This window comes from Paenirhizobium cremeum (assembly GCF_022884085.1).
In the GTDB taxonomy this organism is placed as follows: Bacteria; Pseudomonadota; Alphaproteobacteria; order Rhizobiales; family Rhizobiaceae; genus Allorhizobium; species Allorhizobium cremeum.
In genome coordinates, this window is the sequence record NZ_JAGGCS010000005.1 from 223,079 (window position 1) to 278,283 (window position 55,205).

Below are 55,205 nucleotides of genomic sequence, written 5' to 3' on the forward strand. Positions count from 1 at the left end.
ATCGATCAGAAGAGCCGTTCGCGAACGTAGATTGTGTCGCCGGCAAGAATGGGATCGGTGATCGGCACGCGTCCGGTCAGGATCTCTCCGTTGATTTTGCGGGTAACGTCGACATCGCGCTGGTTGGCCCGGGTCGAGAACCCGCCTGAAACCGCAATTGCATTGAGGACGGTCATTCCAGGGACATAGGCATACTGGCCCGGCTGACCGACTTCGCCCATGACGAAGATCGAGCGATAGCGGTCGATCTCGATCGAGACGTCGGGGTCGCGCAGGTAGCCGCCACGAAGCTTCTGCGCGATCACGCCTTCCAACTGAGGCAGGGTGGCGCCGCGGGCCGCCACCTGTCCGATGAGCGGAAAGGCGATATAGCCGGCCTGGTCGACGGTATAGGTATTTGTCAGGCTCGCCTGTTCGAAAACGGTGATCCTCAGTCGATCGCCGCTGTCGAGCCGGTAGGGCTGGATCGTGGCTTCATGGAAGACCTTGGGAGCCGGTCTATAGCTCGCGCAACCATTGAGCATGGCAAGAGCCAGCGCGGCGAGCAGCCAGACCATTCCTTTTACACCAGACGATGACATGCGCCGACGCGCCCCCGGTAGCGAATTCCGATGGTTCCGTTATCATTCCATTAGGGTTAACGCGAGGTAAAGAACGATATTGTCACGGGAGGCCGTAGGATAATTTCCACCGATCCAAGAATATTGCAGTTAACGCTTGGGTTACCATGTTCCTTTACTATCCGGCCGGATTTGTACCGGGAGTATGGCATGTCGAGCGTGGGCAACGGGCAGCAGGACGTGGATATCGATCTCGCGCAGCTCTTTCGGGCCGTGTGGCACAAGCGCCTGCGTATTCTGGCAGTCACTGCGCTGGCAGGCGGCCTGGCCTTTGCCGGAGCGAACCTCATTTCGCCGAGCTATCGCGGTGAGGCGCGCATCCTCATCGAGCCCCGCCAGCCGACCTTTTCCGCGACCGAAAGGGCGGGCACGACGACCGAGCCGGTTCTCGACGAATTGAACATCGTCAGCCAGGTGCAACTCCTGCAGTCCGTCGATCTGATCAAGCAGGTTGTGCGCGACCTGAAGCTCTACGAACTGGAGGAGTTCGATCCGGACACCAATCCGTCCGTGGTCTCCCATCTCCTGGTCCTCGTCGGACTGAAGAAAAACCCGCTGGACCTCGCGCCCGAAGAGCGGGTGCTCAAGACATTCCAGGAGAAGCTTCAGGTCTATCAGGTTGAAAAATCGCGCGTCATAGGCATCGAGTTCACCTCCGAGGACCCCAAGCTCGCCGCCGCGGTGCCGAATGAGATTGCCAAGGTCTACAGCGCCATCCAGAGCGGCGCCAAGCTGGACAGCAACTCCGAAGCCGCACGCTGGCTGGAACCGGAAATCGCCAACCTGCGCGAAAAGGTGCAGGAGGCCGAAAAGAAGGTCGCCGACTATCGTGCTTCGGCGGGCCTGCTGCCGCTTAGCGAAACGTCGACCTTTTCCGCCCAGCAACTGAGCGACATTTCTGCCGAACTGGCGCGGGTCCGCGGTGAGCGGGCCAATGCCGAGGCAAAAGCGGAAGACGTGCGCGCGGCGCTGAAGGCCGGCCGTTCGACGGAAACGCTCGAGGCCGTTGCAAGCTCGGAGGCAATCCAGAGACTGAAAGGCACGGAATCGGAAATTCGCGCACAGATTTCCGATCTTTCGACCACCCTGCTGGAAGGGCATCCCCAGATGAAGGCGCTGCGCGCCCAGCTCGCCGGCATTCGCGAACAGATTGCCGCCGAATCCGCAAAGGTGGCAGCCGGACTGGAGAACGCGGCTGCCGTTTCCCGCGCCCGGGAGACGCAGCTCATCCAGCAGCTCAACACCGTCAAAGCCGAGTCGGCACGCGCCGGCGAGGACGAGGTCGGCCTGAAGGCCCTGGAACGCGAAGCCGCCGCCCAGCGCCAGTTGCTCGAAACCTATCTTGCCCGTTATCGTGAGGCGACGACCCGCATGGCCAAGGATGCGAGCCCGGCGGATGCCCGCTTGATCTCGCAGGCGGTCGAGCCGACGGAACCGAACTTCCCGAAGGTTCTGCCGATCACCGTCGTGGCGACACTCGCCGCTTTCATCTTGAGTGCGGTCGTCGTCATGCTGTCTGAACTCTTCAGCGGCCGGGCGCTGCGGCCGGTCGAAGGCGGCCTTCCTGCAATATCGCCCCATCAGGCGGAAATGGTGGGCATGGCGGCGGTCCCCTCGACGGGTGAGCCCGTTGTCCAGCCCCGGGCGGCTGCCGTCGAACGTTTGACCGAAACGCCGGTGCCGCCGCCGTCCGCAACAGGGTTTCGCCCGGATCTGCCGGCCAGCCTGCTTCCCGTTGCTCCCGACGAGGAACTGGCCGAGGAGATGGAACAGGCGCTCGATTTCGCCGAGGAAGAACCGGCGGATGAATTCTCGATCGAAGCCGTCGCCCGCTATCTGGTCGACGAACATGTGCGGATCGCACTGGCCATCTCTCCCTCCGGTGACGAAGGCTCGACCGCGACCGTGATGCTCGCCCGCGAGGTGGCGGAACGGGGCGTGAAGGTGGTGCTGATCGATATGACTGGTTCGGCATGTCCGACCTGGCTCATGGCATCTCGCCGGGATCTGCCGGGTATTACCGATCTCCTGTGCGGCACGGCTCCCTTCTTCGAAACGATCCACCCCGACCGCCTCTCGGATGCGGACATCGTGCCCCAGGGCAATGCGGATGTGCGGCAGGCCATGCGCGGCGCCGATCGTCTGTCGATGATTACCGATGCGCTGTCGGAGGCCTACGATCTGGTGCTGGTGGAATGCGGTCCGGCCGATGTCCAGGGCATCGCCCGCCTCAGCAGGAGCGGCGAGCATGAAATCATCCTGTCGGCACCCGACCCGGACATGACGGAACTCGCCCGCATTATGGAAGCCTTCGAGAGGGTCGGTTATACCGATCTCGTGCTGATGACCGGCAAGGGGACGGCTCCGGAGGGGCAGGGCAAGCGCGACGCTGCCTGACTTGCGGACCCTAATCGTCCGTGCCGGTTGCCTGGGCCGGCACGTTGTCGGCATGGGCCCGCAGTCTCTGGATGAACGAGTAAAGCTGCGGATTGCCCTTGATGACAGCCTTGGTGCGCACCACGCCACGCTGGGCGAAGGCGGCCAGATGGCCGGCCGCGCTGATCGGCAGCAATATATCGTGTTGCACCGTTTCGACCGTGCACCAGCGGCGCTTGTAATCCTGATCTCCGAGGCCGAAGTCGAAAAGGGCGGCTCCTTCCTCGCAGCTGCGTTCGATCATCAGCCAGAACAGCAGTTCGCCGGGACTTGCCTCCGGAACGAGACTTTCATCGATCGATCCGAACTGGCAGATCACATGATCGCCCTTGCGTGAAAGCCCGGCGATGGCGGCAATCCTGCCCCGATAATCGCCCTTGAGGCGAAGCGCATGCAGTTCCAGCGGTGTGTCGAGACTGCTGCCGTCGACCTCGAGCAGCATGTGAAAGAACGCCTGTGTCTCCGGCGCCTGAAAGGCGTTAGGCAAGCCAAGCGCCTTGAAACGAATGGCCTTCTGCTCGAAGAAGAGATTGAGGAGTGCATTCTTTTCCGTCAGCGATCGGGCGACGAAATGCTCGAAACCGCCGACCGCCTCGATCTTGCGCACCTGTCCGCGGAATTTCTTTCGCCGGCGCTTGGCATTCAATTGCGCAAGCGTTTTTTGAAAATCCCCCGTCAGCGGCAGTTGGAAGGCGTGGTTCTGGTTCTCGATGGCGGGCAGGGCCGCAAACGGGCTTCTTTCGCCGCGCCATTCGAGCGGAATATTTTGCAGGTTGACGAGATCCGCCTTGCCGGCGAGCAGGGCGGTGATCGCCTCGGCCACTTGAGCGACATCGCTTGCGCCGGCTCCCGCCCGGAATTCGGCGGAGAACAGGCCGCTATTGATGTTGTTGTACCGGGCGGCGATGAACTGTGCGGTCCGCACCATGTTGGCGCGAACGATTTCGAGCGGCAGGATGAATGCTGCTTTTGCGCCGCGACGGCCCCTGATGATGGCGAGCGGATTGCGATGGGTCTTCGTCCAGGCATGGCACCAGTCATAACTCTGGTGAAGGGAGTTGAGCGGATCGACGTCGAGCGCGCGCCATTCCTTCTCCAGCGGCTCCATGCTCTCGTGCAATGTGATGTCGAGGGCGCTTGCGGCTGCCATCGTCCCGGCGTGCGAAAACTCCGCATGGTCCATGCGGCTCAGGCGGTCTATGGCCGCAAGGCTTTGAAATTCGACCGGCGATGTCTGCACAGCGCTCTCCCGTCCGACGAGACTGGGGGGAGACTAGCCGAAGCGCGCAGAAAAACGGTTAGCAAACCTGTGTCGCCGGAGCTTTTCCGCAGAGTGCGGTTATCGGTCGGTTAACCGCCGCGTTTGCCGTCATTTGCGGACGGGACCGGCCATCCATTTGATAATCAGCATGGCCGGCAGGATCCACAGGAGGCCGGACAGGAGGAAATAGAGGAGATGGACCCACCATGGCGAGGTGGCAAGCAGGCTGGAGGCTATCGTGGTGGCGACGAGCGCATAGACGACGACGAGGATGATGATGATGATCGTGCCAATGAATGAGCGCAACCGGGCCGGCATCGTCTGTCCTTTGTGTGTTCTTGCAGGTGGAGCCCTGAGGGATGTTCCCACCCATGGGTCTCAGGTCTTGTTTTGCATGGCCAAGTGATGCAAATCAACAGCATAAACGAGGATGGCGGAATGACTGACGCGACAAGCACCACTGAGATCCAGATACGTGAGGCGATGGAACGCGGCGGGCGAAACCGGCGTGCAATCCGCATATGGCTCGGAGTCGTGCTCGTCACGCTTTTTTGTCTCGTGCTGGTGGGGGGAGCCACACGGCTGACCGGTTCCGGCCTTTCCATCACCGAATGGAAACCCATTCATGGTGTCATCCCCCCGCTTTCGGCCGAGGAATGGCAGGAGGAATTCGCGCTCTACCAGCGTATTCCGCAGTACCAGCAGATCAACAAGGGCATGACGGTCGACGAGTTCAAGTCGATCTTTTGGTGGGAGTGGGCGCATCGCCTGCTGGCCCGCAGCATCGGCGTAATCTTCGCCTTACCGCTTTTTTATTTCTGGCTGACGGGCAGGATCGAGCGTCGCCTCCGCTGGCCGCTGGTCGGACTGCTCGCGCTTGGCGGCTTCCAGGGCTTCATCGGCTGGTGGATGGTGTCGTCGGGGCTGACCAAGCTGACCAGCGTTTCCCAGTATCGGCTGGCGACGCACCTCGTGATTGCCTGTCTGATCTTCTCCGCCTGCATGTGGATCATGCGTGGTCTGTCGCCGCATAGCGGGGATGCTCCGCCAACACCCACGTCCCGACGCTGGGCGGCTGGCCTTGCCTTTCTCGCGCTGTTTCAGATCTATCTCGGCGCTCTGGTGGCCGGCCTCGACGCCGGTCTTGCCTACAACACATGGCCGCTGATGGACGGAGCGGTTGTCCCGTCGGACCTCTTCATTCAGCAACCCTGGTGGATCAACCTGTTCGAGAATCCCAAGACGGTTCAGTACATCCACCGCCTCGGAGCCTATGCGTTGCTGGCCTTTGCGCTGTGGCACATGATCCGGTCGCTTCAGGCCGCACCGCAATCGACCCATGCCCGCCGCAGCGTCGTGCTCTTTGCCCTGATCGTTATCCAGGCGGCCATCGGCATAACCACGCTGCTCCTGCAGGTGCCACTCGACGCTGCCCTTGCCCACCAGGGCGGTGCCCTGATCGTCCTCGGCTTCGCCATTGCCCACTGGCGCGGGTTTTATGGCGAATACGCGCCAGAGACTGCGGTTGTCCTGCGCGACTGAGTTTTCCACCCCATTTCCAACTCCACCGGAAGGCGGGCGGATAAATTCCGTCCGCCTTTTTCGTTCGCGCGTTTTTCCTGCTTGACGCTGCCCGTAATTGATGTCACTAATAATGACATGAATACATTAAGAGTGACAAAATATGAGAGCCCGTTGCGGGCGGAGCAGGCGCACGCGACCCGCGAAAAGATCCTTGCGGGCGTGCGGACGATGCTGGAGGCCGACCCCGACAATGCCCTCGGGTTCGACGAACTGGCGGAGGTGAGCGGTGTGAACCGCCGCACCATCTTCCGGCATTTTCCGACCAAGGAGGATCTGCTGTCGGCCTTCTGGCACAGCGCCAACGCCTCGCTCGGTGTGCGCTTCTGGCCGAAAAGCGAGCGGGATCTGGTGGAGTTGCCGCCGGAACTCTTCGCTTCGCTGGACGGTATCGAGGGCATCGTGCGCGCCTCCCATGCGAGCGGCGCCGGCCGGCAGATGCGCCTGCAGGCGAATGGCGAGCGGCAAGCGGCATTCCGCAAAAGCCTCTCGGATGTGACGGACAATCTGGACCCCGAACGGGCAAGGCAGCTCGAAGCGACGGTCCAGCTTCTTTTCAGCGCCACCGCCTGGCAGACCATGAAGGATTACTGGGGTCTGTCGGGACGGGAGGCTGGAAAAGCGGCCGCATGGGCGATCGGTGCCCTGCTCGATGCGGCGAGACGGGAAGGGCGCCTGTCGAAGGACGAACGGTTGGAGGAAGACGGGAATGAATGACAATTTTTCAGCAAAAGTGCATCCGGCCGCAAGCGCCGGAAAGATGTGGGTGATGGGCGACGAGGTGATGAAGCGCGGCAGGCTGGAAGGCACCGGCTTCAATGTCATCGACGTGGCCGTGCCGCCGGGCAGCGGTACGCCGCCGCACACCCATGCCTCACCGGAGATCTTTCGCATCCTGCAGGGCACGGTGACGATCTGGGCCCTGATCGACGGCAAGCCGACCGAGACCGAGGCCGTACCCGGCGACGTGGTGACCATTCCGGCCCATGCGCCACACGCCTATCGTAACGCCTCGCAGGCGCCGGCGCTGATGATGTCGGTCGTCGACGACCGGATGATGGAATTTTTCGAGGCTGCTGCCAGCCACGAGCCGCCGGCCGGTCCGCCGACGCCCGAGGCGATCGGTCGCATCATGGCGCTCACCGAGACTTACGGCATCCATATTCTGGCAGCATGACTCCCGCACCATTTCCGGCAGAAGGGCGGCGGGCGGCCATCCTTCCGGCGGAAACCATCAGGTCCATGTTCTGGACGGCTGCGCCGGAAGCGCCTTTGCCCAGATCATCGAGAGCAGATCTTGAGAGCGCGACCTTAGCCGAATCTGTAGCCGGAATAGGGCTTGCCGCGGAATTCACCACGGAAAATGTGTTGGCCGGCGTCCTGACCGGCGGCTCCGGCTACGACAAACAGGGGCACGAGGTGGTCGTGGTCCGGAACGTGGCAGGCCTGTGCGTCCGGGTTTCGTTCCCAGGTCGCAAGTCTTGCCGCCCTCTGGTCCGGGTCCTCGATCGCGACCACATCGCTTAGCCAGTCGTCGAAGCGGATGGCCTGCTGCTTGTGCTCGGGATTGTCGTGGAAGAACATCCGCATGTTGTGGTAGCTCATGCCGGAGCCGACGATCAGAACGCCTTCATCCCGCAGCGGTTCCAGTGCCTTGCCGATCGCGACATGGCTTGGAGCGTCGAGCGTGTTCTTGAGCGACATCATCACGACAGGCACGTCGGCATCGGGATAGGCGACCATCAGCGGGATGAAGACACCGTGGTCGTAGCCGCGCCTGTCATCCTCCGCAGCCGGAATGCCCGCGGCTTCGAGAAGCTGCTTTGCCCGGTGCGCCACATCGGGAGCGCCCGGGGCGGGGTAGGTGAGCTGGTAGGTTTCCGGCGGAAAGCCGTAATAGTCATAGAGCATCCCGGGATGGGGTGCCGAACTCAGGGTTGGCACCGGTTCCCCCTCCCAATGTCCGGAAACCATTAGAATGGCCTTCGGGGTGCGGCCGACATCCTTCGGAAGCGACTTCAGGAAGTCTGCAAGATCGGCCCACGGCTTCTTGCCGTCCGGTCCTGCCGGAAACTGCATGAAGGGCCAGGGGCCTCCGCCATGGGGAATGAAATAGACTGGAAAACGGGTGTCGCTCATGTCGCGCCTCATCTTTTGATGAGCCGGAACATAGCAAGATCATCAAGTGCAAACGATCCGTCTATCAGGCGACGAATCGTTCACTTAGAGTGAACGACAAAGCTGTCGTTCGCCAATTCTTGCGAACGTTGAGCCCGTCGTTCAGGCGGAAAGCATCAGGTCCATGTTTTGGACGGCTGCGCCGGAAGCACCCTTGCCCAGATTGTCGAGGACCGCGACGAGGTTGACGTGCGGACCGCCCTGCGTGCCGAACACGAAGAGCTTCATCGTGTCCTGACCGGTCAGCTCTTCGGCATCGATGCGGGCCAGCTTTGCGCTGTCCTCGAGCGAAACCACATTGACGATGTCCTGGCCGGCATAGTGCGCGACGAGGGCGGCATGGATCGTCTCGATCGTCGTGCCGTCCTTCAGGTCGTCGAGGAAAAGCGGTACCTGCACGATCATGCCCTGCGCAAAACGCCCGACCGACGGCGAAAAAAGCGGCGCGCGATCGAGCAGGCCGTGGGTCTTCATTTCCGGCACATGCTTGTGCTTCAGCGTCAGCCCGTAAAGGAAGTTGTTGGCCGTGATGGCATCGGGCCGGCTCTGGTCTTCCATCTGGGCGATCATCTGCTTGCCGCCGCCGGTATAGCCCGAGACCGCATTGACCGTGACCGGATAGCCGTCCGGCAGGATGCCTGAGGCACGAAGCGGCCGGATAAGGCCGATCGCGCCGGTCGGATAGCAGCCGGGATTGGCGACGAAACGGGCGGAACGGATCTTTTCCCTCTGGGCCTTGTCCATTTCGGCAAAGCCGTAGGCCCAATCGGAAGCGACGCGGAAAGCCGTCGAGGTGTCGATGATCCGGACCTTATTGTTGCCGGAAACCATCTGCACCGCTTCCCGCGAGGCGTCGTCGGGCAGGCAGAGAATGGCGATGTCGGCGCTGTTCAGCAGGTCTTCGCGCATTGCCTGATTGCGCCGCTCCTCTTCCGGGATGGACAGCAGTTCAACGTCGCGGCGGCCGGCCATGCGGGTGCGGATCTGCAGTCCCGTGGTGCCGTGTTCGCCGTCGATGAAGATCTTCGCTGTCATTTTATCGTCCCCTGTCAGGAGGTTGGTGGAAATTCCGGAATCTGTTTCGTAGAATGCTGAATCAATATGTCAGGTGCGTGTCGCGAGTTTCTCGGCGCGCAGGCCGAGCATATACATCGCGACCGTCGCGCCCGCAATGGCGGTGATATCGGCGTGGTCATAGGCAGGCGCCACCTCGACGATATCGGAACCGCGAATGTCGAGCGCGCCGAGCTTGCGCAGAACCGAAAGCATCTTGGCCGAGGATGGGCCGCCGGCAACCGGCGTTCCGGTTCCCGGGGCGAATGCCGGGTCGAGGCAGTCGATATCGAAGGTGAGATAGCAGGGCTTCCTGCCGACATGGGCAAGGATGCGATCGGCGATCGTCTGTGCGCCGAGGTCCTCGACCTCGTAGCCATGCAGGATGCGGATGCCGAAATCCTCCGGCGCATGCGTCCGGATGCCGATCTGGATCGAATGGCTCGGATCGATCGCGCCTTCGCGCACGGCGCGGCAGACGAAGGAGCCGTGATCGATCCGCTTGCCATCGTCGTCCCAGGTGTCCTGATGGGCGTCGAAATGTACGAGTGCCAGCGGTCCATGCTTGGCAGCATGGGCCTTGAGAAGCGGCCAGGTAACGAAATGATCGCCGCCGAGACCGAGCAGGTAGGCGCCGGAAGCAATGATCTTCGCGGCCTCCTTCTCGATCAGGCCGGGCGTCTTCTGGTGGTTGCCGTAGTCGAGCAGCACATCGCCGTAATCGATGACGGCCATCTTCTCGAAAAGGTCGCGGGAAAACGGGTATTGCGGGTCGTTGTCGAAGATCGCGGATGCGCGCCGGATCGCCTGCGGTCCGAAGCGGGCGCCCGGCCGGTTGGAGACGGCAGCGTCGAAGGGAATGCCGAGGACTGCGGCATCGACGTTCTTCAGCGACTTCGAGAATTTGCGACGCATGAAGGAGAGCGCGCCCGCATAGGTCGGATCTGTCGCGGCGCCGCGAACGGCTTTTGCTGTAAAGGCATTGTCGATGGATTTGCTCGCCATATCTCTCGTCTTCGTCTCTTGCCTGGAATCTGCCTGAACATAGGCGACGGCCTGCAATCCGCAAAACCGAAATGCTGGCCGGATCGCCCAAAACAAAAAAGGCGGAGCCGAAGCCCCGCCTTGATTTCCGTTTCCGGATATCCAGCGATTAACGCTTGGAGAACTGGAACGAACGACGGGCCTTGGCCTTGCCGTACTTCTTGCGTTCGACCACGCGGCTGTCGCGGGTCAGGAAGCCGCCCTTCTTCAGGACCGAGCGCAGGCCCGGCTCGAAGTAGGTGAGGGCCTTGGACAGGCCGTGGCGAACGGCGCCGGCCTGGCCGGAGAGACCACCGCCGGTGACGGTCGCAACGATGTCGAACTGACCGGTGCGGGCAGCCGCGACGATCGGCTGCTGCAGGATCATCTGCAGAACCGGACGGGCGAAATAGGTCGTGAAGTCACGGCCGTTGACGACGATCTTGCCGGAGCCCGGCTTGACCCATACGCGGGCGACAGCGTTCTTGCGCTTGCCGGTGGCGTAGGAGCGGCCGAGGGAATCGACCTTGCGGACATGCGCCGGAGCGGCGGCCTGCTCGGTGGTGCCGAGGTCCTTCAGGGAAGAGAGGTCAGCCATTATCAGGCGCTCCTTACGTTCTTGCTGTTCAGCTTGGCCACGTCGAGGGCAACCGGCTGCTGGGCTTCATGGGGATGGTTGGAACCGGCGTAAACGCGCAGGTTCTTCATCTGGCGACGGCCGAGCGGGCCGCGCGGGATCATGCGCTCGACGGCCTTCTCGATGACGCGCTCCGGGAAGCGGCCTTCGATGATCTGGCGAGCCGTACGCTCCTTGATGCCGCCCGGATAACCGGTGTGCCAGTAGTACTTCTTGTCGGCATACTTCTTGCCGGTGAAGGCGACCTTCTCGGCATTGATGACGATGACGTTGTCGCCGTCGTCGACATGGGGGGTGTAGGTGGCCTTATGCTTGCCGCGCAGGCGCATGGCGATGAGGGAGGCGAGGCGACCGACAACGAGGCCTTCGGCATCGATGATGATCCACTTCTTCTCCACCTCAGCAGGCTTCTGAACGAAGGTAGACATGGTGTTATCTTTCCGTTTTGGACCCTTGCGCCGTGAGGCGGGCGGGCGTTTCTTGTTGCTTGGTTTCATGCATGTGATGCACGAAAAAAGAATGCGGTCCGAAGGGGCCGCAAACCTGGGCGCTGTATAAGCTGCGGCTGTACCATGGTCAATAGCCGCATTTTTTGGATGTTGTCGAAAAAGTTTATAAAAAACAATGAGTTGATTGTGTGGTATTATTTTACCGCATTTTTGAGCGGTCCCGACAGCTTGGAAATCGCCTGTTTGGGGCTTGCTCAGCCGCGTGGCGGGATCGAATAGGTTGCTGTCGCCTGTGCGATCGGTTCAGGGCCGCCATCCTGGCTCAGAAGCGCGTCGATGACGGCCAGCCGTTTGCCGAGTTTCAGGATGCGGCACCGGCAGACGATCGGTTGAGGCTTTGGCAGGCGCAGGAAATTGATGTTGAGGCTGGTGGTGACGGCGAGCGCCACCGGTCCGATATGGGCGAGCACCGCGGCATAGGCGCAGACATCGGCGAGCGCGAACATGGCCGGGCCGGAGACCGTGCCGCCGGGGCGCAAATGCCGTTCAGACGGGTCGAAGGTCATTGTCACCGCGCCGGGTTCCACAGCCGTTACCGTGAACACGTGTCCATCCGTGTGGATCTGCGGAAAATCCGTCTCCAGAAAACGGTTGATTTCCGCGGCGGTCATGATCGGCTGCATGTTGGATTGTTCCTCCCTTTGTCCAAAGCCTCGATTTTCGATGGCGGAGCCGGCGGCATTTATGGCAGGCTTCCACGCATATGAAAACGAGAAGCCGGGAGGTTTGTCATGGCGGAAGTGGTGTCTTTCAAGAAGGTTGGGGGTGAGGCGGGGGATGGGCCGGTGTTGTCGGCGCTGGCGAACGGTGTGCTGCGCCTGACGCTTAACAATCCGCCCGCCAATGCCCTGTCCATCGCCACGATGGAGGCCCTGATGGTTGCGCTGGAGACGGCGGGCAGCGATCCGGACGTGCGGGTCGTCGTCCTTGCCGCCTCCGGCAAGCTGTTCTCCGCCGGTCATGACCTGAAGGAAATGACGACGCACCGGGCAGACCCGGATCGCGGCCGGGCTTTCTTTGAAAAGACCATGCGGCTCTGCGCCGACCTCATGCTGAAAATCGCGCATCTGCCGAAGCCGGTGATCGCCGAGGTCGATGGACTGGCGACGGCTGCCGGCTGCCAGCTTGTGGCCTCCTGTGATCTCGCCATTTGCACCGATACTTCCACCTTCTGCACGCCGGGCGTGAACATCGGCCTTTTTTGCTCGACGCCGATGGTTGCCGTCAGTCGCGCTGCCCATCGCAAGCAGGCCATGGAGATGCTGCTGACGGGCGAAACCATCGATGCCTCCACCGCCAAGGACTTCGGCCTCGTCAACCGGATCGTCCCGAAGCAGTATCTCGCCCAGGTCGTTGACAAATATGCCTCCGTCATCGCTTCCAAGTCGCCGTTGATCCTGAAGATCGGCAAGGAGGCATTCTACCGCCAGATCGATATGCCGTTGGAAGAAGCCTACGACTATGCGGCTCGCGTAATGGTCGACAACATGCTGGCGCGCGATGCCGCCGAAGGCATCGGTGCCTTCCTCGACAAACGGCATCCGACCTGGACCGGCGAGTGACGATTTCCCGGCGAGAACGCCATTTGGTGGATGGGGCCAATTGTTGTCCCATTCATTAATTATATATCGAAAAGATCATGATGCGAACGAGTGCAACCTTAAGGTTACACTAATATTGACGCGAACAAAAAGGGTACATATATTAAACGAACAGCGTTTAATATATGAGGATTGATATCCACTCATGCAGATCGACCGCCGTGTCTCATTGATTACCTTGGGAGTTGCGGATGTTGGGCGCAGCACCGCCTTTTATGAAAGCCTCGGCTGGATACGCTCGTCAGCGTCGCAGGAGACCATCACTTTTATTAGGCTGAAGGGCGTTGCTCTTGCCCTTTTCTCCCGTGCCTCGCTCGCGGAGGATGCAGGCGTCGAAGACACTTCGCCGGGCTTTTCCGGTGTCACGCTTGCGCATAATGTCGCCAGCCCCGCAGAGGTCGACGCCGTGATGGAATTTGCAGTTTCCCGCGGCGCCAGCCTGGTGAAAAAGCCTGAAAAAGTGTTTTGGGGCGGCTATCGCGGTTACTTCGCCGACCCCGATGGGCACCTCTGGGAAGTCGCCCACAATCCGTTCGCGCCGCTTGATGAAGACGGTCACACCGTCTTGCCGGAGTGAGATCGAGGGGAACCGGCAAATCGCTCGCATTTTTCCGATCATGGAGAGCTGTCATTAAGTGAATGCAAATATATTGGGCGCGGGAGAGACAGCGGATCGTTAGAAGGCCGTTTACGGCCGGAGGAGGTTTCCATGACGCATGTTTCCTATCCTGCAGCCTATCTCGCCGATATTCTTCATTCAGCAAAGAACATAGCCATCGTCGGCGCTTCGACGAGAGATGACCGTCCGAGCCACTGGATTGCCGGCTTCCTGCTCGGCAAGGGCTATCGGGTTTTCCCCGTCAATCCGAATCACGCCGGAGAAACGATACTTGGACAGCGGATCTACGGGCGGCTTGCCGATATTCCCGTCGATATCGACATCGTCGATGTTTTCCGCCGTGCCGATCAGTTCGCAACGGTCATCGATGAAGTGTTGAGGCTTCCAAACTTGCCTCGTGCAATCTGGGGACAGCTTGGCGTTCGCGACGACGAGGCCGCCGCCAGGGCGCAAGCCGCCGGCATAAAGGTCGTGATGGATCATGCGCTGGTGACTGAATACCCGCTGGTCTACGAACTGGCGCACGCGCCGCAGTCGCGCCCGGCGGCCTGAAGCATGCCGCGCAAAATGCCGACCGGATTGCTCCAGCCGCAGCGATAAACCAGAGACTTGAGACACTGCGGGCGTATCCGGAAGATCGCGGCACCCTTGGGCGTCGAGGATCAGAAGCGGATCCAGGGGCGGCGCAGGATGAAGCCGTTGCTGTTGTCCACCGGCTTGCAGGCGAGGACCGGGCAACGGGGATTGTCGCGCGTCGGCACATAGGCGCGTGCCGCATAGTCATGCTGTTCGCACTGGTTGTTGTCGCGGACATAGCGATCGTAAAGCGTCATGCCGGCCACCCGTTTCGACGGATAGCGCAGGATCACCGCCCCCTGGCTCAATACGGCTGCGCGAGCCGCTTCGCAGCTCATGGATAGCGAGTTGTAGCGCGAGATCGCCAGCGCCGGCGATGCGATCGTCGAGGCCACCATGGCCAGTAGAACAAGCTTTTTCATCGCTCTGTCTTCCTTGCTCGGGAATGGATGGAAGGGCTTTCGTCGTTTGTGGCCATTCCGTCTTGTAGCCGGTTGCGGCCACCCCATCTATTCGTTGTTGCCGATTATAGACGACTTCGACGGACGTCGCCATGAACGAGGAAGAAATGACAATCGATCACGACCGCTATGACGATGCCTACCTTGCCGGAATCCTTAAGGACACGAAGACGATAGCCCTGGTGGGGGCTTCGCCCAAACCCGATCGGCCGAGCTACGGCGTCATGCGTTTTCTCCTTTCGCGGGGATATCGGGTGATACCGGTCAATCCGGGGCAGAAGGGCAAGGAAATTCTCGGCCAGAAGACGGTTGCGCGGCTCGCCGACATCGATGAGCCGATCGACATGGTCGATGTGTTTCGCGCGTCGGAACATCTCGGTGGAGTGATCGACGATGTGCTGGCGCTTGAAACGCGTCCGAAAGCGGTCTGGTCCCAGCTTGGCGTGAGGGATGACCGCGCGGCGGTCAAGGCAGAGGCGGAGGGGATCAAGGTCGTGATGAACCGCTGCCCGGCCATCGAAATTCCCCGCCTCAGCCTCTGAAAACCGACCGGAGCGCAATGTCGGCGGACTACGCGATCAGGAAATCCGGGTTGGCGCGAAGCGCATTGAGAGATTCGGCATTGCCGCAGTAGTGGGCGAAGGTCTCGGCTGCGGTGCCGCGTGTCAGATCCTTGCGACATTCGCTCTTGGATGCGCAGTGCGAGCAGGTGATCTGCATGTCGCGGAATTCGTTGCGCAACCGCAGTTCCACCTCGCTCGGATCGATATTCAGGGCACGCATCATTACCACCATTTCATCGGCGGCGTGCGGACCTGCCTTGGCAAGCTCGATCAATTGGTCCGGCGAGATGCCGCAGTCGTGAGCGATGCTGCGGATGGTGGAATCGTCGAGCGATGCGATCATGTCGGCTTCGGCCGCGCTTTCCCAGCTTCTGGAAAACCACTCGGTCAGCCGCGAAAAGACGGTTCTCGTTGCGTCAGTCACTGCAGTGTCCATGGGAATACCTCCATTTTGCATTAATCCTGAGCCGCCGGCCGCATGACCGCATTGACTTCGATCAATCTTGAGGGATGGCCGGTCGCGAGACGGCAAAAAACCCGGCGAAAAACCCGGCTGACAACCGGCGGCCAGACGCTATGATCCGCCCGACCAATCAAGGGAGGTTTCAACCATGACGACGAACAATCCGGGTTTTGCCACGCTGGCGGTTCATGCCGGGGCCCAGCCGGACCCGGCGACCGGGGCGCGAATCACGCCGATCTACCAGACCACTGCTTATGTCTTCAACGACGCCGACCACGCGGCGGCGCTGTTCGGACTGAAGCAGTTCGGTAACATCTATACCCGCATCATGAACCCGACCCAGGCGGTGCTGGAAGAGCGCATCGCCGCTCTGGAAGGCGGTACGGCGGCGCTCGCCGTCGCCTCGGGTCACGCGGCTCAGATGCTGATCTTCCACACGCTGATGCAGGCCGGCAATAATTTCGTGGCCGCAAGGAAGCTCTACGGCGGGTCGATCAACCAGTTCGGCCATGCCTTCCAGAATTTCGGCTGGCAGGTCCGCTGGGCCGATCCCGCCGATCCCGCGGACTTCGCCGCGCAGATCGACGAGAACACCCGTGCGATCTTCATCGAAAGCCTTGCCAATCCTGGCGGCACCTTTGTCGATATCGCCGCGATTGCCGATGTCGCCCGCCGTCATGGCCTGCCGCTGATCGTCGACAACACGATGGCGAGCCCCTATCTCGTCCGGCCGCTCGAACACGGGGCGGATATCGTCGTCCACTCGGCCACGAAGTTCCTCGGCGGGCACGGCAATTCGATGGGTGGCGTCATCGTCGATGGCGGCACCTTCGACTGGTCGCAGTCCGACAAGTTCCCGATGCTTTCAAAGCCGCGCTCGGAATATTCCGGTATCGTGCTGCATCAGGCCTTCGGCAATTTTGCCTTCGCTATCGCCTGCCGCGTGCTCGGGCTTCGCGATCTCGGGCCGGCGATTGCCCCGATGAACGCCTTCCTGATCCTGACCGGCATCGAGACGCTGCCGCTGCGCATGCAGCGTCATTGCGAAAACGCCCTGCGGGTCGCCACATGGCTGAAGCAGCATCCGAAGGTGGCCTGGGTGAATTATGCCGGCCTGCCCGATGATCCGAACCATGCCCTGCAACAGCGTTATTCGCCGAAGGGCGGCGGTGCGGTCTTCACCTTTGGTGTCAAGGGCGGCTACGCGGCCGGCAAGGCGCTTGTCGAGGGGCTGCAACTCTTCTCGCATCTGGCCAATATCGGCGATACGCGCTCGCTGGTGATCCATCCGGCTTCCACCACCCATGCCCAGCTTTCCGAGGAGCAGCAGATTGCGGCCGGTGCCGGGCCGGATGTCGTGCGCCTATCGGTCGGCATCGAGGACGCCGAGGACATTATCGGCGATCTCGACCAGTCGCTCGCCAGGGTCTGACCAAGGTAACCGCGCCGTGGCCTTGAGGCTGCGGCGCATCGGAGAACCAATGACGAATTTTCTGACATTCGATCTCGCAGGAATCGAGCCGGAGGAGGGCGTTCCCGCCCCCGACCGGCTGATTTCCGGCGATCCCCGTTTCACCACTTGGAACATCGAGGAGCGAGAGGGTTCGCTTTATGCCGGAATCTGGCAGGCGACGCCGGGCAAGTGGCGGATTTCCTACGACGAGTGGGAATATTTCAACGTCCTCGAAGGTCATTCGATCGTGACCGAGGATGGCGGCGAACCGGTCCATCTCAGAGCGGGCGACCGGATGATCCTGAGACCGGGCTTCAGCGGAACCTGGGAAGTCGTTGAAACGACTCGCAAGGACTACGTCATCAAACTCTGAAGTCGAGCCGAGATTGGAGCGCCGTCAGCGCAGCAGCATAGCGAGCAGCGGCGCCGCGAGGACGTTGACGAGGCCGACCAGGACCATCACCAGGCCGGCAATGGAGCCTTCCTCCGAGCCGATCTGGTGAGCCTTCGCGACGCCTGCGCCGTGGGCGCCCATGCCGAACAGGGCTCCGCGGGCAAGCGTCGAGCGGATCGGCAGGAAGCGCAGCAGGGTTTCGCCCAGCGCCGCACCGCAGACCCCCGTGACGACCACGAAGATGGCGGTCAGATCCGGTACGCCGCCGATATCCTGCGAGATGGTCATGGCAAAGGGCGTGCTGATCGAACGCGGCAGAAGGCTGAGACGCAATGCGCCGTCGATGCTGAGCAGGCTGGCAAGCGCCCAGGCCGTCAGCATCGCCGTCGCGCTGCCGACAACGACGCCGAAGGCCAGCACCGGCCAGTAGCGCCGGATCGTATGGCGTTCCTCGAAGATCGGGATCGCGAAGGCCACGGTTACCGGACCGAGCATGGCAACCAGCCAGTGGGTGGCGTGGATATATTCCGCATAATTGGCCCGCAGCAGCAGGGCGAGCGTAATCAGCGCCATCGGCGTCACGATCAGCGGCGAAAGCCAGCTTTGCTGCCAGCGCCGGTAGATCGCCTTCGAGACGATATAGAAGAAGATCGTGGCCGCCGACCAGAAGGCGGTCATCAGGGTGGGATTACCGACGAAGGGCACGGTCGCCTCCATGGGCGAGCATGAGGCGATAGCCGATATCGACGGCGATCGCGGTGGAAGCCATGACGGCAATCGTGCCGCCCAGAATGACCGCAAGAACCTTGAGGCCGAGAAGCCCGATGAACTCCTGGTGGTCGAGGACAGCAAGAACCGCCGGAACGAAGAACAACAGCATTTCCGCCAGCAGCCAGCGGGCGCCGTCACGCATGCTGGACGGACGCAGTCGGCCGCTTGCCAAGAGCAACAATACCATCGCCATGCCGATGACGCCGCCGGGGATCGGTAGCGCTAGCAGGCGGGCGACGGTTTCTCCGGCCAGCCAGAAAGCCGCGATGATGGCGATCTGCACCAGCCGGTTTGAGTGCATCTGGCGGCGTATGAGCAGGGCGATGTTACGGGATGACATTTTCAGCACCTTGTGTGGTCGCTGGAAATATAGGCGTGATCGTACTATGAACAAAATGAATTGATGTCATAGAAAAAAGTCCGAATTGGAATACTTATGGAAATTCGAACGCTCCGCGCCTTCGTCGAGGTCATCCGTCAGGGCGGTTTTTCCCAGGCCGCCCGAACGGTGTTCATCACCCAGTCGGCGGTGAGCAAGGCCGTTCGACAGCTTGAGGAGGAGCTTGGTTTCGCGCTGATCGACCGGACAGGTCATAAGGTTGCGTTGACGGATGCGGGCGAGATCGTGTTTCGCCGCGCCCAGACCATGCTGACGCAGCGGGAGGATCTCCTTGCCGAACTCTCGGAGTTGCGCGGTTTGCGCCGTGGGCGCCTGCAGCTTGGCCTTCCGCCGATCGGCAGCGATGCCCTGTTCGCACCTCTCTTCGCCATCTACCGCAGCCGGCATCCGGAGGTGGAAATACAGCTGGTCGAGCATGGCAGCCGCAAACTGGAGGAACTGGTCATGGCGGGGGAGGTGGAACTCGGCGCTTCGCTGCTGCCGGTCCCGGATCGTTTCGAATGGCAGGAGGTGACGCGCGAGCCGCTGCACGTCCTCATTCCGGAAGATCATCCACTTGCAAAACGGGAGGGCGTCGCCCTTCACGACCTCCAGTCCATGCCGTTCGTCCTGTTCGATGTGGGGTTCGCTCTCAACCCGATCATTCTGGATGCCTGCCGGGAGGCCGGGTTCGATCCGGTCATCGCGGCCCGCAGCGGTCAGATCAATTTCATTGTGGAACTGGTGGGGGCGGGGCTCGGGATAGGGTTCCTGCCGATGATGATCGCAGAACGCCGCGTGCGCCCCGGCGTCACTCATGTTCCCGTGCATTCGCCGCGAATGGACTGGCACATGGCCTGGGTTTGGCGGCGCGGCGGCTATCTGTCTTTCGCGGCCAAGGCGTGGCTGGATCTTGCCCGCTCCGCAAAGGTTCCGCCGGCACCCTGAAGCCGGGGTCGCTTATATCCTGTTCCCGGTGTCCGTCCACACCTGTTCATGGCTTCGTATCGGGTGCCTTGAAGCGAGCGGCAAAGTCCCGGGAGGCAATAACGGCCAGCGCCTCGCGGATCTCGCGCGATTGCCGTTCGCCGTAGATCTCATCGAAACGGTCTTGCGCCTTGCGCCAGAGAACAGTCGCTTCCTGCTGTTTGGTTCGACCGCTCTCGGTCAGCCGCACCCGCTTGGCACGCCGATCGGCTGCGTCTGCCACAAGCTCCACATAGCCGTCGCGGATCAGGGGCTTCAGGGTGTGGCCGAGGGCCGACAAATCCATGACGAGTGCTTCGGCCAGTGTTTTCAGCGTCGGCTCTTCCGAACGGGCAATCTGCGACAACAGGGAGAATTGGGTTCCCTTGAGGCCGCTCTGCGAAATCATATCGTCATAGAGCTGCCCGAGTTGCCGGGCGGCGCGTCTTATCGCGCTGTTGGTGCAATGCATCCAAACCTCGTCATCTTTCTTCATCGTCTCGTTCTTCCTCGTTTCGTGCTGAGCGGCATCGGACTCCTATGCTCACCCGGTCCGGATGAAAAGTTTCTGCCGACACCTCTTGCATTGCGGGAGCATTGCCTCAATATAGTGGCATATGCCAGTAAATAAAATGGAGATCGACATGGCACGCAATGAAACATCGCCGGGCACCGCGCTCGTTACCGGCGCCTCTTCCGGAATTGGCGCGACCTATGCCCGCAAGCTTGCTCTGCGTGGCTATAACCTGATCCTTGTTGCACGCGATGCCGCGCGGCTCGGCGCGCTGGCCCAGGAGTTGCAGGAGAGCGCAGGCATTTCCGCCGCCGTCCTGACAGCGGATCTGGAGAAGGCCGGGGATGTCGCCCGGGTCGAGGCGCGGCTGCGCGAGGACGAGAATATCGCGCTGTTCGTCAATAATGCCGGCATCGGTCCGAGCGGTCCGCTTCTTTCCGGCGAGACCGCCTATCTCGACCGGATGATCGCGGTCAACGTGACCGCCGCAAACCGGCTGGCCATTGCCGCCGCCCAGGCTTTCGTTGCGCGGGGCAGGGGAAGCCTTATCAATATCGCTTCGGTGGTCGCCATCATGCCGGAATTGTTCAATGGCACATATAGCGCCAGCAAGGCGTTCGTTCTCGCCCTGACTCAGTCCTTGGCCAGCGAACTCAAGGATCATCCGGTTCGTATCCAGGCCGTGCTGCCGGGTCTCACGCGCACGGAGATTTTCGATAGGGCGGGTGGCAGCGTCGAGGCGCTCAATCCTGACATGGTCATGGAGGTGGATGACATGGTGGAGGCCGCACTGGCCGGTTTCGATGACGGCGAACTGGTTACCATCCCCTCGCTGGAAGATGCAGGATTGCTGGCGGCGCTTGGCGCGGCGCGTTCTGCGCTCGGGCCGCATCTGTCGAAGCGTCGGCCCGCTCCGCGCTATCGGGTAACCAACTGAGATCTTGCATCGATCATGATGCGGGTATATACCCGTATCATGATCGTTTCTTCCTGTTATTGCATCAAGCTCCGAAATGCCTCGCGCCGACTGACTGCGATCTATGACGCAGCGCTGGCTCCGCTTGGAATCAATGTAACCCAATTCAGCCAGTTGCGACGCATCCGGCGTCAGCAGCCGGTTTCTTTGACCGACCTTGCGAGGCAGTCGGATCTGGATCGCTCGACCGTTGGCCGCAACGCTAAGGTTTTGGAACGAATGGGACTGGTGGCCGCTGTCCCTGTGACGGATCATCGGGAAACTGCTTTGGCGCTGTCGGAACGGGGCGAGACCTTGTTGAAGGATGCCATGCCGATCTGGGAAGAGGTTCAGGCTCGTATCGAGAACAGGCTCGAAGCGGATGGCCTCGACCGTATTCTCGCCGCCATCGAAGACCTTGAATAAAGCAATTCGTTAATTCGCTAATTTTCTGAACGAATATGTGTGGGCATATACCCGCATATATCCGCCGCCGGCAACCAACTGTAGGAGAGCGACCTTGATTTCCGCCAAACTTGCCCGTTACCTCGCGGCGCGCGGCATCCACTATGGATGGGTTGTTGCCGGGATTACCTTCATCACCATGCTTGCGACCGCGGGCGCCATGGGGTCGGCCGGGGTGCTGATCGCGCCGCTTAGCCGTGAATTCGGCTGGACCACGGAGGAAATCTCTTCCGCCATGGCAATCCGGCTGGCGTTCTTCGGGTTGCTTGGTCCATTCGCTGCTGCCCTGATGAATCATTTCGGTATGCGCGCGGTGATCGGGGTGGCCCTTACATTGATCGGCGGGGGTATTCTCCTTTCCTTCGGTATGAAGGAGCTTTGGCAGATGGTCGTGCTGTGGGGTGTTGTCGTCGGGTTCGGCACCGGCATGACGGCACTCGTTCTCGGTGCAACCGTCGCGACCCGATGGTTCCAGGCGCGCCGGGGTGTCATCGTTGGCCTGATGACGGTGAGCAATGCGACCGGCCAGCTTATCTTCCTGCCACTGCTGGCAAGTCTAACGGAGGCCTTTGGCTGGCGTGTCGCCCTGTCGCTGAACGTCGCCGTACTGATGCTCGCGATGATGATCGTGCTGGCGCTGATGCGCAACTATCCCGCCGACCTTGGCTTGGCACCCTATGGCAGCCGTGAACTGCAGCCGGCCCCCATCCGCTCGGCGCGCCTGTCGTCTCTTCTGATTGCGCCGATTGCCGCCCTGCGTGAAGCCTCGGTGAAGCCGGTCTTTTGGATACTGTTCTTCACCTTCTTCGTCTGCGGTCTCTCCACCAACGGGCTGATCCAGACCCATTGGATATCGATCTGCGGTGATTATGGCGTGGCTGCGGTCAGTGCCGCCGGCATGCTGGCGATGATCGGTATCTTCGATTTCATCGGCACGCTCGGCGCCGGTTGGCTGTCGGACCGTTTCGACAATCGCTGGCTGCTCTTCTGGTTCTATGGCCTGCGCGGCCTTTCACTGATCTTCCTGTCGGCCTCGGGCTTCGACTATGTGACGCTTTCGATCTTTGCCGTCTTTTACGGTCTGGACTGGGTCGCCACGGTGCCGCCGACGGTCAAGCTCACAGTGGAGAATTTCGGTCGCGACAAGGCGAACATCGTGTTCGGCTGGATCTTCGCTGCCCATCAGCTTGGCGCTGCAACTGCCACTTTCGGCGCCGGTTACATCAGGACGGACTACGAGACCTTCATGCCGGCGGTCTATATCGCCGGTTTCATGTGTCTGCTCGCTGCCCTGGCGGTTCTTGGAATCGGGCGCGGCGTCCGCCGAACTGTGGTCGTTCAGCCGGCGGAATGATCGCGGCAAACCTCGCCTACCAGGCGAGGTCCAGCCGCTCCAGTCCATGGAAGTGATAGACGTCCTTCACCCGTGGCGGAGCAGTGATCCGCATGCCAGGCAGTCGCTTGAACAGTAACGGCAGCACGATGTTGAGTTCCAACCGCGCCAGCGGAGCACCGATGCAGAAATGGATGCCCGCGCCGAAGGAGAGGTTCGGCGCTTCGTCGCGGTCCGGCCGGAAGGTCAAGGGTTCCGTGAATTTCTCGGGATCGAGATTGGCGGCGGCAAGGATCATGCTCACCTTGTCGCCGCGCTTGAACGACACCCCGTCGATTTCAGCCGGCTCCAGGCAATAGCGCTGGAAAATATGCACCGGGGCGCAGATGCGGAGTGTTTCCTCGACGGTTCTTTCGGTCGCCTTCTCGTCGCGGAACATCTCGGCAGGGGAGAGGCCGCTTTCGAGGATGACGCGCACCGAATTGCCGATCTGGTGCACCGTTGCCTCGTGACCGGCATTCAGCAGCACGATCGTCGTCGAGATAAGCTCGTCCTCTGTGAGGTACTGCCCCTTGTGCTCGGTGTGGATCATGTGGCTGAGGAGGTCGTCCTGCGGATTGGCGTGGCGCTCCGCGATCATGCTGCGCACATAGTCGGCGAATTCCTGTGCCGAGCGATCGGCTGCTTCCTCGTCGGCACGGGTGCGCTTGAACATGTACATGCCCACGTAGTCGTGGGACCACTTGAGCAGTTGGGGGCCCATCTCCTCGGGAATGCCGATCATGCGGGCGATCATGGTCACCGGAATGATGTCGGCGAAGGAGGAGAGCAGTTCGGTTTTGCCATCCTTTTCGAAGGCATCGATCAGCCGGTTGGCAAGCTCCTCGATCTCAGGTTTCATCTTCTCGACGTGCCGGGAAACGAAGGCGCGGTTGACCAGCGTTCTGAGCCGGGTGTGTTCCGGCGGTTCCAGTTCCAGAAGGGAATGCGCTTCCGCGGCGTCGAAATGGCGCGTGTGGTCGGCAGGCTCGGGCATGCCGAGTTCCTCACGGGTCGCGATGTGCAGGATCTGGCGGCCGAAACGCCGGTCGCGCAACAGCGCGTTGACTGTATCGTAGCCGGTCACGAACCACTGCTTCTGCTCCTCCCAGTAGAAGGTCGGACATTCGGCATGCAGCGCCGCGTAGACCCGGTTCGGATCGGAGTAGAAAGCCGGATTGCGGCCGTCGAGGCTGACGCGCCGTGAGGCTTTGTCGATGGAAAGGAAGGAAAGATCGGTCATGGGTGGGTTCTCTATCCAATCCGCATCGTTGCCGGAAGAGGATTGTTCAGGAACGGTAGAGATCCTGCTGTGAGGATGCCATCGTCTGTAGGCGGCGCAGCGCCGCGACCTGCCTGTCCGCCTGTTCGTCGATGGCCTGTGGCGTCGATGAGGGAACGCAGAGCACCTTCTCGCCCGTCAGGACCGCCGTACGGTTCCGTCCCCTGGCCTTTGCCTTGTAGAGGGCGCGGTCCGCGCCGCTCATCAGCCGGTCGAGATCTGCTTCGGCGGCGGGCAGCGTGGCGATGCCGATACTAACGGTAACACGCAGGATCTGTCCCCCGAAGGCGATCGGCTTTTCGGCGACGGTGCGCCGAATGGCTTCCGCCACCAGCACGGCGTCATGCATGCCGGCAAGATCGAGGAGGGCTGCGAATTCTTCGCCGCCGCTTCGACCGAAACAGGCATTGGCCGGCATGAGCGACCGGCAGGATTGGGTGAACGCCACCAGAACCGCGTCCCCGGCCTGATGGCCGCGACTGTCGTTGATCTTCTTGAAGTGATCGAGATCGAAAACCAGCAGTGCGACCTCGCGCTTCATGTCGCCGGCGCGGGCGCGAATGGTTTCGAACCGGTCGATCAGGCCCCGCCGGTTCAGTGCGCCGGTGAGCGGGTCGGTTATCGCAAGCAGCCGCAACCGGTCCTCGGAACGGTCCATCAGAAGCTTGGCGATAATGGCGATGGAGCCCACGAAGCCGATGATGCCGGCGATCCCCACCAGGGCGCTGATCGACACGTCCTTGAAGCTGGCGGGCTGCTGCAGGACGACGGCAACGGCGAAACCGAGATTGAACAGCGCCTGCGTCATCCAGATGCCGATCAGTGCGATACGGTGGCGGCCGGTGCCGAACCGCGCCGTTGCCACCGTTGCCGCCATCAGGCTGAACCCGACCGCTGTTGCGACGTCGTACAAAGCCATTCGATGGGCGAAGCTGTCGCGCACCACGGGGAGAAGGTTGCCGGCGACCCAGATGAGGCTGGGGATGGCGGCGAAGGAGGCGAGGGGACGTTCGTCGAGGCAGCGCAATCCGGACAGCCATAGACCGAAGGCCGAAAGCGCGATGAAGTTTGCGGCCTGGATCGAAACGAAATCGGGGATCTGTCCGCGAAAGCTGACCAGCGCGATGCCAAGCGCATGCGCGGCAAACCCCAGCCCGAACATCAGATAGTGCTTTTCACCGCGGGACCGCAGCCAAGCCACAAGCAGCAGCATTGCCAGCGTGCCGGCTTCTGTCGCCCAGAGGAGGAACGCCGTTTTGACATCGAGCACAGGGGTCGATCCTGAATTGGTTTTTCGAGAATATGACTTCAAAGTGATGAAGACAGGTTAATCAGTTCCTACGAAAACGGCGATGCCGTGGCCGTCCCCAGTTTTTCTGCCCCTGTATTGAACGTTACCGAACGTTCACCATATGAGCCGTTTCTTGTGAAGTGGGTCCCCAGGCATTCGGAAAGATTAGGCAATTTGCCGCAAAAGCCTTACGCCGGCGGTTAAGACCGGCGCTTGACGATTAAGGATATCCAAACCTCGCGTCTTGAAGTCGAGGGTGCGGACACTCTATGTAGGGATTGACAGATATTACGTGATTCCCGCCGCGCATCGAGTGTTCGGGGAACAGGCTGACAAAGGACGGACATGAGAAATCCAGTTGATACCGCCATGGCTCTGGTGCCGATGGTCGTGGAACAGACCAATCGCGGCGAACGCTCCTACGACATCTTTTCCCGCCTGCTGAAGGAACGCATCATCTTCCTCACGGGTCCGGTCGAAGACACCATGGCTTCGCTCGTCTGCGCGCAATTGCTGTTTCTCGAGGCCGAGAACCCGAAGAAGGAAATCGCCCTCTACATCAATTCGCCGGGTGGCGTCGTGACCGCCGGCATGGCGATCTACGACACCATGCAGTTCATTCGCCCTGCCGTGTCGACACTCTGCGTCGGGCAGGCTGCTTCCATGGGCTCGCTTTTGCTCGCCGCCGGCGAGAAGGGCATGCGCTTTGCGACGCCGAACGCGCGCATCATGGTGCACCAGCCTTCGGGTGGTTTCCAGGGCCAGGCGTCCGACATCGAACGCCACGCTCGTGACATCATCAAGATGAAGCGTCGCCTGAACGAAGTTTACGTAAAGCATACCGGCCGCACCTATGAAGAAGTCGAGCAGACGCTCGATCGCGACCATTTCATGGAGGCCGGAGAGGCGAAGGACTGGGGTCTGATCGACAAGATCCTGACGTCGCGCCAGGAAATCGAAGGTACGCCGGCAGCCTGATGCTCCGTTGCCATATGGTCACGACGCTAAATGAAGTGAAGCGCTCGTGATCACGTAAGGGGTTTAATCTGGCTGCGAAAGCGCTAATAGTAACTATTAAGGCTGTGTTGAATTTTTATGACATAGTCTGCGGTCTGTAGGGGTTTCGTTGCCGCCGGTCTGATTTGTGGATCGAATGGACCGGCTAGTACCTCTCCGGATCGGATAAGGCCCGGGGCCGAAGGGCGATCCGCGCCGGGCGTAGAGAGTGACCGCCCTCCGTCGAGGCGGAGGAGCGGCGTGCTGGAAGGATGAAGATATGAGCAAGGTCAGCGGTAGCAACGGCGGTGACTCCAAGAATACCCTTTATTGTTCCTTCTGCGGCAAGAGCCAGCACGAGGTCCGCAAGCTGATTGCCGGCCCGACGGTATTCATCTGTGATGAATGCGTCGAATTGTGCATGGACATCATCCGCGAGGAGAACAAGAGCTCCATGGTGAAGTCCCGTGACGGCGTTCCCACGCCGCAGGACATCATCAAGATCCTCGACGAATATGTGATCGGCCAGAAGCAGGCCAAGAAGATCCTTTCCGTCGCGGTGCACAACCATTACAAGCGCCTGTCGCACGCTTCCAAGGGCGGTGACGTCGAGCTTGCGAAGTCGAACATCCTGCTCGTCGGTCCGACCGGCTGCGGCAAGACCTATCTTGCCCAGACGCTGGCCCGCATCATCGACGTTCCCTTCACCATGGCGGACGCCACGACGCTGACCGAAGCCGGCTATGTCGGTGAGGACGTCGAGAACATCATCCTGAAGCTCCTGCAGGCTGCCGACTACAATGTCGAGCGTGCCCAGCGCGGCATCGTCTATATCGACGAAGTCGACAAGATTTCCCGCAAGTCGGACAACCCCTCCATCACCCGCGACGTGTCGGGCGAGGGCGTGCAGCAGGCGCTCTTGAAGATCATGGAAGGCACGGTCGCTTCGGTTCCGCCGCAGGGTGGCCGCAAGCATCCGCAGCAGGAATTCCTGCAGGTCGACACGACGAACATCCTGTTCATCTGCGGCGGCGCATTCGCAGGTCTCGACAAGATCATCTCCGCCCGCGGCGAGAAGACTTCGATCGGCTTCGGCGCGACCGTGGCTGCCCCGGACGACCGGCGCGTCGGCGAGGTGCTGCGCGAACTGGAACCTGAGGATCTCGTCAAGTTCGGTCTGATCCCGGAATTCATCGGCCGTCTGCCGGTTCTGGCGACGCTGGAAGACCTCGATGAGGACGCTCTCATCCAGATCCTGTCCGAGCCGAAGAACGCATTGGTCAAGCAGTACCAGCGCCTGTTCGAGATGGAAGACGTGGAGCTGACCTTCCACGAGGATGCGCTTCGCGGCATCGCCCGCAAGGCGATCGTCCGCAAGACCGGCGCCCGCGGCCTGCGCTCGATCATGGAGAAGATCCTGCTCGACACCATGTTCGAACTGCCGGAACTCGAAGGTGTGCGCGAAGTCGTCATTTCGGACGATGTCGTCAACGGCAATTCGCGTCCGCTCTACATTTACGCCGATCGCCAGGAAGAAAAGGCCAACGCTTCGGCCTGACCCGCGGTCCGCGCAAGAATGAAGATGAAAGCTCGCCCTTGTGGCGGGCCTTTTTCGTTGCGCAGACCCTTTTCCAGTGTTGTTTTAGACCAATGACGCTGCCGCTACCGTAAATCGTCAAAACGCGGTTTTCGCCGGCCACGGCTTGGGTTAGAAAAGAACGAAGTGCTTCGCTCGCGGTCGACACCGCGGATCGGATCGCGGGACTGGCCGCTTGTCTCGCTTCAGGCCAGGCAAACGGGTTATTTGTAGGTTCGGGCATCTGCCTGTAATATCGCTGTCACAATGCCGGTGGCGGTACAGGCATGTCAGGCTTGAATTCGCGTTCTGAGAACTCCATTTCTTGGAGGAGCAAGAAATATGCCTGTCGCCTTCGGGGTAGGGCATTAGGTTCCGGGTCCGCCCCGGGACGTCGGAAAGGAAGTGAAATGTCGAAAACGTCTGCAGCAAACGAGAGCAATATCTATCCCGTATTGCCTCTGCGCGACATCGTGGTTTTCCCACACATGATCGTGCCTCTGTTCGTCGGGCGCGAGAAGTCCATTCGCGCTCTGGAAGAGGTCATGGGCTCCGACAAGCAGATCATGCTGGCGACCCAGATTAATGCCGGTGATGACGATCCGGCTCCGTCGGCCATCTACGAGGTCGGCACGGTTGCCAACGTTCTCCAGCTTCTCAAGCTGCCGGACGGCACCGTCAAGGTGCTGATCGAAGGCCGGGCGCGCGCCCGGATCGATGGCTATACCGCACGCGAAGAGTTCTACGAAGCGACGGCCCATGTTCTCGCCGAACCGGCCGAAGACGCCGTCGAGATCGAGGCGCTTTCCCGCTCGGTCGTCTCCGAGTTCGAGAACTACGTCAAGCTGAACAAGAAGATCTCGCCGGAAGTCGTTGGCGCCGCGAGCCAGATCGAGGACTACTCGAAGCTGGCCGATACGGTCGCTTCGCACCTGTCGATCAAGATCACCGAGAAGCAGGAGATGCTCGAGACCGTCAGCGTCAAGCAGCGTCTCGAAAAGGCTCTCGGCTTCATGGAGGGCGAAATTTCCGTCCTTCAGGTCGAAAAGCGCATCCGCTCGCGCGTCAAGCGCCAGATGGAGAAGACCCAGCGCGAGTATTACCTGAACGAACAGATGAAGGCGATCCAGAAGGAGCTCGGCGACGGCGAGGATGGCCGCGACGAGATGGCCGAACTGGAAGAGCGCATCTCCAAGACCAAGCTTTCCAAGGAAGCCAAGGAAAAGGCCGAGGCCGAACTGAAGAAGCTGCGCCACATGAGCCCCATGTCGGCGGAAGCGACGGTCGTTCGCAACTACCTCGACTGGCTGCTGGGCCTGCCCTGGGGCAAGAAGTCCAAGGTCAAGGTGGACCTGAACGCCGCCGAGAAGATCCTCGACGAGGATCATTTCGGTCTCGACAAGGTCAAGGAACGCATTGTCGAATATCTCGCCGTCCAGGCGCGTGCGACCAAGATCAAAGGCCCGATTCTGTGCCTCGTCGGCCCTCCGGGCGTCGGCAAGACCTCGCTTGCGAAGTCGATCGCCAAGGCGACCGGCCGCGAATATGTGCGCATGGCGCTCGGCGGCGTTCGTGACGAAGCCGAGATCCGAGGCCACCGCCGCACCTATATCGGCTCGATGCCCGGCAAGATCGTGCAGTCGATGAAGAAGGCGAAGAAGTCAAACCCGCTCTTCCTGCTCGACGAGATCGACAAGATGGGCATGGACTTCCGCGGCGACCCGTCCTCGGCCCTGCTTGAGGTGCTGGATCCGGAACAGAACTCCACCTTCATGGACCACTATCTCGAGGTGGAATACGACCTGTCCAACGTGATGTTCGTCACCACGGCCAACACGCTCAACATTCCGGGTCCCCTGATGGACCGCATGGAGATCATCCGCATCGCCGGTTACACGGAAGATGAAAAGCGGGAGATCGCCAAGCGGCACCTTCTGCCCAAGGCGATCAAGGAGCATGCGCTGCGGCCGGAAGAGTTTTCGGTCTCCGACGATGCTCTGATGGCCGTGATCCAGCAGTATACCCGCGAAGCCGGTGTCCGTTCCTTCGAGCGAGAACTGATGAAGCTCGCCCGCAAGGCGGTCACCGAGATCATCAAGGGCAAGGTGAAGTCTGTCGCCGTGACCGCCGAGAACATACACGACTATCTCGGTGTGCCGCGCTTCCGTCATGGTGAGGCCGAAGGCGAGGATCAGGTCGGTATTGTTACCGGTCTGGCCTGGACCGAGGTCGGCGGCGAACTGCTGACGATCGAAGGCGTGATGATGCCGGGCAAGGGCCGCATGACGGTCACCGGTAACCTGAAGGACGTCATGAAGGAGTCGATTTCGGCTGCCGCTTCCTATGTCCGCTCGCGGGCCGTGGATTTCGGCATCGAACCCCCGCGGTTCGACAAGAGCGACATCCACGTGCACGTTCCGGAAGGCGCGACGCCGAAGGACGGTCCGTCCGCCGGTATCGCCATGGCAACGGCAATCGTCTCCGTCATGACCGGCATTCCGGTTTCCAAGGATGTCGCCATGACGGGTGAGGTCACGCTGCGCGGTCGCGTTCTGCCGATCGGCGGTCTCAAGGAAAAGCTGCTTGCGGCTCTCCGCGGCGGCATCAAGAAAGTTCTGATCCCGGAAGAAAACGCCAAGGATCTGGCGGACATTCCGGACAACGTGAAGAACAATCTGGAGATCGTTCCCGTCTCGCGCATGGGCGAGGTTATCAGGCATGCCCTGGTCCGCGTACCTGAACCGATTGAATGGGACGGAACGGTTGAAACTCCTGCAATCGGCACTGTGGAAGGTGCCGACGATGCGGGCGCTTCCATGGCACATTGAGGCTCTTTTGCCTTAATCTTGCCAAATTGGCACATCGAACGGAAAAAGGCTGGCAAAAATGCCAGCCTTTTTTGTGCAAACTCCCTGAAACGTCTTGTTTTCCGGGCAATTGCGGTGCTTTTCAGTTGCGTAGGGCAGATGCTTACGTATTCTCCGCCCGACTTATCCATTGAGTCGTTTCATACCAGTCAGAAAGGGTGGAAACATGAACAAGAACGAACTCGTATCCGCGGTCGCCGAAAAGGCCGGCCTCACCAAGGCCGATGCAGCTTCCGCCGTTGACGCCGTTTTCGAAACGGTTCAGGCCGAGCTGAAGAACGGCGGCGATGTTCGCCTCGCTGGCTTCGGTGCTTTCACCGTCGCTCGTCGCGAAGCCTCCAAGGGCCGCAACCCGTCGACCGGCGCTGAAGTCGATATCCCGGCTCGCAACGTTCCGAAGTTCACGGCCGGCAAGGGCCTGAAGGACGCTGTCAACAGCTGATCGGCTGGCTGTCGTTCGGCCCCAGGGCGGAACGCATAGCTCTGCAAATTAAGCCCGGCCTCGGCCGGGCTTTTCTTTTGCGTCTTGCCGGCTGTTACGACTTGCCTTGCCGATCCATTCGCCGGCGTCTCGGGGGAGGGGCGGGCGTCCCGACAAAGTGAGTCAACTGTCATGTGCGTGTCATGCACGTGACGCAAAAGCCTTCTGTTCCTTTCTCATGGAAACAGGAGGTTTCCCGATGACGTATTCCATTTCCCGCGCCGCGCTGACGGCCGCGCTGCTGGCTTCGGTCGCGGCGCCGGCCGCTGCCGACCAGGTCTTCAATCGTATTGCGTCCTTCCCCGTTGCCACCAACCTGCCGGCCGACAAGGACAAGCTTTCGACCACCTCGGCCGAGATCATCACCGCCTCGGAAGACGGTAACACGCTGATCTATTCGGACAGCCCGCTCGGCGCGATCGGTTTTGTCGACATCACCGACGCCAAGGCTCCGAAGGCCGGCAGCGCCCTGATGATGGACGGCGAGCCGACCTCCGTCGCCGTCGTCGGTGCCAAGGCGCTGGTTGCCGTCAACACCTCCGAGAACAAGCAGAAACCTTCCGGCAAGCTCGCCATCGTCGACGTCGCCTCCATGAAGATCGATGCGACCTGTGATCTCGGCGGCCAGCCGGACTCCGTTGCGATCTCTCCGGACAAGACGTTTGCCGCCATCGCCATCGAGAACGAGCGTGACGAAGAGCTCGACGAGGGCAAGCTGCCGCAGATGCCGGCCGGCGATCTCGCAATCGTCTCCCTGAAGGACGGCGTTGCCGATTGCGCTTCCATCAAGCACGTCGCCCTGACCGGGCTTGCCGAAATTGCGCCGGAGGACCCGGAGCCCGAATTCGTCTCGATCAACAGCCTCGGCGAAATCGGCCTGACGCTCCAGGAAAACAACCATATCGTCATCGTCGACGGCAAAACCGGCGAAGTGAAGAATCACTTCTCCGCCGGCAAGGTCGATCTCGCCGGTATCGATACCAAGTCCGATGGCGCGTTGAAGTTCACCGGCAAGAAGGAAGGCGTCCTGCGCGAGCCCGACGCCCTGAAGTGGCTGGACGACAATCGTTTCGTCGTTGCCAATGAAGGCGATTACGAAGGCGGTTCGCGCAGCTTCACCATCTTCGACAAGACCGGCAAGGTTCTTTACGAATCCGGCCCCTCGCTGGAACTCGCCATCGCCCGGATCGGTCATTTCCCGGACAAGCGCGCCAAGTCCAAGGGCGTCGAACTCGAAGGTTTGGAAGCCGCAACCTTCAACGGTCAGAAATACTTCTTCGTACTTTCCGAACGTGCTTCGATCGTAGGCGTCTACAAGGACACCGGCGCGGAGCCGGAACTCGTTCAGCTTCTGCCGTCCGGCGTCTCTCCGGAAGGCGCGGTTGCCATTCCCGGCCGTAACCTGTTCGCGACCGCCAATGAGGTTGATCTCGGTGAAGACGGTGGCCCGCGTTCGCACGTCATGGTTTATGAGCTTGCCGAGGGCACGCCGGCCTATCCGATGATCCGCTCCGAAATCGTCGACGGTGCACCCATCGGCTGGGGCGCGCTCTCCGGTCTTGTGGGCGATGCCGAGAAGGCCGGCACGCTTTATGCGGTCAATGACAGCTTCTATTCCATGCAGCCGACGATCTTCACGATCGATGCGACGCAGAAGCCTGCCGTCATCACCTCTGCCCTGCCGGTGATCCGCGGCGGCGCGGCGGCCCAGAAACTCGACATCGAAGGCATCACGCTGGACGGCAAGGGCGGCTTCTGGCTCGCTTCCGAAGGCGATCCGGCAAAGCTCATCGGTCACGGCATCTACAACGTCGACGCCAAGGGCGAGATCAAGTCCGAAATCGGCTTCCCGGTCGAACTGCTCGCGGGCCAGACCCGCTTCGGCCTCGAAGGCATCACCTCGGTCGGCGAGGGCGACGACCTGACGCTGTGGATGGCCGTGCAACGCGAATGGAAGGATGACGAGAAGGGCACCGTCAAGCTCGTCTCCTACAACCCGAAGGCCAAGGAGTGGGGCGCCGTCAGCTATCCGCTCGACAAGTCGGAAGCCGGCTGGGTCGGTCTTTCGGAAATCACCGCCCATGGCGACTACGTTTATGTGGTCGAACGTGACAACCAGGTGGGCGACAACGCCAAGCTCAAGAAGCTCTACCGTGTCGCCATTGCCGACCTGAAGCCTGCTAAGCTCGGCGACAAGCTGCCGCTGGTAAAGAAGGAAGAAGTCCACGACTTCATCACGGACCTGAAGAACGCCACCAACGGCTATGTCGTCGACAAGCTGGAAGGCTTCACCTTCGATGCCGCCGGCAAGGCCTTCGCCGTGACCGACAATGATGGCGTCGATGACAGCTCGGGCGAGACCCTGTTCTTCCCCGTCGATCTGAAGGTCATCAACTGATCCTTCGTCCTTTCGGGACGACGCGGTCCGAGGCCGGGCGAGAAATCGCCCGGCCTTCCCCCGTTTTATCGGCGTGTTCGGCGAAGAAATTCGGCGACAGGCCCGATCAGGCGGTCGGGAGCCGAAACATGGGGTGCATGCCCCGTGTCGAGTGTTACGACTTCCGCACCCGGCACCAGTTCCTGCATGCGCCGTTGCAGGTAGATGAACACCGACTGGTCATCGGTCGCCTCGACATAAAGGCGCGGGATGCGGCCGAAGCGTTCGCTGGTGAGGAGAGGGGCCGCTGCCCGCCCGCCTTCCGGCTGCGGCGTAAGCCTGGCGGCAGCCGAAAGCGCGGCCTCGCGCGGCAGATCGTTGAGAAAATGCCGGGCTGCGGCCTCGGCCGGAACGGTGCTGACAAGCCCGTCTTTCGACCATACGAGGTGGGGCGAGATGCCGCCCGCCTCGGGATGCGCGGGGAGCGCCTGTTTCACGACCTCACCGTATCCCATGCCCGAAGGCAGCATCATGCCCGCCACATAGACGATCCCGGTGATCGCTTCCGGCATGGCCTCGCCCAGAGCCGAAGCTGCAACGCCGCCGCCGGAATGGGCGATTACCGCCACACGTGCGCCGGCGGCGTCAACGAGCGAACGCAGATGCGAGACATAGAGATCGAGATTGACCGCTTCCGGCGGCGTGTCGTCCACCCCGTTGCCCGGCAGATCGACCGCGATTGGCTCGAAGCCCGATGCTTCGAGCAGAGGCGAAAACCCTTCCCATACCCATGAGCCCTGCCAGGCCCCGTGAATCAGGAGAACGGGAAGCCTCCGGCTCATGCCCGGACAGCCGGCGTCGGCGCATAGGTGCGCTGGTACATGGCCTTCAGGTGGTCTTCCACCGTCGTGGCTGCATATTTCGGCTGCTCGCCCGGCCCGAGGCAGTTCGGCAGGCATTCGACCATGTGATCGGGATGGCCAACGAAGAAGAACGGGATGGAATAGCGCTCCCTGCCGCTTTCGTTGACCACGCGGTGCAGCGTCGAGCGATAGCGGTCGTTGGTCCAGCGCGAGATCATATCGCCGAGATTGACGACGAAGGTGCCGGGGATGGGATCGGCATGGACCCAGCTGTTGCTTGCCGCGTCATGCACCTGCAGTCCACCGGCGTCGTCCTGCATCAGCAGCGTCAGCCCGCCGAAATCCGTATGGGCGCCTGCACCCTTTTCATTGGGGGCGGCATCCTTCGGCTGAGGCGGATAGTGCAGCAGGCGCAAGGTCGCGAGCGGCTCTCGGACGAAGGCATCGAAGTGATTCTCCGGCAGGCCGAGCGACAGCGCCATACCGCGCATGAGCCGCTCGCCGAGGTCCGTCATGGCTGCGAAATAGGCCATCATCACCGGCCGGAAGCCCGGCTGGTCGGCTGGCCATTGGTTCGGTCCACGATTGAACCGTTTGGCCACGACCCGCGGGTCGTCCATAGGAAGGTCCGGTCCGATGTAGAAGCCCTGCTTGAGATCGGCGGGGGCGCCGGCCTCAAGCGTCTGGCCGCGCATATGTTCGTAACCCCGGTTGCAGAAGGAGTGCGCCTTGTCGACGGCGAGTTTTTCCTCAATCGGCCGCTCGAAGAAGGCCTTCGCTTCCGCAAAGGCGGCATCGATCAGTCCTTGGGGAATGCCGTGGCCGGCGCAGTAAAAGAAGCCCTTGTCCAGGCAGGCCCGCCGTAGGGCTTCGCCGACGGCGGCGCGCGTCTCGCGCACGGATGAAGAAAGGCCGGAAACGTCGATGATGGGAAGCGTGGCGGCCTCGACCGAACGCGCACCGAGTGACGATGCATTCATGATGCTCTTCCTGTTCCGTTCATGCGAGCGGCGGCGCTCACCAGAAAAGGGAGGCTAGTGCAACGCATCGATGCCTGGCAACGACGAATTTGACTATAAAATAGATAGGGCCGAAAATTGCATATGAATTGCGCAGAAGAGAAGCCGCCGTTGCGGGCAACACAACATGCCTTGTGGGGGCGTCAGGCCGTGGGCTAGATTGAAGCGTGTCACTCTTTTGCGAGACAGCCGACTTGGAAGCAGACCTTTATCCCCCGGTAAAACGTTATCTTGAAGGTTTGGGCTTCGAGGTGAAAGGGGAGATAAGAAGCTGCGATATCGTGGCGATTTCACAGGATGTGACGGAGCTCGTGGTGATCGGGGAGCTGAAACGGAGCTTCACATTGGAACTCGTCCTGCAGGCGGTGGAGCGCACCGCCGTCTGCGATGAGGTCTGGCTTGCGGTGGAAGCCTCAAAAAAGGGTCGCGGTCGGGAAAGTGATGCACGCGTAAAGAAACTGTGCCGTTTCCTGGGATTCGGCTTGCTCACCGTTGCCGCCACCGGTCGGGTGGATGTCATCGTGGAGCCGGGACCATGGAAGCCCCGGAGCAACAGGAAGCGTCGTTCGCGCATCGTCGAAGAATTCCGCCGTCGCAGGGGCGATCCCGTGGCCGGTGGTTCGACACGCATGCCGCAGATGACGGCCTATCGTCAGCAGGCTCTCGTCATTGCCGAAGCTCTCTCGGAAGGGCCGTTGCGCCCCCGTGACCTCAGGCCGATTGCTCCCGATGCCGCCAGGATATTGCTGTCCAACGTCTACGGCTGGTTCGACCGAATCGATCGCGGACTGTATGGCTTGAACGCGGTCGGCCATGCGGCGCTCGCCACATGGTCCGATAAGATCCCGCGGGAAGAGGGAAAATCCTCCGAAGCCGCCTGACCAAGGGGCACTGATTCCCCGGCTCTCCATCTCCGTCGGAGGCTGCGGGCGTCGATTTCACCATCTCTGGTGCACGTGCGGTGCGATCAGTCGATCGTACACGTCACGGGCGGCGGCCATGACATCGGCGGAAAGGGCCGGCAGACCGGAAGCAGCGGCATTGGCGCGCGCCTGCTCGCCATTGCGCGCTCCGGGAATGACCACCGTCACAGCCTCGTTCATCAGAATCCAGCGCAAGGCAAAGGCGGCCATGCTGGCGCCGGCTGGTACGAGCTTCCGGATATCCTCGACGGCCGCAAGTCCGGTCTCCAACGGCACGCCGGCAAAGGTTTCTCCGACGTCGAAGGCCTCGCCATGGCGGTTGAAGTTGCGATGATCCTCGCTTGCGAAAGTAGTCTCGCGGGTGATCTTTCCAGACAACAGGCCGCTTGCCAGCGGAACGCGGGCGATCACGGCGATATTCCGCCGGCTTACCTCCTTCAGGAAGAGATCCGCGGGCCGCTGCCGGAAGAGATTGAAGATGATCTGGACGGAGACCACGCCCGGATATTCGATGGCCTTGAGCGCCTCCTCGACCTTCTCCACGCTGACGCCGTAATGGGCGATCTTGCCCGCACGCTTGATGTCTTCCAGTCCCTCGAAGACTTCGGGCCGATAGTATACATCGGTCGGAGGGCAATGAAGCTGCACGAGATCCAGGCGTTCCACCGCCAGGTTCTTCAGCGACCGATCGATGAAAGCCTCGAGATTCGCTTTCGTATATCCATCGGCGACATGCGGATTGAGTCGTCGCCCGGCCTTGCTGGCCACCATTGGACGTTTTCCGCCGCGCGCCTTGAGCACATCGGCGATGATCCTCTCCGAACGGCCGTCTCCATAGACGTCTGCCGTATCGATGAAGGTGACGCCGGCATCGAGCGCCGCATTGAGTGCTGCCCGGCCTTCTGCTTCCGGGACGTCTCCCCATGACCCACCGATCTGCCAGGCTCCGAACCCGATGTCGCTGACGGTAAAGCCGGTCCTTCCGAACGCATGCTGACGCATAACCATGCCCTCCTGTCTGTTGCATTGTTGCGATTGGAGGTAGCAAGCACCGCCGGAGGTGGCAAGAAGAAGTGGGTGTGGCGCGCAAACGCTCGAATCGCATGGCCGCGATTCTTCTCGGGTACAGGTGGATCCACAGGTGGCCAGGCGACGGACAGCGACGCAAACCGCATCGCAAACAAATCAGTCGCTGCAGGTCTTTATCGAGATTGTGTGGAAATGGTGGGCGATGAGAGACTCGAACTCCCGACATCCTCGGTGTAAACGAGGCGCTCTACCAACTGAGCTAATCGCCCTTTCGCTGAGCGGGTCAGGCCCGCCGCGTCGGTGGCCGTGATCTATGCGGATCGCGGAAAAACCGCAAGAGTGTTTATGAAGTTTTTTTGTTTTTTTTGCCGCTGCCGCAGAGGAAGGGTATGAAAAACCCGGGAAACCCGCGCTTTTTACGGCGCGCTCCAGAGGGGGTGTTTTTTCCGTCCACAGCCGGGCGGATTGCCGGCGCGGATAAAATTCGATCTGTCATGGATTTGTCTTCGATCCCGCTTGACACCAATAACCGAACCCCTTAGTTAGCCGCTCATCGAACGGGCAAGGCCGGTTCGGGAAGGGCGGAGACGCCTTTCAAGAAATGCGCGGGTGTAGCTCAGTCGGTTAGAGTGCCGGCCTGTCACGCCGGAGGTCGCGGGTTCGAGCCCCGTCACTCGCGCCATTCTTGAAAATCATCTTTCTTGCTGTCGCGGAAACGTCGCCGGTAAGGTCGGATCGGTCAACTGCCGGTCCATCTATGCGCGGGTGTAGCTCAGTCGGTTAGAGTGCCGGCCTGTCACGCCGGAGGTCGCGGGTTCGAGCCCCGTCACTCGCGCCATTCTTGAAAATCATCTTTCTTGCTGTCGCGGAAACGTCGCCGGTAAGGTCGGATCGGTCAACTGCCGGTCCATCTATGCGCGGGTGTAGCTCAGTCGGTTAGAGTGCCGGCCTGTCACGCCGGAGGTCGCGGGTTCGAGCCCCGTCACTCGCGCCATTTTCGTTTTCCTTCATAACTTTATGTTGCTTCGCAATGGCGCTCTATGGACTTTGTTGCGTTGCCGCTTTACACCTCGGTAAACTGCGTGATGTATCGAGTGAAAAGCCGGCGCTCGGGCTTGCACAAGCAGGCAGGCTGCGCTAACGACGGCTCGTTGCAACTCTTCTTTCGGCTTGTCGGCCCAGCGCCAAAAATGCCGCCCGGCATTCGAGACAAGCAGGGATGGATATGATGACTGAACTGCTCAGTTCCTACATTCCGATCGCTATTTTCATCGGTATTGCCCTCGTGATCGGCCTGGCGCTTCTGATCGCGCCGTTCGCCGTCGCCTTCAAGGCGCCCGACTCGGAAAAGCTGTCGGCTTACGAATGCGGCTTCAATGCTTTCGACGACGCCCGCATGAAGTTCGATATCCGGTTCTATCTGGTGTCGATCCTCTTCATCATCTTCGATCTCGAAGTCGCCTTTCTGTTCCCCTGGGCAGTCTCGTTCGGCGATCTCGGCTGGTTCGGCTTCTGGTCGATGATGGTGTTCCTTGGTGTGCTCACCATCGGCTTTATCTATGAATGGAAGAAGGGGGCGCTCGAATGGGAGTAGTCCAGTCCAACACGACGCTCGTCGCGCCTCAGGCCAAGGGGATCATCGATCCCAATACCGGCAAGCCGGTCGGCAGTGACGATGCTTTCTTTGGCGAGATCAACAACGAACTCGCCGACAAGGGCTTTCTCGTCACGTCGACGGACGAACTGATTAACTGGGCCCGTACGGGTTCGCTGATGTGGATGACCTTCGGTCTTGCCTGTTGCGCCGTCGAGATGATGCAACTCTCCATGCCGCGTTACGACGTCGAGCGGTTCGGTTTTGCGCCGCGCGCCAGCCCGCGTCAGTCCGACGTGATGATTGTTGCCGGCACGCTGACCAACAAGATGGCGCCCGCGCTCCGCAAGGTCTACGACCAAATGCCCGAGCCGCGCTATGTCATCTCGATGGGTTCCTGCGCCAATGGCGGCGGCTACTATCACTATTCCTACTCGGTGGTGCGCGGCTGCGATCGCGTCGTGCCTGTCGATATTTATGTTCCCGGCTGTCCCCCCACGGCAGAGGCGCTGCTTTACGGCGTGCTTCTGCTGCAGAAGAAGATCCGCCGCACCGGAACGATCGAGCGCTAAGCCAAGGGACGCGACAAGATGAGTGAAGCCCTGAACGAGCTTGCATCCTACCTTTCCGAGGTGCGCGGTGCGCTCATTGTCTCTTCGGAGATCCGCTTCGGAGAACTGAACCTGACGGCGACGCCCGAAAACGTGATCGCGCTTCTGACCTTCCTGCGCGACGACGTGCAGTGCGGTTTCGTCAATCTGATCGACATCTGCGGCGTGGACTATCCGGAGCGGGAAGATCGCTTCGATGTGGTCTATCACTTGCAGTCGCCGCGCCAGAACCTGCGCATCCGCGTCAAGGTTGCGACCGGCGAAGACAAGCCGGTGCCGTCTGCCTGTTCGGTCTTCCCTGGTGCCGACTGGTTCGAGCGCGAAACCTGGGACATGTACGGCGTACTCTTCACCGACCACCCGGATCTGCGCCGCATCCTCACCGACTACGGTTTCGAAGGGCATCCGTTGCGCAAGGACTTCCCGACCACCGGTTTTGTCGAAGTTCGTTATGACGACAACGCCAAGCGCGTCGTCTACGAGCCTGTCGAACTGAAGCAGGAATTCCGGAATTTCGACTTCCTCTCGCCCTGGGAAGGCACGGATTACGTGCTGCCCGGCGATGAGAAGGCGGCTCAGTAAGAAAGCGGAAGGTTTGTTGCCATGACTGAACATAACGTCCGCAACTTCAATATCAATTTCGGTCCGCAGCACCCGGCTGCCCACGGCGTTTTGCGTCTTGTGCTGGAGCTTGACGGCGAAATCGTGGAGCGCGTCGATCCCCATATCGGGCTGCTTCACCGCGGCACCGAAAAGCTGATCGAGACCAAGACCTATCTGCAGGCTGTTCCCTATTTCGATCGCCTCGACTACGTGGCGCCGATGAACCAGGAACATGCCTATGCGCTGGCGGTCGAAAAGCTTCTGGGTGTGGAGATTCCGATCCGCGGGCAGTTGATCCGCGTTCTCTATTCGGAAATCGGCCGTATCCTGTCGCACCTCCTGAACGTGACGACGCAGGCGATGGACGTCGGTGCCTTGACGCCGCCGCTCTGGGGCTTCGAGGAACGCGAAAAGCTGATGGTCTTCTATGAGCGCGCCTGCGGCGCGCGCATGCATGCGGCCTATTTCCGGCCCGGCGGCGTCCATCAGGACCTGCCGCACCAGTTGGTCGAGGATATCGGCAATTGGTGCGATCCCTTCCTGAAGACGCTCGATGACATCGATGAGCTTCTGACCGGCAACCGCATCTTCAAGCAGCGTAACGTCGATATCGGCGTTGTGGCTCTGGAAGACGCCTGGGCCTGGGGTTTCTCGGGCGTGATGGTCCGTGGTTCCGGCGCTGCCTGGGACCTGCGCCGGGCACAGCCCTACGAGTGCTATTCCGAACTCGAATTCGAGATCCCGATCGGCAAGAACGGCGATTGCTTCGACCGTTACCTGATCCGCATGATCGAAATGCGGGAATCGGTGAAGATCATGAAGCAGTGCGTCAATCGTCTCTTGGGCGATGCGAAGACCGGTCCGGTCTCGTCGCTGGACGGCAAGGTCGTTCCGCCGAAGCGTGGCGAGATGAAGCGGTCGATGGAAGCGCTCATCCACCACTTCAAGCTCTATACCGAAGGCTATCACGTGCCGGAAGGCGAGGTTTACGCAGCCGTCGAAGCGCCGAAGGGCGAGTTCGGCGTCTACCTCGTGTCGGACGGCACCAACAAGCCGTATCGTTGCAAGATTCGCGCTCCGGGTTACGCTCACCTGCAGGCCATGGATTTCATCTGTCGCGGACATCAGCTCGCTGACGTCTCGGCGATCCTCGGCTCGCTGGATATCGTGTTCGGAGAGGTTGACCGCTGATGAAGGTGTGGCTGCTCACGGTCCTTGCCCTGGCCGGCGGCGTTCAGGCGCAGGCCCAGGAAGAGACCGTTTCTTCGAGCAGTTCGAGCACCAGCATGGCGGAGCTCATCAGGCAGGGCTACGAGATCAAGGCTTCCACCAGCAGCGGTTCGAAGCTGATTGTGTTCCTGCAGAAAGACAAGACGGCCTATGCCTGCGAATTTGCGTCCCTGACGCGTTCGCGGTGTGGATCCATAAACTGAGACAAGGGGCGAGGAAGTATGTCCGTTCGTCGACTAGCCGAAGAGCAATTCCAGCCGGCAGGCTTTTCCTTCAATGAGGAAAATGCGGCCTGGGCTGAGGCAACCATCCGCAAGTATCCCGAGGGACGTCAGCAGTCGGCAGTCATCCCGCTTCTGATGCGGGCGCAGGAGCAGGACGGCTGGGTGACGCGAGCGGCGATCGAATACGTCGCCGAGAAGCTTTCCATGCCCTATATCCGGGTGCTTGAGGTCGCGACCTTCTACACCCAGTTCCAGCTCAAGCCGGTTGGCACGCGCGCCCATGTGCAGGTCTGTGGCACCACGCCGTGCATGCTGCGCGGCGCCGAAGATCTCATCAAGGTGTGCAAGAGCAAGATCCACGCAGAACCCTTCGAGCGCAATGCTGACGGCACGCTCTCCTGGGAAGAGGTCGAGTGTCAGGGCGCCTGCGTGAACGCGCCGATGGTGATGATCTTCAAGGACAGCTACGAAGACCTGACGCCGACCCAGCTCGAGCACATCATCGACCGTTTCCAGGCCGGCAAGGGTTCCGACATCAAGCCGGGTCCGCAGATCGATCGTTTCTATTCCGCTCCGGCCGGCGGTCTCACGGCCCTGACCGACGGCGATGCCAAGCCGGCCGCGAAGCGGAAGGCCGCGCCGGTGGAAGCCGAAGCGGTGGCTGTCCCGCCGTCGAATGCGGCCAAGCCGGTAACGTCGGCCGATGAGACCAATCCGGCCATCAAGAGCCCGGCCGACGGCGAAACGGCTCTCCCGGAGGCAAGCCCCAAGGCGAAGCCTGCGAAGGCTGAAAATGTTGCCGCAGGCCAGCCCTCGCTGGACGATAAGAACCGCCCGGCCGGTATCGAGAAGCCCGAGACCCCTGATGATCTCAAGATGATTTCCGGCGTCGGTCCGAAGATCGAAGGTATTCTGAACGGCATCGGCATCTATACCTTTGCCCAGATCGCTGGCTGGAAGAAGGCCGAACGCGAATGGGTCGATAGTTACCTGAAGTTCTCCGGCCGCATCGAGCGTGACGACTGGGTCAAGCAGGCCAAGGCGCTCGCCAAGGGTGGCGAAGCCGAATACATCAAAGTTTTCGGCAAGAAGCCGCGGTAAAGGGGGTAGGACATGTTGAAGGATCAGGATCGTATCTTCACCAACATCTACGGCCTCAAGGACAAGTCGCTGAAAGGCGCCATGAGCCGTGGCCACTGGGATGGAACCAAGCAGATCCTCGAAAAGGGTCGCGACTGGATCATCAACGAGATCAAGGCTTCCGGTCTGCGCGGGCGCGGCGGCGCTGGCTTCCCGACAGGTCTCAAGTGGTCGTTCATGCCGAAGGAATCCGACGGCCGTCCCCATTATCTCGTCGTCAACGCCGACGAATCCGAGCCTGGCACCTGCAAGGACCGCGATATCCTGCGCCACGATCCGCATACGCTGATCGAAGGCTGCGTGATCGCTTCCTTCGCCATGGGGGCCAATCACGCCTTCATTTACGTTCGCGGCGAGTTCATGCGCGAGCGTGAAGCCCTCCAGGCGGCCATCGACGAATGCTACGAGGCCGGCCTGCTCGGCAAGAACAACAAGCTCGGCTACGATATCGACGTCATCGTCCATCATGGCGCCGGCGCCTACATCTGCGGCGAGGAAACTGCACTACTCGAAAGCCTTGAGGGTAAGAAGGGTCAGCCGCGCCTCAAGCCTCCGTTCCCGGCGAATATGGGTCTCTACGGCTGCCCGACCACGGTCAACAACGTCGAATCGATCGCCGTTACCCCGACGATCCTGCGTCGCGGTGCAGGCTGGTTCTCTTCGTTCGGCCGCCCGAACAACGTCGGCACCAAGCTTTTCATGATCTCGGGTCACGTCAACACGCCGTGCACCGTCGAGGAAAGCATGGGCATTTCATTCCGTGAAATGATCGAGAAGCATGGCGGCGGCATCCGCGGCGGCTGGGACAATCTCCTTGCCGTCATCCCCGGCGGCGCATCCTGCCCGGTCGTCAAGGGCGAGGACATGATGGACGTCACGCTCGATTTCGACGGCCTTCGCGACGTGAAGTCGTCCTTCGGCACCGGCGGCATGATCGTCATGGACAAGTCGACCGACATCATCAAGGCCATCTGGCGCATCGCGGCCTTCTTCAAGCATGAGAGCTGCGGCCAGTGCACGCCGTGCCGTGAAGGCACCGGCTGGATGATGCGCGTCATGGAGCGCATGGTGAAGGGTAACGCGCAGAAGCGCGAAATCGACATGCTGTTCCAGGTGACCAAGCAGGTCGAGGGTCACACCATCTGTGCGCTCGGCGATGCAGCGGCATGGCCGATCCAGGGTCTCATCCGGAATTTCCGTCCGGAGATCGAGGCCCGCATCGATCAGTACACCCGCAACGCCATGGCGCATGGCGTTGTCATGGAAGCGGCCGAATAAGGAAGGGCGGCAATGGCCAAGGCATCGGACAAGACTGGAGAAGGGAATGCCGCAGATCCGGCTGACTTCAGCCGTGTCGCCGATGTTCTCAAGGACATGCCGCATGTTCCGCTGCATCCGCTGATGGCCCATCCGGCTGCGGCGCTTGCGGCCGCAACCGCAATCGGTTTCGGTCTGGCCACGCACATGACGAGCGTGTTCCTCGGCTCCCTTCAGGGGGCGGTGGAGGCGACCAACAAGCTGGCCCGCAAGCTTGAGGAAGAAAAGCTTGCCGGCGAGGCGGAGCCAGCCGCTCCTTCCGAGCCAACCGGCGCTGTCGCAGAGGCTGTCGAGCCCGCTGCGGTGGCACGGAAGACCCGTAAGGCTCCGGTCAAGCAGGTCGAGGCGAAAGCGGTTCCCGCTCCGAAGGCACGCAAGGTGGCGGCCGAGGTGGTAAAGGCCGAAAAGCCTGAAACCGTCGAGCCGGTCGCGAAGGCGCCGAAGGTAGGACGGTCCACCGGCAAGGCTGACGATCTGAAGAAGATCGAAGGCATCGGCCCGAAGCTGGAGCAGGTCCTGAACGAAAAGGGCATTCGCCGCTTCGCGCAACTGGCGGCGCTCGATGTCGCGGCGCTTGATGCGCTGGACAGGGAAATCGGCCTGGGTGGCCGGGCGGTGCGCGATGACTGGTCGGGCCAGGCGCGCAAGCTCGCAGGCGCAAAGAATTGAGGGTTGCGGGACACCCTTCGTGAGGGTGTCTCGAAGTCCGGAGAGAATGAGCAATATCCGGCTCCTGAAAAAGGGCGGGAAAGGAAATAAACGGCGGGACGCCAGTCGAGATTGGATGGTCCCGCTTGCCGGAGCGAAAGCTGCGGTGCAATGCGCACTATGCGTGAGGCAGGAAGGCGAATATGGCAAAGCTGAAAGTCGACGGTAAAGAGATCGAGGTCCCGGATCATTTCACGCTGTTGCAGGCGTGCGAGGAAGCCGGCGCCGAGGTTCCGCGCTTTTGTTTTCATGAGCGGCTGTCGGTCGCCGGCAACTGCCGTATGTGCCTCGTCGAGGTGAAGGGCGGTCCGCCGAAGCCGGCTGCATCCTGCGCCATGGGCGTGCGCGATATCCGCGGCGGCCCGAACGGCGAACTGCCGGAAGTCTTCACCAACACGCCGATGGTCAAGAAGGCCCGCGAAGGCGTGATGGAATTCCTGCTGATCAACCATCCGCTGGATTGCCCGATCTGCGACCAGGGCGGCGAATGCGACCTGCAGGACCAGGCCATGGCCTTCGGTATCGACTCGTCGCGCTACGCGGAAAACAAGCGCGCGGTCGAGGACAAGTATATCGGCCCGTTGGTCAAGACAGTGATGAACCGCTGCATTCATTGCACGCGCTGCGTTCGCTTCACCACGGAGGTCGCCGGCATCGCCGAACTCGGTCTGATCGGTCGCGGCGAGGATGCCGAAATCACCACCTATCTCGAGCAGGCCATGACATCGGAGTTGCAGGGCAACGTCGTCGACCTTTGCCCTGTGGGAGCGCTGACTTCGAAGCCCTTCGCCTTCACGGCCCGTCCGTGGGAACTCAACAAGACCGAATCGATCGACGTCATGGACGCGCTCGGTTCGGCGATCCGCGTCGATACCCGTGGCCGCGAAGTCATGCGCATCCTGCCGCGTGTCAACGAGGCCATCAACGAAGAGTGGATCTCCGACAAGAGCCGCTTCATTTGGGACGGTCTGAAGACCCAGCGTCTCGATCGCCCCTATGTCCGCCGCGACGGTCGCCTGCAGCCGGCCACCTGGGCAGAAGCCTTCGCCGCCATCAAGTCGGCCGTGGCAGCCACGTCCGGTTCGAAGATCGGCGCCATCGCCGGCGATCTCGCCTCCGTCGAGGAAATGTATGCGCTGAAGGCACTCCTCAACGCGCTCGGTTCGGTCAATACCGACTGTCGCCAGGATGGGACGGCAGTCGATCCGTCGCTCGGTCGCGCAAGCTACCTCTTCAACGCAACGATCGAAGGCATTGAAGCTGCCGACGCGATCCTCATCGTTGGTGCCAACCCGCGCTACGAGGCTGCGGTGCTCAACGCCCGCATCCGCAAGCGCTGGCGCCGCGGCGGCCTGCCGATCGGCGTGATCGGCGAAGGCGGCGAGTTGCGTTACCCTTACGAATATCTCGGTGCGGGCACCGAGACGCTGGCAGACCTCGTCGCCGGCAAGAACGGCTTCGTCGAAAAGCTGAAGGCAGCCAAGACGCCGCTCATCATCGTAGGGCAGGGGGCTCTGACGGGCGCTGAGGGCTCGGCTGTTCTTGCCAATGTCGCGAAGCTTGCCGAAGCTGTCGGCTCGCTGAGCGAGGAGTGGAACGGCTTTGCCATGCTCCACACCGCCGCTTCCCGTGTCGGCGGTCTTGATCTCGGCTTCGTTCCGGGCGAAGGCGGGCTCGCCGCAGCCGACATGCTCACTTCGGCCGACGTGCTCTTCCTTCTCGGCGCCGACGAACTCGATTTCACCCGCAAGGCTGCGAAGTTCACCGTCTATATCGGCAGCCACGGCGACAACGGCGCGCACCATGCCGATGTCATCCTTCCGGGCGCGACCTATACCGAAAAGTCGGGCACCTGGGTCAACACCGAAGGACGTGTGCAGATGGGCAACCGCGCAGGCTTCGCGCCGGGCGATGCCCGCGAGGACTGGGCGATCATCCGCGCGCTTTCCGACGTGCTCGGCAAGAAGCTTCCCTTCGATTCGCTGACTGCGCTTCGTGCAAAGCTCTATGCGGAATACCCGCACTTCGCCGGTCTCGACGAGATCGTTCCGGGTGCCGGCGACGAAATTGCCGCAATTGCGAAAAAAGCCGGGCAGATGGCCAAATCCGTGTTTGCGTCGCCGGTCAAAGACTTCTATTTGACGAACCCGATTGCACGTGCGTCGGCCGTCATGGCCGAGTGCTCGGCATTGGCCCGCAACAACTTCAAGGCTGCGGCAGAGTAAGGGCAGGGGATCATGGACAACTTCGTTTCCACTTATGTCTGGCCGGCGGCCATCATGATCGGCCAGTCGCTGCTGCTCTTGGTCTGCCTGCTGGTGTTCATTGCATATATCCTGCTCGCCGACCGCAAGATCTGGGCGGCCGTTCAGCTGCGTCGCGGCCCGAACGTCGTCGGTCCCTGGGGGCTGTTCCAGTCCTTCGCCGACCTTCTGAAGTTCGTGTTCAAGGAGCCGGTTATTCCGGCGGGCTCGAACAAGGGCGTCTTCCTTCTCGCTCCGCTGGTTGCCGTGACCCTTGCTCTCGCCACCTGGGCCGTGGTCCCGCTCGCGGACGGCTGGGTGATCGCCAACATCAATGTCGGCATTCTCTACGTCTTCGCGATCTCGTCGCTTGAAGTCTACGGCATCATCATGGGCGGCTGGGCTTCGAACTCGAAGTATCCGTTCCTTGGCGCGCTTCGTTCGGCTGCGCAGATGGTGTCCTACGAAGTCTCGATCGGCTTCGTCATCGTCACCGTTCTGCTCTGCGTCGGTTCGCTCAATCTCTCGGACATCGTCTACGCGCAGAAGGATGGTCTCGGCACCATGCTCGGACTGCCGAACTCCTTCCTCGACTGGCATTGGCTGGCGCTCTTCCCGATGTTCATCGTCTTTTTCATCTCGGCGCTCGCCGAGACGAACCGCCCGCCCTTCGACCTGCCGGAAGCGGAATCGGAACTGGTGGCCGGTTTCATGGTCGAATACGGCTCTACCCCGTACATGATGTTCATGCTCGGCGAATATGCCGCCATCGTGCTGATGTGCTCGCTGACCACCATCCTGTTCCTCGGAGGCTGGCTGCCGCCGGTCGACGTATGGTTCCTGAACTGGGTCCCGGGCGTCATCTGGTTCGTGCTGAAGGCTTCGCTGGTGTTCTTCATGTTCGCCATGGTCAAGGCCTTCGTGCCGCGCTACCGCTACGACCAGCTCATGCGTCTCGGCTGGAAGGTCTTCCTTCCGCTGTCGCTCGCCATGGTGGTCATCGTTGCATTCGTGCTGAAGCTGATGGGATGGGCATGATGATGGCCATCCGTTCACTCGGCAGATTTGGAGGTTGAGATGGCTGGTCTTTCCCAGGCTGTCAGTTCCCTGTTCCTGAAAGAGTTCGTCGGCGCTTTCTTCCTGTCGATGCGCTACTTCTTCCGCCAGAAGGCGACCATCAACTATCCTTTCGAAAAGGGTCCGGTCTCTCCGCGTTTTCGCGGCGAGCATGCGCTGCGTCGCTATCCGAACGGTGAGGAACGCTGCATCGCCTGCAAGCTTTGCGAGGCGATCTGTCCCGCCCAGGCGATCACCATCGAAGCCGGCCCGCGCCGCAACGACGGCACCCGCCGCACGGTGCGTTACGACATCGACATGGTGAAGTGCATCTATTGCGGCTTCTGCCAGGAAGCCTGCCCGGTCGATGCGATCGTGGAAGGGCCGAACTTCGAGTTCGCAACGGAAACCCGCGAAGAGCTTTACTTCGACAAGCAGCGGCTGCTGGACAACGGCGATCGCTGGGAACGGGAAATCGCGCGCAATATCGCGCTGGATGCACCCTACCGCTGACAGGCGGAATGACGACGCCTTGGCGGGAACCCTATGGGGCGGCCGCCACGGCACAGATTTTAAACGGAGCGCGCCGGTGGGGATGCCGGTGGCGCTTTATCGGGCGAAGGGCAGGGGCCCTCGTCCGGGGGAAGATGAAAAGGCACCAACATGGGTCTTCAGGCTCTCTTTTTCTATCTCTTCGCCTTTGTCGCGGTGGCTTCCGCGTTCATGGTCATTTCGGCACGGAACCCGGTTCACTCGGTGCTGTTCCTGATCCTGACCTTCGTGAACGCTTCGGGGCTCTTCCTGCTGACGGGGGCTGAGTTCCTCGCCATGATCCTGCTGGTCGTTTATGTCGGCGCGGTCGCGGTTCTCTTCCTTTTCGTGGTGATGATGCTCGACATCGATTTCGCCGAATTGCGGTCGGGTGTGCTGAAATATGCTCCCATCGGTTCGCTGATCGGACTGGTTGTCGCAGCCGAACTGGTCATCGTGATCGGCGGTACCGCGATTTCGCCGGCAGCCAAGGAAGCGATCACCATGCCGATCCCGGCACTGACGGAGCGCACCAACACCGCCGCGCTCGGCGACGTGCTCTACACCAATTACGTTTATTTCTTCCAGATCGCCGGCCTGGTGCTGCTGGTGGCCATGATCGGCGCCATCGTGCTGACGCTTCGCCACCGCGAAAACATCAAGCGGCAGGATATCTCCCGCCAGGTTGCCCGCACGCCTGAGACCGCCGTCAAGGTGGTCAAGGTCAAGCCGGGTCAGGGCGTCTGAGGCAAGAGAGGTCAAGGAAACAATATTATGGAAATCGGTCTTTCCCACTACCTGACGGTCAGTGCCATCCTCTTCACGCTCGGCGTCTTCGGCATCTTCCTGAACCGCAAGAACGTCATCATCATCCTGATGTCGGTCGAGCTTATCCTGCTCGCGGTCAACATCAACATGGTGGCCTTCTCCTCCTTCCTGAACGACATGGTCGGCCAGGTCTTCGCCCTGTTCATCCTGACGGTGGCGGCCGCGGAAGCCGCGATCGGCCTTGCAATCCTCGTCGTCTTCTACCGCAACCGCGGCTCGATCGCCGTTGAAGACATCAACATGATGAAGGGCTGATACGGCTATGCTTCTCTATAAGGCTATCGTCTTTCTTCCGCTGATCGGAGCGATCATCGCCGGTCTGTTCGGCCGCCAGATCGGCGCCAAGGCTTCCGAATACATTACCAGCGGCCTGATGGTGATCGTCGCGATCCTGTCGTGGACCGTCTTTTTCAACGTGGCGCTTGCCCATGGCGAAGGCCATGAGGTCATCAAGGTTTCGGTGCTGCGCTGGATCCAATCCGGCGGCATCGACGTCGAATGGTCGCTGCGTATCGACACGCTGACCGCCGTCATGCTGGTCGTCGTCAACACGGTGTCGACGCTGGTGCACATCTATTCGATGGGCTACATGCACCACGATCCGCATCGGCCGCGCTTCTTCTCCTATCTGTCGCTCTTCACCTTCGCCATGCTGATGCTGGTGACCTCCGACAACCTGCTGCAGATGTTCTTCGGCTGGGAAGGCGTGGGTCTCGCCTCGTACCTGCTGATCGGCTTCTGGTTCAAGAAGCCCTCGGCCAATGCAGCCGCGATGAAGGCCTTCATCGTCAACCGCGTCGGCGACTTCGGCTTCATCCTCGGCATTTCGGGTGTCTTCGTGCTGTTCGGCTCGATCAATTTCGAGACCATCTTCGCAGCCGCGCAGACTTATTTGCCGCACGAGGGTGCGGAAGCCGGCGAAGCCGTCATCAATCTCTTCGGCATGAACCTCGACAAGGGACACGCCATCACTGCCATCTGCCTGCTGCTCTTCATGGGTGCCATGGGTAAGTCGGCCCAGTTCCTGCTGCACACCTGGCTACCGGACGCGATGGAAGGCCCGACTCCGGTTTCGGCCCTTATCCATGCCGCAACCATGGTTACCGCCGGTGTCTTCCTCGTCGCCCGCATGTCGCCGCTCTTCGAACTGTCGCCGGATGCGTTGACTGTCGTCACCCTGATCGGTGCGATCACCGCCTTCTTCGCTGCAACCGTTGGCCTCGTGCAGAACGACATCAAGCGCGTCATCGCCTATTCGACCTGCTCGCAGCTCGGCTATATGTTCGTGGCGCTCGGGGTAGGAGCCTACGGTGCGGCCGTGTTCCACCTGTTCACACACGCCTTCTTTAAGGCCTTGCTGTTCCTTTGCGCCGGCTCGGTTATCCACGCCGTCGATGGCGAGCAGGACATGCGCTACATGGGCGGCCTGCGCCCGCACATCAAGGTGACCTTCCTGATGATGCTGATCGGTACGCTCGCCATCACCGGCGTCGGCATTCCGTTCACGCCGGTCGGCTTCGCCGGGTTCTTCTCGAAGGACGTCATCATCGAGGCGACTTACGCTTCGCATTCCCCGCTCTCGGGTTTCGCCTTCACCCTTCTGGTGGTCGCTGCCCTGTTCACCAGCTTCTATTCCTGGCGTCTGATGTTCTTGACCTTCTTCGGCAAGCCGCGGGCTTCCGCCGACGTCATGCATCATGTGCATGAATCGCCGCAGGTCATGCTGGTGCCGCTCTACATTCTGGCGGTCGGTGCGATTCTCGCGGGCTGGATCTTCGAAGGCCGCTTCTATGGCGAGGAGTATCTCGAATTCTGGAAGGGCGCGCTGTTCACCGCGGAACACAACGAACTCCTGCACGAGTTCCACCACGTGCCGGCCTGGGTTGCTCTCAGCCCGTTCATCGCGATGGTTCTTGGCTTCGTGACCGCCTGGTACATGTACATCAAGTCGCCTTCGACGCCGAAGAAACTGGCCGAACAGCATCGTGTTCTCTACCAGTTCCTGCTCAACAAGTGGTACTTCGACGAACTCTACGACTTCCTCTTCGTTCGCTCCGCCAAGGCTCTTGGCCGCTTCCTCTGGAAGAAGGGTGACATCGGGATCATCGACACCTATGGCCCGAACGGCGTTGCAGCCGGCGTCGCCGACGTGACCCAGAAGGTCGTACGCCTGCAGTCGGGTTACCTCTATCACTATGCCTTTGCGATGCTGATCGGTATCGCAGCCCTCGTTACCTGGATGATGCTCGGGAGTTCCTTCTGATGACCGATTGGCCCATTCTCTCGACGGTCACCTTTCTGCCGCTCGTCGGCGTTGTGCTCCTCCTCCTGACACGTCAGGATTCTGCCCAGGGTCGCCGCAATATCCTCAATGTGTCGCTGCTGACGACGGTGTTCACCTTCGTGGTGTCGCTCTTCGTCTGGATCGGGTTCGACAATTCGAACCCGGGTTTCCAGATGGTCGAAAAGCATGAATGGCTTAACACCGGCATCGCCTATCATGTCGGCGTCGACGGCATTTCGATGCTCTTCGTCATCCTGACCACGCTGCTGATGCCCTTCTGCATCCTCGCAAGCTGGCTCTCGGTGGAAAAGCGCATCAAGGAATACATGATTGCCTTCCTGCTGCTCGAAACGCTGATGATCGGCGTCTTCGTTTCGCTGGATATCGTTCTCTTCTATGTGTTCTTCGAAGCAGGCCTGATCCCGATGTTCATCATCATCGGTGTCTGGGGCGGCAAGGATCGCGTCTACGCATCCTACAAGTTCTTCCTCTACACGCTGCTCGGCTCGGTGCTGATGCTGCTCGCCATCATGGCGATGTACTGGGATGCCGGCACGACCGACATCACGCAGCTCCTCAGCCATAAGTTCCCGGCCGGCATGCAGACATGGCTTTGGCTGGCCTTCTTTGCGTCTTTCGCCGTGAAGATGCCGATGTGGCCGGTTCATACCTGGCTTCCGGATGCGCACGTTCAGGCTCCGACCGCAGGCTCGATGATCCTGGCCGGCATTCTCCTGAAGCTCGGCGGCTACGGCCTGTTGCGCTTCTCTGTCCCGATGTTCCCGCTGGCTTCGGATTATTTCGCGCCGCTGGTCTTCACCCTGTCGGTCATCGCCATCGTCTACACCTCGCTGGTGGCGCTGATGCAGGAGGACATGAAGAAGGTCATCGCCTACTCCTCCGTGGCGCATATGGGCTATGTGACCATGGGCACCTTTGCGGTCAACACCCAGGGCGTTCAGGGCGCGATCTTCCAGATGATTAGCCACGGCTTCGTCTCCGCCGCGCTGTTCTTCTGCGTCGGCGTGATCTACGACCGTCTCCATACCCGTGACATCGCGGCCTATGGCGGGCTCGTCAACAACATGCCGAAATATGCCGTCGCCTTCATGATCTTCACCATGGCGAATGTCGGTCTTCCGGGAACCTCCGGTTTCATCGGCGAATTCCTGACCCTGATCGGCGTCTTCCGCGCCAACACCTGGGTCGCCCTCTTCGCCGCCACCGGGGTCATCCTTTCAGCCGGCTATTCGCTCTGGCTCTATCGCCGGGTCGTGTTTGGTGCGCTCGAAAAAGACAGCCTCAAGGCGATGCTGGATCTTTCGCTCCGCGAGAAACTCATCCTCTACCCGCTGATCGCGCTCACCATCTTCTTCGGCGTCTATCCGGCTCCGATCTTCGATGCGACGGCTGCGTCGGTGGAGCTTCTGGTGAACAACTATTCCACGGCTATCGAGGCGGCACGTAACGTGGCGCTTGCAGTGAACTGACGACAGGATCCCTTGGACATGACCGCTGAAACACTCCTTGCAAGTCTGCATCTGGTCACGCCGGAACTGATCCTCGCGGTTGGTGCGCTGGCGTTGCTGATGATCGGCGTCTTCGCTGGCGAAAAGTCGGCGACGACGGTAACGGGCCTTGCCGTGGCATTGCTCATCATCTCCGGTGTCTGGCTGGTCCTGGTGCCGGCGGAAGGTTCCGCCTTCGGCGGCGCCTATGTCGCGGACGGCTATGCCCGTTTCATGAAGGTGCTGGCGCTGATCGGCTCGATCACCGCGATGATTATGGCTGTCGGCCACGCGCGCTTCGATCATCTCGACAAGTTCGAATTCCCGGTCCTTCTGGTTCTGGCGACCCTCGGCGTCATGCTGATGATCTCCGCCAACAACCTGATTTCGCTCTATCTTTCGCTCGAACTGCAGTCGCTGGCGCTTTACGTGGTCGCCGCCATCAATCGTGACAGCCTGCGCTCGACGGAAGCCGGCCTGAAGTATTTCGTTCTCGGCGCCCTGTCCTCCGGCATGCTGCTCTACGGCATGTCGCTGATCTACGGCTTCACCGGCAATATCGGTTTCGTGGAAATCGCCGGGGTGCTGGCGGGCGGTGGCGCTTCGCTCGGCGTCATCTTCGGCCTCGTGTTCCTGCTCGCGGGCCTGGCATTCAAGATTTCCGCCGTGCCGTTCCACATGTGGACGCCGGATGTCTATGAAGGCGCACCGACTCCGGTGACGGCATTCCTCGCCGCAGCGCCCAAGGTCGGTGCCATGGCGATCCTGGTGCGCATCGTGATCGATGCCTTCCAGCCGATCTTCGACCAGTGGCAGCAGATCATCGTCTTCATCTCGATTGCGTCCATGCTGCTCGGCTCCTTCGCCGCCATCGGCCAGCGCAACATCAAGCGACTGATGGCCTATTCGTCGATCGGTCACATGGGGTATGCGCTGGTTGGCCTTGCTGCCGGCAATGACACGGGCGTCAGCGGTGTCGTCATCTACATGATGATCTACCTTGTCATGACGCTCGGCACCTTCGCCTGCATCATGGCGATGCGCCGCAAGGAAGGCGGCAATGTCGAGAATATCGAAGATCTTGCGGGCCTTTCCACCACCAAGCCGTTCATGGCCGTTGTGATGACCGCGCTCATGTTCTCGCTGGCCGGCATCCCGCCGCTTGCGGGCTTCTTCGGGAAGTATTTCGTCTTCATCGCCGCCATCGAGGCCAAGCTTTATGCGCTTGCCATTATCGGCGTGCTCGCTTCGGTCGTCGGTTGCTATTACTACCTTCGCGTCGTGAAGGTGATGTGGTTCGACGAGGCCAAGGGCGAATTCACCCGCATCGCCGGCGAGCTTCGCCTCGTCTTCGGTCTCTCCGGTCTGTTCGTCGTCGGCTATGTTCTCTTCGGCGGTCCGCTCGGCACGGCCGCGGAAGCGGCAGCTAAGACGCTCTTTAATTGAGCGTGGTCGGTAACGGAGGCCGGATCTCGCTCGACGATTTCCGGCATGAGGCCCTCGGCGCCGTCGCGTCGACCAATACGGAATGTCTCGCCCGCGCTCGCGCGGGCGATTTCGGTTTTCTCTGGATCACCGCCGAAAGCCAGACCGGTGGCCGCGGGCGCCGCGGCCGTCCCTGGATGTCTGAACCCGGCAACCTCTATGCGTCGCTGCTCCTGATCGATCCGGCGCCGGTCGAGCGACTGCCTTCACTGCCGCTCGCGGTTGCTCTTGCCGTGCATGGGGCGATCCGCCATGTGCTGCCTGCGGGTGCTCTGCCGCTCGAGGTCAA

Annotated in this window: 57 protein-coding genes and 4 tRNA genes (2 of these 61 running past the window's edge); 40 read left to right on the plus strand and 21 right to left on the minus strand. The window is 61.0% G+C overall.

Features of this window, described 5'->3' with window-relative positions; translation table 11 throughout:
- On the minus strand, window positions 1-2 hold a 2-nt sliver of the coding sequence (locus J5N58_RS11485) for a glycosyltransferase family 4 protein (RefSeq protein ID WP_244710851.1). The gene continues 1,150 nt to the left of window position 1, outside the view; just 2 of its 1,152 coding nucleotides fall inside the window; its start codon straddles the left edge of the window (only 2 of its three bases are visible, at window positions 1-2); its stop codon lies off the left edge, out of view.
- Between the two features lie 3 nt (window positions 3-5).
- Entirely contained in the window at window positions 6-557 is a 552-nt protein-coding gene (locus J5N58_RS11490; protein ID WP_244710854.1) for a polysaccharide biosynthesis/export family protein, read from the minus strand.
- A gap of 213 nt (window positions 558-770) precedes the next feature.
- Here J5N58_RS11490 and J5N58_RS11495 point away from each other — a divergent pair, with 213 nt between their 5' ends.
- Window positions 771-3,017: an exopolysaccharide transport family protein gene (locus tag J5N58_RS11495; protein ID WP_244710856.1), complete on the plus strand. Its 2,247-nt coding sequence runs from the start codon at window positions 771-773 to the stop codon at window positions 3,015-3,017.
- A gap of 10 nt (window positions 3,018-3,027) precedes the next feature.
- Here the strand turns inward: J5N58_RS11495 and J5N58_RS11500 are convergent, their stop codons facing one another.
- A complete protein-coding gene (locus J5N58_RS11500; protein WP_244710858.1) occupies window positions 3,028-4,296 on the minus strand; it encodes a GNAT family N-acetyltransferase in 1,269 nt (422 codons plus the stop codon).
- Between the two features lie 129 nt (window positions 4,297-4,425).
- Entirely contained in the window at window positions 4,426-4,635 is a 210-nt protein-coding gene (locus J5N58_RS11505; RefSeq protein WP_112827195.1) for a DUF2842 domain-containing protein, read from the minus strand.
- A 120-nt stretch (window positions 4,636-4,755) separates the two neighbouring features.
- On the opposite strand from J5N58_RS11505, the gene J5N58_RS11510 reads away from it, so the two are divergent.
- The 3 genes from J5N58_RS11510 (at window position 4,756) to J5N58_RS11520 (ending at window position 7,075) form a co-directional block, all read left to right on the plus strand.
- Complete coding sequence (locus J5N58_RS11510) at window positions 4,756-5,859, plus strand: COX15/CtaA family protein (RefSeq protein WP_113338760.1); 1,104 nt, start codon at window positions 4,756-4,758, stop codon at window positions 5,857-5,859.
- Between the two features lie 132 nt (window positions 5,860-5,991).
- The gene (locus J5N58_RS11515) at window positions 5,992-6,615 is read left to right on the plus strand and encodes a TetR/AcrR family transcriptional regulator (RefSeq protein WP_244710860.1); all 624 of its coding nucleotides are present in this window, start codon (window positions 5,992-5,994) and stop codon (window positions 6,613-6,615) included.
- The gene (locus tag J5N58_RS11520; protein ID WP_162708121.1) at window positions 6,608-7,075 is read left to right on the plus strand and encodes a cupin domain-containing protein; all 468 of its coding nucleotides are present in this window, start codon (window positions 6,608-6,610) and stop codon (window positions 7,073-7,075) included. The genes J5N58_RS11515 and J5N58_RS11520 overlap by 8 nt, the downstream gene beginning before the upstream one ends.
- A 134-nt stretch (window positions 7,076-7,209) precedes the next feature.
- Here J5N58_RS11520 and J5N58_RS11525 read toward each other — a convergent pair whose 3' ends face one another.
- From J5N58_RS11525 to J5N58_RS11550, 6 genes are all read right to left on the minus strand, one after another.
- Window positions 7,210-8,037: a DODA-type extradiol aromatic ring-opening family dioxygenase gene (locus tag J5N58_RS11525; RefSeq protein ID WP_113444058.1), complete on the minus strand. Its 828-nt coding sequence runs from the start codon at window positions 8,035-8,037 to the stop codon at window positions 7,210-7,212.
- 141 nt (window positions 8,038-8,178) lie between these two features.
- Window positions 8,179-9,111 (minus strand): N-acetyl-gamma-glutamyl-phosphate reductase, encoded by a 933-nt coding sequence (gene argC / locus J5N58_RS11530; RefSeq protein WP_113338763.1) that lies wholly within the window; start codon window positions 9,109-9,111, stop codon window positions 8,179-8,181.
- A gap of 69 nt (window positions 9,112-9,180) precedes the next feature.
- Complete coding sequence (speB, locus tag J5N58_RS11535; RefSeq protein ID WP_244710863.1) at window positions 9,181-10,134, minus strand: agmatinase; 954 nt, start codon at window positions 10,132-10,134, stop codon at window positions 9,181-9,183.
- A 148-nt stretch (window positions 10,135-10,282) separates the two neighbouring features.
- On the minus strand, window positions 10,283-10,750 hold the full coding sequence (rpsI, locus tag J5N58_RS11540) for a 30S ribosomal protein S9 (RefSeq protein ID WP_113437973.1): 468 nt from the start codon (window positions 10,748-10,750) through the stop codon (window positions 10,283-10,285).
- A gap of 2 nt (window positions 10,751-10,752) precedes the next feature.
- Entirely contained in the window at window positions 10,753-11,217 is a 465-nt protein-coding gene (gene rplM, locus J5N58_RS11545) for a 50S ribosomal protein L13 (protein ID WP_112827186.1), read from the minus strand.
- 275 nt (window positions 11,218-11,492) lie between these two features.
- Window positions 11,493-11,921, minus strand: a complete 429-nt coding sequence (locus J5N58_RS11550; RefSeq protein ID WP_244710865.1) for a PaaI family thioesterase — start codon at window positions 11,919-11,921, stop codon at window positions 11,493-11,495.
- Window positions 11,922-12,029: 108 nt separating this feature from the next.
- On the opposite strand from J5N58_RS11550, the gene J5N58_RS11555 reads away from it, so the two are divergent.
- From J5N58_RS11555 to J5N58_RS11565, 3 genes are all read left to right on the plus strand, one after another.
- Window positions 12,030-12,860, plus strand: a complete 831-nt coding sequence (locus tag J5N58_RS11555) for an enoyl-CoA hydratase (protein ID WP_113437975.1) — start codon at window positions 12,030-12,032, stop codon at window positions 12,858-12,860.
- 184 nt (window positions 12,861-13,044) lie between these two features.
- A complete protein-coding gene (locus tag J5N58_RS11560) occupies window positions 13,045-13,476 on the plus strand; it encodes a VOC family protein (protein WP_113338767.1) in 432 nt (143 codons plus the stop codon).
- 132 nt (window positions 13,477-13,608) lie between these two features.
- Window positions 13,609-14,070: a CoA-binding protein gene (locus tag J5N58_RS11565; RefSeq protein ID WP_112827182.1), complete on the plus strand. Its 462-nt coding sequence runs from the start codon at window positions 13,609-13,611 to the stop codon at window positions 14,068-14,070.
- A 110-nt stretch (window positions 14,071-14,180) separates the two neighbouring features.
- On the opposite strand, the gene J5N58_RS11570 is transcribed toward J5N58_RS11565, so the two are convergent.
- Window positions 14,181-14,516 carry a hypothetical protein gene (locus J5N58_RS11570; RefSeq protein ID WP_112827181.1) on the minus strand — a complete coding sequence of 112 codons (336 nt, stop codon included), beginning with the start codon at window positions 14,514-14,516 and terminating at the stop codon, window positions 14,181-14,183.
- A gap of 152 nt (window positions 14,517-14,668) precedes the next feature.
- Here J5N58_RS11570 and J5N58_RS11575 point away from each other — a divergent pair, with 152 nt between their 5' ends.
- Complete coding sequence (locus tag J5N58_RS11575) at window positions 14,669-15,097, plus strand: CoA-binding protein (protein ID WP_112827459.1); 429 nt, start codon at window positions 14,669-14,671, stop codon at window positions 15,095-15,097.
- A 28-nt stretch (window positions 15,098-15,125) separates the two neighbouring features.
- On the opposite strand, the gene J5N58_RS11580 is transcribed toward J5N58_RS11575, so the two are convergent.
- Window positions 15,126-15,554: a DUF6455 family protein gene (locus J5N58_RS11580; RefSeq protein ID WP_112827180.1), complete on the minus strand. Its 429-nt coding sequence runs from the start codon at window positions 15,552-15,554 to the stop codon at window positions 15,126-15,128.
- 175 nt (window positions 15,555-15,729) lie between these two features.
- Here J5N58_RS11580 and J5N58_RS11585 point away from each other — a divergent pair, with 175 nt between their 5' ends.
- Window positions 15,730-17,013, plus strand: a complete 1,284-nt coding sequence (locus tag J5N58_RS11585; RefSeq protein WP_244710867.1) for an O-acetylhomoserine aminocarboxypropyltransferase — start codon at window positions 15,730-15,732, stop codon at window positions 17,011-17,013.
- 49 nt (window positions 17,014-17,062) lie between these two features.
- Entirely contained in the window at window positions 17,063-17,407 is a 345-nt protein-coding gene (locus tag J5N58_RS11590) for a cupin domain-containing protein (RefSeq protein WP_244710869.1), read from the plus strand.
- 24 nt (window positions 17,408-17,431) lie between these two features.
- Here the strand turns inward: J5N58_RS11590 and J5N58_RS11595 are convergent, their stop codons facing one another.
- Together J5N58_RS11595 and J5N58_RS11600 are read right to left on the minus strand one after the other, a co-directional pair.
- Window positions 17,432-18,145: an LrgB family protein gene (locus tag J5N58_RS11595; RefSeq protein ID WP_113438986.1), complete on the minus strand. Its 714-nt coding sequence runs from the start codon at window positions 18,143-18,145 to the stop codon at window positions 17,432-17,434.
- Window positions 18,117-18,539, minus strand: coding sequence for a CidA/LrgA family protein (locus J5N58_RS11600; protein WP_113438985.1), 423 nt, complete (start codon window positions 18,537-18,539; stop codon window positions 18,117-18,119). Before J5N58_RS11600 ends, J5N58_RS11595 begins: the two co-directional genes overlap by 29 nt.
- A 96-nt stretch (window positions 18,540-18,635) precedes the next feature.
- Here J5N58_RS11600 and J5N58_RS11605 point away from each other — a divergent pair, with 96 nt between their 5' ends.
- On the plus strand, window positions 18,636-19,526 hold the full coding sequence (locus J5N58_RS11605) for a LysR family transcriptional regulator (RefSeq protein WP_112827175.1): 891 nt from the start codon (window positions 18,636-18,638) through the stop codon (window positions 19,524-19,526).
- Between the two features lie 46 nt (window positions 19,527-19,572).
- Here J5N58_RS11605 and J5N58_RS11610 read toward each other — a convergent pair whose 3' ends face one another.
- On the minus strand, window positions 19,573-20,040 hold the full coding sequence (locus J5N58_RS11610; protein ID WP_112827174.1) for a MarR family winged helix-turn-helix transcriptional regulator: 468 nt from the start codon (window positions 20,038-20,040) through the stop codon (window positions 19,573-19,575).
- A gap of 148 nt (window positions 20,041-20,188) precedes the next feature.
- Here J5N58_RS11610 and J5N58_RS11615 point away from each other — a divergent pair, with 148 nt between their 5' ends.
- The 3 genes from J5N58_RS11615 to J5N58_RS11625 all read left to right on the plus strand — a co-directional run bounded on the left by J5N58_RS11615 (window position 20,189) and on the right by J5N58_RS11625 (window position 22,832).
- Window positions 20,189-20,995, plus strand: a complete 807-nt coding sequence (locus J5N58_RS11615; RefSeq protein ID WP_244710871.1) for an SDR family NAD(P)-dependent oxidoreductase — start codon at window positions 20,189-20,191, stop codon at window positions 20,993-20,995.
- Window positions 20,996-21,037: 42 nt separating this feature from the next.
- Window positions 21,038-21,439: a MarR family transcriptional regulator gene (locus J5N58_RS11620; RefSeq protein WP_113444142.1), complete on the plus strand. Its 402-nt coding sequence runs from the start codon at window positions 21,038-21,040 to the stop codon at window positions 21,437-21,439.
- Window positions 21,440-21,533: 94 nt separating this feature from the next.
- Window positions 21,534-22,832 (plus strand): MFS transporter, encoded by a 1,299-nt coding sequence (locus tag J5N58_RS11625; RefSeq protein ID WP_244710873.1) that lies wholly within the window; start codon window positions 21,534-21,536, stop codon window positions 22,830-22,832.
- A gap of 16 nt (window positions 22,833-22,848) precedes the next feature.
- Here the strand turns inward: J5N58_RS11625 and J5N58_RS11630 are convergent, their stop codons facing one another.
- Both J5N58_RS11630 and J5N58_RS11635 read right to left on the minus strand, forming a co-directional pair.
- Entirely contained in the window at window positions 22,849-24,093 is a 1,245-nt protein-coding gene (locus tag J5N58_RS11630; RefSeq protein ID WP_113444052.1) for a cytochrome P450, read from the minus strand.
- A gap of 46 nt (window positions 24,094-24,139) precedes the next feature.
- Complete coding sequence (locus J5N58_RS11635; RefSeq protein WP_113444051.1) at window positions 24,140-25,402, minus strand: GGDEF domain-containing protein; 1,263 nt, start codon at window positions 25,400-25,402, stop codon at window positions 24,140-24,142.
- 366 nt (window positions 25,403-25,768) lie between these two features.
- Here J5N58_RS11635 and clpP point away from each other — a divergent pair, with 366 nt between their 5' ends.
- The 5 genes from clpP to J5N58_RS11660 all read left to right on the plus strand — a co-directional run bounded on the left by clpP (window position 25,769) and on the right by J5N58_RS11660 (window position 33,741).
- On the plus strand, window positions 25,769-26,401 hold the full coding sequence (gene clpP / locus J5N58_RS11640) for an ATP-dependent Clp endopeptidase proteolytic subunit ClpP (RefSeq protein ID WP_112827169.1): 633 nt from the start codon (window positions 25,769-25,771) through the stop codon (window positions 26,399-26,401).
- A 298-nt stretch (window positions 26,402-26,699) separates the two neighbouring features.
- A complete protein-coding gene (gene clpX, locus J5N58_RS11645) occupies window positions 26,700-27,977 on the plus strand; it encodes an ATP-dependent Clp protease ATP-binding subunit ClpX (protein ID WP_112827168.1) in 1,278 nt (425 codons plus the stop codon).
- A gap of 428 nt (window positions 27,978-28,405) precedes the next feature.
- Window positions 28,406-30,823, plus strand: a complete 2,418-nt coding sequence (lon, locus tag J5N58_RS11650; RefSeq protein ID WP_112827167.1) for an endopeptidase La — start codon at window positions 28,406-28,408, stop codon at window positions 30,821-30,823.
- A 205-nt stretch (window positions 30,824-31,028) separates the two neighbouring features.
- Window positions 31,029-31,304: a DNA-binding protein HupB gene (gene hupB, locus J5N58_RS11655; protein WP_099057464.1), complete on the plus strand. Its 276-nt coding sequence runs from the start codon at window positions 31,029-31,031 to the stop codon at window positions 31,302-31,304.
- A 238-nt stretch (window positions 31,305-31,542) separates the two neighbouring features.
- Window positions 31,543-33,741 (plus strand): esterase-like activity of phytase family protein, encoded by a 2,199-nt coding sequence (locus tag J5N58_RS11660; protein ID WP_113444050.1) that lies wholly within the window; start codon window positions 31,543-31,545, stop codon window positions 33,739-33,741.
- Window positions 33,742-33,806: 65 nt separating this feature from the next.
- Here J5N58_RS11660 and J5N58_RS11665 read toward each other — a convergent pair whose 3' ends face one another.
- Window positions 33,807-34,562, minus strand: a complete 756-nt coding sequence (locus tag J5N58_RS11665; protein WP_113444049.1) for an alpha/beta fold hydrolase — start codon at window positions 34,560-34,562, stop codon at window positions 33,807-33,809.
- Window positions 34,559-35,563: an isopenicillin N synthase family dioxygenase gene (locus tag J5N58_RS11670; protein WP_113444048.1), complete on the minus strand. Its 1,005-nt coding sequence runs from the start codon at window positions 35,561-35,563 to the stop codon at window positions 34,559-34,561. Before J5N58_RS11670 ends, J5N58_RS11665 begins: the two co-directional genes overlap by 4 nt.
- A 233-nt stretch (window positions 35,564-35,796) precedes the next feature.
- Between J5N58_RS11670 and J5N58_RS11675 the strand changes: the two genes are divergently transcribed.
- Window positions 35,797-36,483: a DUF2161 domain-containing phosphodiesterase gene (locus tag J5N58_RS11675; protein WP_113444047.1), complete on the plus strand. Its 687-nt coding sequence runs from the start codon at window positions 35,797-35,799 to the stop codon at window positions 36,481-36,483.
- A 57-nt stretch (window positions 36,484-36,540) separates the two neighbouring features.
- On the opposite strand, the gene J5N58_RS11680 is transcribed toward J5N58_RS11675, so the two are convergent.
- Together J5N58_RS11680 and J5N58_RS11685 are read right to left on the minus strand one after the other, a co-directional pair.
- Window positions 36,541-37,527 carry an aldo/keto reductase gene (locus J5N58_RS11680; RefSeq protein WP_113444046.1) on the minus strand — a complete coding sequence of 329 codons (987 nt, stop codon included), beginning with the start codon at window positions 37,525-37,527 and terminating at the stop codon, window positions 36,541-36,543.
- 220 nt (window positions 37,528-37,747) lie between these two features.
- Window positions 37,748-37,823, minus strand: a tRNA-Val gene (locus J5N58_RS11685).
- 336 nt (window positions 37,824-38,159) lie between these two features.
- Between J5N58_RS11685 and J5N58_RS11690 the strand changes: the two genes are divergently transcribed.
- From J5N58_RS11690 to J5N58_RS11785, 20 genes are all read left to right on the plus strand, one after another.
- Window positions 38,160-38,236 (plus strand) — tRNA-Asp (locus J5N58_RS11690).
- A gap of 79 nt (window positions 38,237-38,315) precedes the next feature.
- Window positions 38,316-38,392 (plus strand) — tRNA-Asp (locus J5N58_RS11695).
- A gap of 79 nt (window positions 38,393-38,471) precedes the next feature.
- A tRNA-Asp gene (locus tag J5N58_RS11700) sits at window positions 38,472-38,548 on the plus strand.
- A gap of 234 nt (window positions 38,549-38,782) precedes the next feature.
- On the plus strand, window positions 38,783-39,148 hold the full coding sequence (locus J5N58_RS11705) for an NADH-quinone oxidoreductase subunit A (protein WP_112828943.1): 366 nt from the start codon (window positions 38,783-38,785) through the stop codon (window positions 39,146-39,148).
- A complete protein-coding gene (locus tag J5N58_RS11710) occupies window positions 39,139-39,720 on the plus strand; it encodes a NuoB/complex I 20 kDa subunit family protein (protein ID WP_112828932.1) in 582 nt (193 codons plus the stop codon). The genes J5N58_RS11705 and J5N58_RS11710 overlap by 10 nt, the downstream gene beginning before the upstream one ends.
- A gap of 18 nt (window positions 39,721-39,738) precedes the next feature.
- Complete coding sequence (locus J5N58_RS11715; protein WP_112828931.1) at window positions 39,739-40,341, plus strand: NADH-quinone oxidoreductase subunit C; 603 nt, start codon at window positions 39,739-39,741, stop codon at window positions 40,339-40,341.
- Between the two features lie 21 nt (window positions 40,342-40,362).
- The gene (locus tag J5N58_RS11720; RefSeq protein WP_113466726.1) at window positions 40,363-41,553 is read left to right on the plus strand and encodes an NADH-quinone oxidoreductase subunit D; all 1,191 of its coding nucleotides are present in this window, start codon (window positions 40,363-40,365) and stop codon (window positions 41,551-41,553) included.
- Window positions 41,553-41,795 carry a hypothetical protein gene (locus J5N58_RS11725; protein WP_112828929.1) on the plus strand — a complete coding sequence of 81 codons (243 nt, stop codon included), beginning with the start codon at window positions 41,553-41,555 and terminating at the stop codon, window positions 41,793-41,795. The genes J5N58_RS11720 and J5N58_RS11725 overlap by 1 nt, the downstream gene beginning before the upstream one ends.
- Before the next feature lie 18 nt (window positions 41,796-41,813).
- Window positions 41,814-42,917, plus strand: a complete 1,104-nt coding sequence (locus J5N58_RS11730; RefSeq protein WP_244710876.1) for an NADH-quinone oxidoreductase subunit E — start codon at window positions 41,814-41,816, stop codon at window positions 42,915-42,917.
- 12 nt (window positions 42,918-42,929) lie between these two features.
- Entirely contained in the window at window positions 42,930-44,234 is a 1,305-nt protein-coding gene (gene nuoF / locus J5N58_RS11735; RefSeq protein ID WP_112828927.1) for an NADH-quinone oxidoreductase subunit NuoF, read from the plus strand.
- A 12-nt stretch (window positions 44,235-44,246) separates the two neighbouring features.
- On the plus strand, window positions 44,247-44,942 hold the full coding sequence (locus J5N58_RS11740; protein ID WP_244710878.1) for an NADH-quinone oxidoreductase subunit E: 696 nt from the start codon (window positions 44,247-44,249) through the stop codon (window positions 44,940-44,942).
- A gap of 182 nt (window positions 44,943-45,124) precedes the next feature.
- On the plus strand, window positions 45,125-47,206 hold the full coding sequence (gene nuoG, locus J5N58_RS11745) for an NADH-quinone oxidoreductase subunit NuoG (protein WP_244710881.1): 2,082 nt from the start codon (window positions 45,125-45,127) through the stop codon (window positions 47,204-47,206).
- Between the two features lie 12 nt (window positions 47,207-47,218).
- Window positions 47,219-48,262: an NADH-quinone oxidoreductase subunit NuoH gene (gene nuoH / locus J5N58_RS11750; RefSeq protein WP_113425976.1), complete on the plus strand. Its 1,044-nt coding sequence runs from the start codon at window positions 47,219-47,221 to the stop codon at window positions 48,260-48,262.
- Window positions 48,263-48,301: 39 nt separating this feature from the next.
- Window positions 48,302-48,793 (plus strand): NADH-quinone oxidoreductase subunit NuoI, encoded by a 492-nt coding sequence (nuoI, locus tag J5N58_RS11755; RefSeq protein WP_112828923.1) that lies wholly within the window; start codon window positions 48,302-48,304, stop codon window positions 48,791-48,793.
- A gap of 150 nt (window positions 48,794-48,943) precedes the next feature.
- Complete coding sequence (locus J5N58_RS11760; protein ID WP_112828922.1) at window positions 48,944-49,558, plus strand: NADH-quinone oxidoreductase subunit J; 615 nt, start codon at window positions 48,944-48,946, stop codon at window positions 49,556-49,558.
- Window positions 49,559-49,585: 27 nt separating this feature from the next.
- Complete coding sequence (gene nuoK / locus J5N58_RS11765; RefSeq protein WP_099057480.1) at window positions 49,586-49,894, plus strand: NADH-quinone oxidoreductase subunit NuoK; 309 nt, start codon at window positions 49,586-49,588, stop codon at window positions 49,892-49,894.
- A 7-nt stretch (window positions 49,895-49,901) separates the two neighbouring features.
- A complete protein-coding gene (gene nuoL / locus J5N58_RS11770) occupies window positions 49,902-51,902 on the plus strand; it encodes an NADH-quinone oxidoreductase subunit L (protein ID WP_244710883.1) in 2,001 nt (666 codons plus the stop codon).
- Entirely contained in the window at window positions 51,902-53,413 is a 1,512-nt protein-coding gene (locus tag J5N58_RS11775; protein WP_112828920.1) for an NADH-quinone oxidoreductase subunit M, read from the plus strand. Before nuoL ends, J5N58_RS11775 begins: the two co-directional genes overlap by 1 nt.
- Before the next feature lie 18 nt (window positions 53,414-53,431).
- Complete coding sequence (nuoN, locus tag J5N58_RS11780) at window positions 53,432-54,877, plus strand: NADH-quinone oxidoreductase subunit NuoN (protein ID WP_113444042.1); 1,446 nt, start codon at window positions 53,432-53,434, stop codon at window positions 54,875-54,877.
- Between the two features lie 2 nt (window positions 54,878-54,879).
- Window positions 54,880-55,205: the start of a biotin--[acetyl-CoA-carboxylase] ligase gene (locus J5N58_RS11785; RefSeq protein WP_244710960.1), read on the plus strand. Its footprint extends 436 nt past the window's final position; only the first 326 of its 762 coding nucleotides appear in the window; its start codon is at window positions 54,880-54,882; the stop codon falls past the right edge of the window.

Bases quoted from the DNA above. Each gene is read 5' to 3' on its own strand.
- J5N58_RS11490 (WP_244710854.1), bottom strand. From the start codon at position 557: ATGGTCTGGCTGCTCGCCGCGCTGGCTCTTGCCATGCTCAATGGTTGC.
- J5N58_RS11495 (WP_244710856.1), top strand. From the start codon at position 771: ATGTCGAGCGTGGGCAACGGGCAGCAGGACGTGGATATCGATCTCGCG.
- J5N58_RS11505 (WP_112827195.1), bottom strand. From the start codon at position 4,635: ATGCCGGCCCGGTTGCGCTCATTCATTGGCACGATCATCATCATCATC.
- J5N58_RS11510 (WP_113338760.1), top strand. From the start codon at position 4,756: ATGACTGACGCGACAAGCACCACTGAGATCCAGATACGTGAGGCGATG.
- J5N58_RS11520 (WP_162708121.1), top strand. From the start codon at position 6,608: ATGAATGACAATTTTTCAGCAAAAGTGCATCCGGCCGCAAGCGCCGGA.
- J5N58_RS11525 (WP_113444058.1), bottom strand. From the start codon at position 8,037: ATGAGCGACACCCGTTTTCCAGTCTATTTCATTCCCCATGGCGGAGGC.
- argC (WP_113338763.1), bottom strand. From the start codon at position 9,111: ATGACAGCGAAGATCTTCATCGACGGCGAACACGGCACCACGGGACTG.
- speB (WP_244710863.1), bottom strand. From the start codon at position 10,134: ATGGCGAGCAAATCCATCGACAATGCCTTTACAGCAAAAGCCGTTCGC.
- rpsI (WP_113437973.1), bottom strand. From the start codon at position 10,750: ATGGCTGACCTCTCTTCCCTGAAGGACCTCGGCACCACCGAGCAGGCC.
- rplM (WP_112827186.1), bottom strand. From the start codon at position 11,217: ATGTCTACCTTCGTTCAGAAGCCTGCTGAGGTGGAGAAGAAGTGGATC.
- J5N58_RS11550 (WP_244710865.1), bottom strand. From the start codon at position 11,921: ATGCAGCCGATCATGACCGCCGCGGAAATCAACCGTTTTCTGGAGACG.
- J5N58_RS11555 (WP_113437975.1), top strand. From the start codon at position 12,030: ATGGCGGAAGTGGTGTCTTTCAAGAAGGTTGGGGGTGAGGCGGGGGAT.
- J5N58_RS11560 (WP_113338767.1), top strand. From the start codon at position 13,045: ATGCAGATCGACCGCCGTGTCTCATTGATTACCTTGGGAGTTGCGGAT.
- J5N58_RS11565 (WP_112827182.1), top strand. From the start codon at position 13,609: ATGACGCATGTTTCCTATCCTGCAGCCTATCTCGCCGATATTCTTCAT.
- J5N58_RS11570 (WP_112827181.1), bottom strand. From the start codon at position 14,516: ATGAAAAAGCTTGTTCTACTGGCCATGGTGGCCTCGACGATCGCATCG.
- J5N58_RS11580 (WP_112827180.1), bottom strand. From the start codon at position 15,554: ATGGACACTGCAGTGACTGACGCAACGAGAACCGTCTTTTCGCGGCTG.
- J5N58_RS11585 (WP_244710867.1), top strand. From the start codon at position 15,730: ATGACGACGAACAATCCGGGTTTTGCCACGCTGGCGGTTCATGCCGGG.
- J5N58_RS11590 (WP_244710869.1), top strand. From the start codon at position 17,063: ATGACGAATTTTCTGACATTCGATCTCGCAGGAATCGAGCCGGAGGAG.
- J5N58_RS11595 (WP_113438986.1), bottom strand. From the start codon at position 18,145: ATGGAGGCGACCGTGCCCTTCGTCGGTAATCCCACCCTGATGACCGCC.
- J5N58_RS11600 (WP_113438985.1), bottom strand. From the start codon at position 18,539: ATGTCATCCCGTAACATCGCCCTGCTCATACGCCGCCAGATGCACTCA.
- J5N58_RS11605 (WP_112827175.1), top strand. From the start codon at position 18,636: ATGGAAATTCGAACGCTCCGCGCCTTCGTCGAGGTCATCCGTCAGGGC.
- J5N58_RS11610 (WP_112827174.1), bottom strand. From the start codon at position 20,040: ATGAAGAAAGATGACGAGGTTTGGATGCATTGCACCAACAGCGCGATA.
- J5N58_RS11615 (WP_244710871.1), top strand. From the start codon at position 20,189: ATGGCACGCAATGAAACATCGCCGGGCACCGCGCTCGTTACCGGCGCC.
- J5N58_RS11630 (WP_113444052.1), bottom strand. From the start codon at position 24,093: ATGACCGATCTTTCCTTCCTTTCCATCGACAAAGCCTCACGGCGCGTC.
- clpP (WP_112827169.1), top strand. From the start codon at position 25,769: ATGAGAAATCCAGTTGATACCGCCATGGCTCTGGTGCCGATGGTCGTG.
- clpX (WP_112827168.1), top strand. From the start codon at position 26,700: ATGAGCAAGGTCAGCGGTAGCAACGGCGGTGACTCCAAGAATACCCTT.
- lon (WP_112827167.1), top strand. From the start codon at position 28,406: ATGTCGAAAACGTCTGCAGCAAACGAGAGCAATATCTATCCCGTATTG.
- hupB (WP_099057464.1), top strand. From the start codon at position 31,029: ATGAACAAGAACGAACTCGTATCCGCGGTCGCCGAAAAGGCCGGCCTC.
- J5N58_RS11660 (WP_113444050.1), top strand. From the start codon at position 31,543: ATGACGTATTCCATTTCCCGCGCCGCGCTGACGGCCGCGCTGCTGGCT.
- J5N58_RS11665 (WP_113444049.1), bottom strand. From the start codon at position 34,562: ATGAGCCGGAGGCTTCCCGTTCTCCTGATTCACGGGGCCTGGCAGGGC.
- J5N58_RS11670 (WP_113444048.1), bottom strand. From the start codon at position 35,563: ATGAATGCATCGTCACTCGGTGCGCGTTCGGTCGAGGCCGCCACGCTT.
- J5N58_RS11680 (WP_113444046.1), bottom strand. From the start codon at position 37,527: ATGCGTCAGCATGCGTTCGGAAGGACCGGCTTTACCGTCAGCGACATC.
- J5N58_RS11705 (WP_112828943.1), top strand. From the start codon at position 38,783: ATGACTGAACTGCTCAGTTCCTACATTCCGATCGCTATTTTCATCGGT.
- J5N58_RS11710 (WP_112828932.1), top strand. From the start codon at position 39,139: ATGGGAGTAGTCCAGTCCAACACGACGCTCGTCGCGCCTCAGGCCAAG.
- J5N58_RS11715 (WP_112828931.1), top strand. From the start codon at position 39,739: ATGAGTGAAGCCCTGAACGAGCTTGCATCCTACCTTTCCGAGGTGCGC.
- J5N58_RS11720 (WP_113466726.1), top strand. From the start codon at position 40,363: ATGACTGAACATAACGTCCGCAACTTCAATATCAATTTCGGTCCGCAG.
- J5N58_RS11725 (WP_112828929.1), top strand. From the start codon at position 41,553: ATGAAGGTGTGGCTGCTCACGGTCCTTGCCCTGGCCGGCGGCGTTCAG.
- J5N58_RS11730 (WP_244710876.1), top strand. From the start codon at position 41,814: ATGTCCGTTCGTCGACTAGCCGAAGAGCAATTCCAGCCGGCAGGCTTT.
- nuoF (WP_112828927.1), top strand. From the start codon at position 42,930: ATGTTGAAGGATCAGGATCGTATCTTCACCAACATCTACGGCCTCAAG.
- J5N58_RS11740 (WP_244710878.1), top strand. From the start codon at position 44,247: ATGGCCAAGGCATCGGACAAGACTGGAGAAGGGAATGCCGCAGATCCG.
- nuoG (WP_244710881.1), top strand. From the start codon at position 45,125: ATGGCAAAGCTGAAAGTCGACGGTAAAGAGATCGAGGTCCCGGATCAT.
- nuoH (WP_113425976.1), top strand. From the start codon at position 47,219: ATGGACAACTTCGTTTCCACTTATGTCTGGCCGGCGGCCATCATGATC.
- nuoI (WP_112828923.1), top strand. From the start codon at position 48,302: ATGGCTGGTCTTTCCCAGGCTGTCAGTTCCCTGTTCCTGAAAGAGTTC.
- J5N58_RS11760 (WP_112828922.1), top strand. From the start codon at position 48,944: ATGGGTCTTCAGGCTCTCTTTTTCTATCTCTTCGCCTTTGTCGCGGTG.
- nuoK (WP_099057480.1), top strand. From the start codon at position 49,586: ATGGAAATCGGTCTTTCCCACTACCTGACGGTCAGTGCCATCCTCTTC.
- nuoL (WP_244710883.1), top strand. From the start codon at position 49,902: ATGCTTCTCTATAAGGCTATCGTCTTTCTTCCGCTGATCGGAGCGATC.
- J5N58_RS11775 (WP_112828920.1), top strand. From the start codon at position 51,902: ATGACCGATTGGCCCATTCTCTCGACGGTCACCTTTCTGCCGCTCGTC.
- nuoN (WP_113444042.1), top strand. From the start codon at position 53,432: ATGACCGCTGAAACACTCCTTGCAAGTCTGCATCTGGTCACGCCGGAA.